Source organism: Brucella haematophila (assembly GCF_005938105.1).
Taxonomy (GTDB): domain Bacteria; phylum Pseudomonadota; class Alphaproteobacteria; order Rhizobiales; family Rhizobiaceae; genus Brucella; species Brucella haematophila.
Genome location: NZ_VCPE01000016.1, coordinates 57,672 through 113,130, shown reverse-complemented (window position 1 = coordinate 113,130; position 55,459 = coordinate 57,672). Strand labels below are relative to the sequence as shown.

Below are 55,459 nucleotides of genomic sequence, written 5' to 3'. Positions count from 1 at the left end.
CTGAAGCTCAATACCGCAGGCGTTATTCCGCCGATCTTCGCATCGTCGCTGCTGCTTTTGCCAGCGACTGTTGCTGGCTTCGCCAACACGACTGAAATGCCTGGTTGGGCGACCACGATTCTCAATGCGTTGGGCCATGGACAGCCGCTTTACATGCTGTTCTACGCTGGCTTGATGGCGTTCTTCTGCTTCTTCTATACGGCCATCGTGTTCAATCCCAAGGACACGGCTGACCAGCTCAAGAAGCATTCCGGCTTCATCCCGGGCATTCGCCCCGGTGAACGGACTGCCGAATATATAGACTATGTGTTGACCCGCATTACGGTTGTCGGCGCGATCTATATTATGCTTGTCTGTCTTCTGCCGGAATTCCTGATTTCCGCGACCGGCGTGCCATTCTATCTTGGTGGTACATCGCTGCTGATCGTTGTGAGCGTGACGCTCGATACGGTTGCGCAAGTTCAGGGACATCTTATCGCCCATCAGTATGAAGGGCTGATCAAGAAGTCCAAACTCAGAGGTGGGAAACGCAATAAATGAGACTGATACTTCTTGGGCCGCCCGGAGCAGGTAAGGGGACGCAGGCTGGACTTCTTACCAAGAAGCATGGAATTCCGCAGCTTTCGACTGGCGACATGCTGCGTTCGGCAGTCGCTCAGCAAAGCGAAGTCGGAAAGCGCGCCAAAGCAGTCATGGATGCCGGTCAGCTGGTATCCGACGAGATCGTCAACCAGATCGTGTCGGAGCGCATTGATGCTCCGGATTGCGCGAACGGTTTCATTCTCGACGGCTACCCGCGTACCGTTCCGCAAGCTGAAGCTCTCGGCGGAATGCTCGCAAACAAAGGCCTGAAGCTTGATGCTGTCATCGAGCTGAAGGTTGATGAGAATGCACTGGTCAAGCGGATGGAGAGCCGCGTGGCCGAAACGATCGCCAAGGGCGGTCAGGTGCGTTCGGATGATAATCCGGAAGCTTTCCGCAAGCGTCTTGTCGAATATCGCGAGAAGACCGCGCCGCTTTCGACCTACTATGCCGGGACTGGCGAATTGCGTGTCCTCAACGGTATGGCTCCGGTTGAAGAAGTTACCGCTGAAATCGAGAGAATTCTCGTTCCGGCATAAGGCTTTTCAAAGCCTTGGACTATAGCATCGGCTCAGATACCGGGATCGGTTTTTGTAAAGCAGGATGCGCAGATACAAACACGGGCAGAGAAACGCTTTGCGATTCTCTGCCCGTTTATTGCTTCCAGAAGTCGCTTTGATTGTCTGTCAGGCCGGTTTGATGGCTTTACGGACGTTTAAGAGTTGACTTTTTCGGGCGATTCCGTCAAAGACTGCGCCACTTCATTTGGTTTTGAATGGCAGGTAGCGGCGGAAATCGAAAAGAGGCCGATACCGGTCGTTTTATGCTGTCTGGGGGATTAGTCTTTCAGGCGGAAGTGATTAACATTAAGGAGAACAGACGTGGCACGTATCGCTGGCGTCAACATCCCGACGAACAAGCGCGTTGTTATTGCGCTTCAGTACATCCACGGGATTGGACCGAAATTTGCTCGGGAAATCGTAACGAAGGTTGGCATTGCCGACGATCGTCGCGTTAACCAGCTGACGGATGCTGAAGTCCTTCAGATCCGCGAAGCAATCGATGCTGACTACCAGGTCGAAGGTGACCTGCGTCGTGAAGTTTCGATGAACATCAAGCGCCTGATGGACCTGGGTTGCTACCGCGGCCTGCGTCATCGTCGTTCGCTGCCGGTTCGCGGTCAGCGCACGCATACCAACGCACGCACCCGTAAGGGTCCGGCGAAGGCTATCGCAGGCAAGAAGAAGTAATTTCGACGGAACGTTTTCGTTCCGTCGGGCCTTTCCGGTGCGCCGGTTGGGTTTGATACTGGTCCTTTCTTGAGGACCGGTGTAGCCGCTGGAATTACGGCGGTGTAGAGATCGATTGAAAGGACTATCATGGCCAAGGAAGCCACGCGCGTTCGCCGTCGCGAGCGTAAAAACATCTCGTCGGGCGTTGCCCACGTAAATTCGACGTTCAACAACACCATGATCACCATCACGGATGCTCAGGGCAATGCTATTGCCTGGTCTTCCGCAGGTGCTCAGGGTTTCAAGGGTTCGCGTAAGTCGACCCCGTTCGCCGCACAGATCGCTGCCGAAGATTGCGCCAAGAAGGCTCAGGAACACGGCATGCGCTCCCTCGAAGTCGAGGTTTGCGGACCGGGCTCTGGCCGTGAATCTGCGCTGCGCGCCCTTCAGGCTGCCGGCTTTGTGATCACGTCGATCCGCGATGTTACGCCGATCCCGCACAACGGTTGCCGTCCGCGCAAGAAGCGCCGGGTCTAATCCTCGTTCACATGCTGTAAGAGCCTCGGATTTCATCCGGGGCTCCTCTGCGGTTTCTTCACTTGATCGCTACGATAGGATGGTAGCGACGATTGATAGAGGGATACTCACATGATCCAGAAGAACTGGCAGGAACTGATCAAGCCGAACAAGGTGGAATTTATCACCCACGGCTCTCGCACGCATGCAACCGTCGTTGCTGAACCGCTGGAACGCGGCTTCGGTCTGACGCTCGGCAATGCTTTGCGTCGCGTACTTCTGTCGTCGCTGCGCGGCGCTGCCGTGACCGCCGTACAGATCGACGGCGTTCTGCATGAATTCTCTTCTATTCCGGGCGTCCGCGAAGACGTGACGGATATCGTTCTGAACGTCAAGGAAATCGCCATCCGTATGGAAGGCGAGGGCCCGAAGCGCATGGTCGTCCGCAAGGAAGGCCCAGGCGCCGTTACGGCTGGCGACATTCAGACTGTCGGCGATGTCGAAATCCTTAACCCGGATCACGTCATCTGCACGCTGGACGAAGGCGCTGAAATCCGCATGGAATTCACCGTCAACACCGGCAAGGGCTATGTGCCTGCCGACCGCAACCGTGCGGAAGACGCTCCGATTGGGCTTATCCCGGTCGACAGCCTGTATTCTCCGGTTCGCAAGGTGTCGTACAAGATCGAGAACACCCGTGAAGGTCAGGTTCTCGATTATGACAAGCTGACGCTGAACATTGAGACCAACGGTTCGGTTACGGGCGAAGACGCAGTGGCTTACGCTGCTCGTATTCTCCAGGACCAGCTGGCGATCTTCGTCAACTTCGAAGAGCCTCAGAAGGAAGCTCCGCAGGAACAGGTTGCGGAACTGGCTTTCAACCCGGCTCTGCTCAAGAAGGTCGACGAACTCGAACTGTCTGTCCGTTCGGCAAACTGCCTGAAGAACGACAACATCGTCTACATCGGCGATCTGATCCAGAAGACGGAAGCCGAGATGCTGCGGACTCCGAATTTCGGCCGCAAGTCGCTCAACGAGATCAAGGAAGTTCTCGCGTCGATGGGTCTCCATCTTGGTATGGAAATCCCGTCCTGGCCGCCGGAAAATATCGAAGATCTCGCAAAGCGTTACGAAGACCAATACTAAGCATTTCCAGCGAAACTGCGAAACGGTTTCGCGTCGGACAATGCGTAAAACGAAGATAAGACCGGCATACCCCGGTACGTTACGAATTAAAGGAGAAGGCCATGCGCCACGGTAATGGACAGCGTAAGCTGAACCGCACTGCCTCGCATCGCAAGGCAATGTTCGCCAACATGGCGGCTTCGCTCATCGAGCATGAACAGATTGTGACCACGCTTCCTAAGGCTAAGGAAATCCGTCCAATCGTAGAAAAGCTTGTAACACTCGGCAAGCGCGGCGATCTGCATGCACGCCGTCAGGCTATCTCGGCTATCCGCGACGTTAAGGTCGTGGCTAAGCTGTTCGATACGCTGGCTACGCGCTATGCAACCCGCAACGGCGGCTACATCCGCATCATGAAGGCTGGCTTCCGCGCTGGCGACAACGCGCCTCTGGCTGTTGTTGAATTCGTGGAACGCGATGTCGATGCAAAGGGCAAGGCCGACCGCGCCCGCGTAGAAGCTGAAGCTGCTGCTGAAGCCGACGCAGCGTAATCAAGGCATTTCCAGCAAAAGCGCGAAGCGTCTTTGCGTTGGATAATGCACGATTATGAGAAGAGATTAAAAAGGGCCGCCTTGTGCGGCCCTTTTTGTTTGCGCTGTTGCTGACATATGCGCTCACACATGGATGTGAGGGAAAATTACACCAGCTTTTCGCCCGTGGTCACAATGTGGCCCTTTATCCTTGGCCTCAGTTCATTACATATGGACAACGAGTCTCGCACGCTTCCATCGGAAGTTTTGCGGGAAGGCTGGGAAAGCGCGGAGTTTGTGCATGAATTGGCGACGTTTCGGGATTACGGGCATCATTCTGGCATCGATTGGCATGGCATGCCTGCCAGCTTCAGCGCAGGACGCGCCAGCGGCGCCGGGAAAACAGATACCGCTTAGTCGCGGTGATATGCAGCTTTCCTTCGCGCCTCTGGTCAAGGAAACGACGCCCGCCGTCGTCAATGTCTATGCAGCGCGACAGGTGCAGGCTCAAGCGCGCTCGCCATTTGCAGGCGATCCGTTCTTTGAACAGTTTTTCGGTAGGCAGTTCGGCGATAGCAAGCCGCGCATCCAGCAATCGCTCGGGTCTGGCGTTATTGTCGATGCGTCGGGCATTGTCGTGACCAATAATCACGTCATCAAGGATGCGGACGAGATCAAGATTGCGCTGTCTGATGGTCGCGAATTCGAAAGCAAGCTTCTGTTGCGTGACGAAACCACCGATCTGGCCGTATTGAAGATTGATTCCAAGGAAAAATTCCCGGTTCTGTCGCTTGGCAATTCCGATGAGGTGGAAGTGGGCGATCTGGTGCTTGCTGTCGGCAATCCGTTCGGCGTCGGCCAGACTGTAACGAGCGGCATCGTCTCGGCGCAATCACGCACGCAGGTTGGCATTTCTGATTTCGACTTCTTCATTCAGACCGACGCAGCCATCAATCCGGGTAATTCCGGCGGCGCTTTGGTGGATATGCGCGGACGGCTGATCGGTATTAACACGGCAATCTATTCACGCTCAGGCGGTTCTGTCGGCATCGGCTTTGCCATTCCGTCCAATATGGTACGCGCAGTGATTGATGCCGCGCAGCGGGGCAGCTCCAGTTTCGAGCGTCCTTATATTGGAGCGACTTTCCAGGGCGTGACCGCCGATCTCGCCGAAGGCCTCGGTATGGAAAAGCCCTATGGCGCTTTGATTACTGCTGTTGCCAAAGGCGGACCTGCGGAGGCTGCCGGTTTGAAGGTTGGCGACGTTGTGCTCTCCGTGCAGGGCGCACGCGTGGATAATCAGGATGTGCTCGGCTATCGTCTGTCGACTGCAGGTATCGATAGCACGGTTTCGGTTGTGATTCTGCGCGGCGGCGAAAATCTCACTGTGCCGGTCAAGCTGACCAAAGCGCCAGAGGTTAAGCAGACAGCGCCCCTCGTTATCGAGGGTGAGAATCCCTTCGCCGGTGCAGCTGTGCAGGAGCTGACGCCTGCCACTGCTACCAAACTGCGTCTGAAGAGCGATGCAAACGGTGTTGCCGTGATGGACGTTTATTCAGGTTCGCCTGCAGCGCGGCTGGGGCTGCGCCCGGGCGATATCATTCGCAACCTCAATGGCAATGTGATCCGCAGCGTGACTGATCTTTCTTCGGTTTTGAATGCTGGCCGCGGTCTGGCATGGCGTATGGAAATTGAACGCAACGGTACGCTTCTGCGCCAGTTCGTTCGATAAAACAGCCACGAAAAGTTGCATGCCGCTTCAGGTAAGATTATGCCTGAAGCGGCATTTTATTTATCGACCGAGTTATCGAATGAGCGATCTTTTTTCATCGGCGTCGGACCCGAATGCGGACCGCAATCGTCCGCTTGCGGACCGCTTGCGCCCGAGACACTTGTCGGAGGTGACCGGTCAGGAACATCTGACAGGGCCGGAAGGTGTGCTGACGCGCATGATCGAATCCGGCTCGCTTGGTTCGATGATTTTCTGGGGGCCTCCCGGAACCGGTAAGACGACGGTCGCTCGACTGCTGGCGGGCGAAACCGATCTGGCCTTCGAGCAGATTTCGGCGATTTTCTCCGGTGTGGCCGACCTCAAGAAAGTCTTCGAGACGGCCCGTGCGCGGCGCATGTCCGGGCGTCAGACCTTGCTTTTCGTGGACGAGATTCATCGCTTCAATCGTGCGCAGCAGGATTCGTTCCTGCCGGTGATGGAAGACGGCACCGTCATTCTGATTGGCGCGACCACCGAAAATCCGTCCTTTGAACTCAACGCCGCTCTGCTATCGCGGGCGCGAGTGCTGACTTTTCATCCACATGAGGCGGAGAGCATCGCAACGCTGTTAATCCGCGCCGAAGAGCAGGAAGACCGTCCGCTGCCACTGGATGAAGAGGCGAGGGCCATTCTGATTCGTATGGCCGACGGCGATGGCCGTGCTGCGTTGACGCTGGCTGAGGAAGTCTGGCGCGCGGCGAGGCCGGACGAGGTCTTCACCGCCGACAAACTTCAGGATGTGGTGCAACGACGTGCACCGGTTTACGACAAGAGCCAGGACGGGCATTACAATCTGATCTCGGCGCTGCATAAATCGGTGCGGGGCTCTGACCCAGATGCTGCACTCTATTATCTGTCGCGCATGTTCGATGCGGGCGAAGATCCGCTTTATCTGGGTCGGCGTCTTGTGCGCATGGCGGTTGAGGATATCGGGCTCGCCGATCCGCAGGCGCTCGTCATCTGCAATGCCGCCAAGGATGCTTACGACTATCTCGGATCGCCGGAAGGCGAGCTGGCACTGGCGCAGGCATGTGTTTATCTCGCCACTGCACCCAAATCGAACGCAGTTTATATGGCTTACAAAGCCTCCATGCGCGCCGCCAAGGAGCACGGCTCTCTGGTGCCGCCAAAGCACATTCTCAATGCTCCGACCAAGCTGATGAAGAATGAAGGCTATGGCGACGGTTACGCCTATGACCACGATCAGCCGGATGCTTTTTCGGGGCAGGATTATTTCCCCGAAAGCCTCGGGCGGCAGAAATTTTACGACCCGCCGGAACGCGGTTTTGAGCGCGATATCCGCAAGCGGCTCGACTACTGGGCGCGGCTGCGTCAGGAACGTCGAGGCAGGAACGGTTAAGAACCTGCCCGCCTGTCGCTCAATGGGCCAGCGCCGGATAGGTGAAGAACAATGCGTGGGTTAGATTCAGCAGAAAATGCACCGCGATTGACGAGGTCAGTCGGCCTGTCTTGTAATAGGCTGTGCCGTAAAAAATCCCGGCAACGGTTGCCAGCGCGATATAGCTCAGACCGCCTGGATAGTGCAGTAGACCGAACAGGATTGCTGCGATCGTGATCGCAAAGGCTGGATGCCAGCCACGATAGTAGGAATAGGCCAGCAGGCGTCCCTGTATCATGCCACGAAACAGAACTTCTTCCGCAAAAGCTACGAAGAGGAGATTGTTGACGGCCCAGATGCCAAAGTGGGGCATGATCTTCGGATCGAACTTGATATAGCCGATCGCCAATGCGATCGGGATCAAGGTTACAATACAGCCGGCCCACATCAGCCCTATGATCTTCAAAGTTTCGGCTGTTCCAGTTTGTTTTCTCGGGGTGTCAAATTCCGTTCCCGAAGTGAAATACTGCCCGCTGAGTGCGAGGATGATCGCGGCTGCGGTCTTGTCCAGATTCAGATACATGGAAAACGGCACGCCGCCAGCGGACATAACCATTGCATCAATAATCTTAGTGTTGTGAAAGCCGCGCATGTAATGAACGAAAAACGTGAGACAGGCGATGACTACCAGCAGATCCGTGGCCGGTTCGGTCCAGGGGAAACGACGATACATGCTCTCACGGAGAATGCTGAACCGCCAGCGTGTTAGGATTGCAAACATTGCCAGCGCCACGAGGCCTACCAGAGACATGGACTCTCCGAGCAGAGCCGCAATGAATGTCGAGATCAGCAGAACGAGCGCAACAATTTCGTGTTTGATGACGACCGCAATGACAGCTGCCGCCAGAAATATATAAGTAAATCCGTACGTAATAGAATATTGGAAGTATCCCATAATCAATCCTCAAATAATAATTTCTAAAATAAACGGAGAGGATGCCTGTTTAAAATGACAATATTTTTATTAAGATATGCTAGTCGGATTTTATGGTTTCAATTGTGACTATCAATTCACTTATTCAACAATATTTCTTATAGCATCGAAAATATTCACACTCTGAACAGATTTCATCGTTCTCACCTGCTGAACCTAAAACGCGCGGTGCATTCAGGTTAATAGGAAGTTTACTTTTACATTTTATCAATCTTTACAATTTGACGAGGTTTCCCATGATGCGCGTTTTGTGTCTCGTAGCGCTCGTGATCCTTGGAGGCTGCGCGACCGCCCCACGGCAGGTCAGCAATGTATGTGCAGTCTTCGATCAGCGTGACGGTTGGTTCAACAATTGGCAGAGTGCCGCGACGCGCGTTTCGCGTGAATTCGGCGTGCCGGTTCCGGTTTTGATGGCCACGATCTATACGGAATCGGGCTTCCAGCCCTATGCGAGACCGCCTCGCACGAAGATTCTCTGGATCATTCCGTGGAAGCGCGCATCCAGCGCTTATGGCTATTCACAAGCGCTGAGCGGCACCTGGGAGCGCTACAAGCGTGAGACTGGCCGTTGGACCGCTTCGCGCACCAACTTTGCCGACGCCATCCATTTCATCGGCTGGTATCACTATCAGAGCTATCAGAAGAACGGCATCAACCGTGGCGATGCTTACAGCCTCTATCTAGCCTATTACAGCGGTCACGGCGGTTATGCGCGCGGGGCTTGGCGTGGCAATGCCACGGCTCTGAATGGAGCTAAGCGAGCGCAGGCGATGGCCAATCGCTACGCGGCGCAGTTGCGTTCTTGTGGCGGTATTAGCTAAAAGATGAGGATGGTGGATTCAAATACGAGATTTGGAACACCATCCGGCCTTAATCGCAATTATCATGCGCGCGGAATCGCAAATTGAGGATGACCTTTGCATGTTGAAAAGAATCGGTATTGCCCTGATTGGAGCCACATTGCTGGCGGGCTGCACCACTGACCCATATACGGGCGAACAGAAGATGTCGAACACGGCGGGCGGGGCGGCAATCGGTGCTGCTGTCGGTGCTCTGGGCGGCCTCATGGTTGGCGGTTCCAGCCGCGCACAGCGCAATGCCGTGCTGATCGGCGCCGGTATTGGCGCGCTCGGCGGTGGTGCAATCGGTAATTACATGGATCGTCAGGAAAGTGAACTGCGTGCCCAGTTGCAGGGTACCGGCGTTTCCGTGACGCGTAACGGCGATCAGATTATCCTGAACATGCCGTCGAGCATCACGTTCGACACCGATCAGGATCAGGTGAAGAGCCAGTTTTATCCGACGCTGAATTCGGTAGCCATCGTGCTGCGCAAGTTCAACCAGACTCTCGTTGACGTTCTGGGTCATACCGACTCGACAGGTAGCGCGAGCCATAATCAGGATCTGTCGCAGCGTCGCGCCGGATCGGTCGCAAGCTATCTGGGTTCACAGGGCATCGATCCGCGTCGCTTTGCGATCATCGGTTATGGCGCAAGCCAGCCTGTGGCCACCAACGCCACGCCGGAAGGTCGCGCTCAGAACCGTCGTGTTGAAATCCAGATTTCGCCGCTGCGGGGCGCAAGCTAACACTTCGGCAGACAGAATCGGGCCGTCTGGGCCCGTCCTATCGAACGCAGTTCTTCGCAAGAAGGGCTGCGTTTTTGTTTGTTGGAACCGAATCGTTGATCTGTCGAAAGCGCCTGAGTGGCTTAAAGCGTGGATAGGCATTTTATTTTACCTATCTCTAATTGTAGAGAACAATAATGGAACAAAATAATAATATCTTATAATTTCAATATGTTATCTGTATTGCCAAATGAGAACAAAACAGATACAAATAGATATGAGCGATGAGCCTGCCGGGCTTCTAGCGGGACAAGAGGATGGTGTAAGATGTCTCAGAATTCATTGCGACTTGTTGAGGATAATTCAGTGGACAAGACTAAGGCACTTGATGCGGCGCTGTCACAGATCGAAAGAGCGTTCGGCAAAGGCTCGATCATGCGCCTCGGTCAGAACGACAAGGTGGTCGAGATCGAAACCGTTTCGACCGGCTCACTCTCTCTGGACATCGCTCTGGGTGTAGGCGGCTTGCCCAAGGGCCGCATCGTTGAAATTTACGGGCCGGAAAGCTCTGGTAAGACCACGCTCGCGCTGCATACGATTGCCGAAGCGCAGAAAAAGGGCGGTATCTGCGCATTCGTTGATGCGGAACATGCGCTTGATCCTGTCTATGCACGCAAACTCGGTGTGGATCTGGAAAACCTGCTGATTTCGCAGCCGGATACCGGCGAGCAGGCGCTAGAAATTACCGATACGCTCGTGCGTTCCGGTGCCATCGACGTTCTGGTCGTGGACTCCGTTGCAGCGCTCACGCCGCGTGCGGAAATCGAAGGCGAGATGGGCGATTCGCTGCCGGGCCTTCAGGCTCGTCTGATGAGCCAGGCGCTGCGCAAGCTCACTGCTTCGATCTCGCGCTCCAACTGCATGGTCATCTTCATCAACCAGATCCGCATGAAGATCGGCGTCATGTTCGGTTCGCCTGAAACGACGACTGGCGGTAATGCGCTGAAGTTCTACGCTTCTGTTCGTCTCGATATTCGCCGTATCGGTTCCATCAAGGAGCGTGATGAGGTCGTCGGTAACCAGACCCGCGTGAAGGTCGTGAAGAACAAGCTTGCTCCTCCCTTCAAGCAAGTTGAATTCGATATCATGTATGGCGCCGGTGTTTCCAAGACGGGCGAACTGGTCGATCTTGGCGTGAAGGCAGGCGTTGTCGAAAAGTCGGGCGCTTGGTTCTCCTATAATTCGCAACGTCTCGGCCAGGGCCGTGAAAACGCGAAGCTTTATCTGAAGGAGAATCCGGAGGTTGCGCGCGAAATCGAAACGACGCTCCGTCAGAATGCCGGCTTGATAGCCGAGCAGTTCCTTGATGATGGCGGCCCGGAAGAAGATAGCGGGTCCGACGCAGCGGAGATGTAATATCGGGATGAGGTTCAGCCCGAACCTCAAGTACCGCTTGAAAGTTGGAAGCCCTGTGCTGTCGCACGGGGCTTCATTTTTTCAGTCACAGCTTGATGCGAATTCAAAAGCACTGGCAAAAGGTGCTTTCACAGGCAGAATTTGCCTTTATGGCGCACGCTGCTTATCTGGACAGAAAAGCAGCACATCGTTAAAAGCGGTCAACCGAAGAACTCCACCTCACGTCCTTGCAGTATGAGAGGGGAGTAATGCCTGCGGTTTCCGTTGTTTGTTGGCGGTATGCAGGTGCAAAAGACAATCGATGCAGCCTTTGAAACAGGGTGCATCAATGCAGGGCAAGAAAAGCCCAAGGGTGAATTATGGCTGGCGTCAACGAGATAAGGTCCACATTCCTCGATTACTACCGCAAGAACGGACATGAAATCGTTCCGTCGAGTCCGCTCGTACCGCGCAATGACCCGACGCTCATGTTCACTAATGCGGGCATGGTGCAGTTCAAGAATGTGTTCACGGGGCTGGAACATCGCGCCTATAATCGCGCGACCACCTCGCAGAAATGCGTGCGCGCTGGCGGCAAGCATAACGATCTCGACAATGTGGGCTACACGGCGCGCCATCACACCTTCTTTGAAATGCTGGGCAATTTCTCGTTCGGCGACTATTTCAAGGAAGACGCCATCAGCTTCGCCTGGAACCTGATCACCAAGGAATTCGGTCTGCCGAAGGACAAGCTGCTCGTCACCGTCTATCATACGGATGAGGATGCCGCGAATTACTGGAAGAAGATCGCCGGTCTGAGCGATGACCGCATCATCCGCATTGCCACGAGTGATAATTTCTGGGCAATGGGCGATACGGGTCCGTGCGGCCCGTGTTCGGAAATCTTTTTCGATCACGGCGACCACATCTGGGGTGGACCTCCCGGATCGCCTGACGAAGACGGCGACCGCTTCATCGAGATATGGAATCTCGTTTTCATGCAGTTCGAACAGGTAACGCCGGATCAGCGCATTGATCTGCCGCGTCCGTCTATCGATACCGGCATGGGTCTGGAACGCGTGGCGGCCGTGCTGCAGGGCGTACATGACAATTATGACATCGACCTGTTCAAGGCGCTGATCCGCGCTTCGGAAGAAGCGACCGGCATCAAGGCTGAAGGCGATTTCCGCGCCAGCCATCGCGTGATTGCCGACCATCTGCGCGCTTCGGGCTTCCTGATTGCCGACGGCGTTCTGCCGTCGAACGAAGGTCGCGGCTATGTGCTGCGCCGCATTATGCGTCGCGCCATGCGTCATGCCCAGCTTCTGGGTGCGAAAGAACCGTTGATGTGGCGTCTGCTGCCAGCGCTCATTCGCGAAATGGGTCAGGCCTACCCGGAGCTCATCCGCGCCGAAGCGCTGATTTCCGAAACGCTGAAGCTGGAAGAAACCCGTTTCCGCAAGACGCTGGAACGTGGCCTCGGCCTGTTGTCCGATGCATCGGAAAAGCTGGTTGAAGGTGACCGTCTTGATGGCGAAACTGCTTTCAAGCTTTATGACACCTATGGTTTCCCGCTCGACCTGACGCAGGATGCGCTGCGCCAGCGCGGTATCACTGTCGACACGGACGGTTTCTCCACCGCCATGGAACGCCAGAAGGCCGAGGCCCGCGCCAATTGGGCCGGTTCGGGCGAAGCTGCAACCGAGACGATCTGGTTTGGCATCAAGGATAAGGTCGGCGCGACGGAATTCCTCGGTTATGAAACCGAAAGCGCCGAAGGTGTTATCGCTGCTTTGGTGCGCGACGGCGCGGAAGTGCAGTCAGCTTCGGAAGGCGAGACTGTTGCGGTCGTGGTCAACCAGACGCCGTTCTATGGTGAATCCGGCGGCCAGCAGGGCGACACCGGAACGATTTCCGGTGAAGGCTTTGTCATCACCATCAAGGACACGCAGAAGAAGGGCGAGGGCGTCTTCGTTCATCTCGGCGAAGTGACCAAGGGCACTGCGAAGACTGGCGAAGCTGTCGAACTGAAAGTGGATTCGGACCGCCGCACGCGCATCCGCTCCAACCATTCGGCCACCCATCTTCTGCATGAAGCCCTGCGCGAAACGCTTGGTAGCCATGTGGCTCAGAAGGGTTCGCTTGTCGCGCCTGACCGTCTGCGCTTCGACTTCTCGCACCCGAAGCCGATTTCGGCGGAGGAACTGGCCAAGGTTGAAAACATGGCCAATGAGATCATCCTGCAGAACGCGCCGGTTTCGACGCGTCTGATGGCGGTGGATGATGCGATTGCCGAAGGCGCGATGGCGCTGTTCGGTGAAAAATACGGTGATGAAGTGCGCGTCGTTTCGATGGGCACGGCCAAGCATGGTCCAAAGTCGGGCAAGGCCTATTCGGTCGAGCTTTGCGGCGGTACCCATGTGCGCCAGACCGGTGATATCGGTCTTGTCCGCATCGTTTCTGAAGGTGCAGTAGCAGCCGGTGTTCGCCGTATGGAAGCGCTGACGGGTGAGGCTGCGCGCCTTTATCTCGAAGAGCAGGATGAGCGCGTCAAGGCAATCGCCAGCGCGCTGAAGACCACACCCGCCGAAGCACTGGAACGCGTCAACGCCCTGATGGACGAACGCAAGAAGCTTGAGCGCGAACTGTCGGATGCGCGCAAGAAGCTGGCGCTTGGCGGCGGTTCGTCGGAAGGCGGCAGCGCGGTTGAAGCTGTGAACGGCGTCAACTTCCTCGGTAAGGTCGTGACCGGCGTGTCGCCGCGCGATTTGAAGCCGCTGGCTGACGAAGGCAAGAAGCAGGTCGGTTCCGGCGTGGTTCTGTTCATCGGCGTCGGTGAAGATGGCAAGGCCAGCGCGGTTGCTGCCGTGACGGAAGACATGGTCGGCCGTTTCAGTGCTGTGGATCTGGTCCGTGCCGCTTCAGCCGCACTCGGCGGCGCCGGTGGCGGCGGTCGTCCGGATATGGCGCAGGCCGGTGGGCCGGATGGCGACAAGGCCGATGCTGCGATAGCAGCGGTCAAGGCGCTGATCGTCTAATGCAATCTAAAAAAGGCCGGGGCAACCCGGCCTTTTGCTTTGTGGTTTAGGCTGCATGAGCCGCGCGGCTGTCGTCTGGCGCTTCTCGGCGCTCATCCAGTCCGTAGTCGCGGACGACACTGGCAACCCGCAGACGATAATCTTCAAAAACACCGTTGCGTCCCTTGGTCTGGGCGATGCGATGCGAGGGAAGGTTACGCCAGGCGCGCACCGCTTCTTCGTCGCGCCAGAAGGACAAAGAGAGCAGCTTGTCCGGTTCCACAAGGCTTTGGAAACGCTCGATGGAGATGAAGCCATCAATGCGGCTGAGATCCTCCCGCAGGCTTGCCGCTATATCCAGATATTGTTTACGCCGCTCGGCATCGGCGGGCCATACCTCAAAGATGACTGCAATCATGGCTTTTTCAACTCCGCATGGGGTCCAGATTGCAACTTGAGAAAGATGCGATCCTCAGACCGGATGAATTGCTCCCGACGCGCAAATTCATAATTCTCGCGTCCCAGCGGGTCGGCGGCCAGTCGCGCGCGATAGGCCTCGTAAGCGGCGAGGTTCTCCAGCGAATAAACGCCATAGGCGGTCGTGGCCGAACCTTCATGTGGTCCGAAATAGCCGATCAGTTGCGCGCCACAACGAGGAATGGCTTGTCCCCAATTACGCGCATATTCGGCAAAGGCATCCGCTTTGAAAGGGTCGATCTGGTAGCGGATGAAACAGGTGATCATGCGAGGTCTCCTTGATATGCATGCTTTTGATGGAGACACTGTAGCGCTTGAACGACAACGACACTTCGGTTACGATCGAAGTATGAAAGATGGACCGATCATAGCTTCCGTCGCCTCTCTTCTCGGTGATCCGGCACGCGCAAACATGCTGACTGCGCTGATGGACGGGCGCGCTCTGACCGTCAGCGAACTGGCGGCTGCGGCGGGCGTGACGCTACAAACGGCGAGCGGGCATCTGTCGAAGCTTGATGCCGCCAATCTGCTGGTTGCTGAGAAGCAGGGACGCCATCGTTATTTTCGCCTGTCGGGCACGGATGTGGCGCAAGTGCTGGAAGGGCTGATGGGGCTTGCCCAGCGAACGGGTGCGGTGCGTGTGCGCACGGGGCCGAAGGATGAAGCATTACGCAAAGCGCGCATTTGCTACGACCATCTGGCAGGCGAGTGCGGGGTTGAGATGCTCGATGCGGCGCATAAGCTCCGCCTGATCGATAATGCAGAGGAGCCTGTGCTGACGGATGAGGGCAAGTCGTTCTTCACTTGTCTGGGTGTCGACGTGACGGCGCTGGAACACGGCAAGAGGCCTGTGTGCCGCCATTGTCTTGACTGGAGCGAACGGCGCAATCATCTGGGCGGCGCACTTGGCGCAGCGCTTCTGAATAATTTCATCGCTCGTGGTTGGGCCCGGCGCGCCGAGGGGCGGGTGATCGCATTTTCACCCACGGGCGCGCACGCTTTTAGGAGCGCCTTCTCGATTGAAGCGCAGCCGAGCTGAAATCGGTGCTTTAGCTTGCGGCTTTAACAGCAGCGTCATCCAGTTCGGATGCGCGTTTCCATGCCGGACGGGCTTGCAGCCGCTCCCAATAGGTGTCGAAGGCCGGACGATGCGGCAGACTGCCGAACATCATGCCCCAGCCAATATGGGAGCCGACATAGACATCGGCGGCGGTAAAGCGATTGCCGGTGATATAGGGATGGCGCGATATCGCCTTTTCCAGTGTGTCGACCACGCTGTCGTAATTGCCATACCCCATCATGCGCTCGCGATCGGGCGGGACTTCGAAGCCCATGGAGCGGTTTGAAAGGGCTGCTTCCAGCGGACCGGCGGCAAAGAACATCCAGCGATAAAAATCGGCGCGTTCGTCAGGGTGGGGCGCAAGTCCTGCTTCTGGAAAGGTGACGGCCAGATAAGCGCAGATGGCCGCAGCTTCGGTGACGACCGCCTCGCCGTGGCGCAGTGCCGGAACTTTCCCCATGGGGTTCACGGCACAATATTCGGGGCCTTTCATGGGAGGGCCAAAGTCGAGAATTTGTACGTCGTAGGGCCTGCCCGTTTCCTCCAGCATCCAGCGTGCGATACGTCCACGCGACATGGGATTGGTGAAAAGCGTGAGGTCAGCCATTTTTTCCTCCTGAACCTTGTCGGCACAGGATGCGCGTTTTCCCATATGAAGCAAATCAAAAAGAAAACGACGGGATAAACCCGCCGTCTTGTATTCTTACAAAAGCTGGTGCTGATTAAGCAGCCATAGCCTTCTTGAGGTTTTCGTCGATCTTGTCGAGGAAGCCGGTGGTGGAGAGCCAAGGCTGATCCGGACCGATGAGCAGTGCCAGATCCTTGGTCATGAAACCGCTTTCGACGGTGTCGACGCAGACCTTTTCCAGCGTGTCGGCAAAGCGCTTCAGCTCGGCATTGTCGTCGAGCTTGGCGCGGTGTGCGAGACCGCGGGTCCATGCGAAGATCGAAGCGATCGAGTTGGTCGAGGTTTCCTCGCCCTTCTGATGCTGGCGGTAGTGACGGGTCACGGTGCCGTGTGCAGCTTCAGCTTCAACGGTCTTGCCATCCGGCGTCATCAGAACCGAGGTCATCAGGCCGAGCGAGCCGAAGCCCTGAGCCACGATATCCGACTGAACGTCGCCGTCGTAGTTCTTACAAGCCCAGACATAGCCGCCGGACCACTTGAGCGCCGAAGCGACCATGTCGTCGATGAGGCGATGCTCGTACCAGATCTTCGCTGCCTTGAACTTGTCGGCGAATTCGGTCTGGTAGACTTCTTCGAAGATGTCCTTGAAGCGACCGTCATAGGCCTTCAGGATGGTGTTCTTCGTCGAGAGATAGACCGGGTAGTTGCGCTGCAGGCCGTAGTTCAGCGAAGCACGGGCAAATTCGCGGATCGATTCGTCGAGGTTGTACATGGCCATTGCCACGCCAGCCGCCGGAGCCTGATAGACTTCGTGTTCGATGGTTTCGCCGTCTTCGCCGACGAACTTGATCGAAAGCGTGCCCTTGCCCGGGAACTTGAAATCGGTCGCGCGGTACTGGTCGCCGAAAGCATGACGGCCAACGATGATCGGCTGGGTCCAGCCCGGCACGAGGCGCGGAACGTTCTTGCAGATGATCGGCTCGCGGAAAATCACGCCGCCGAGAATGTTGCGGATGGTGCCGTTAGGCGACTTCCACATCTTCTTGAGCTTGAATTCTTCAACGCGCGCTTCGTCAGGGGTGATGGTCGCGCACTTTACGCCGACGCCATGTTCCTTGATTGCGTTGGCTGCATCGATGGTGACCTGGTCATTGGTCGCATCGCGGTTTTCAACCGACAGATCGTAATATTTCAGATCGACGTCGAGATAGGGATGGATCAGCTTGTCCTTGATGAACTGCCAGATGATGCGGGTCATCTCGTCGCCGTCGAGTTCAACGACTGGGTTCGCAACCTTGATTTTTGCCATGGATGAAGCCTCTTTTTAAATTCGTCGCGCCCCTATAGCACCCGTAGGGAATAAGGCAAAGCTCTCAAGCCTTATTCTTTGGCCTATAGGTGAAATTGGCAGTCAAAAAATTGGGAAGGGTGCTGATTTGGGTCAGGCAGCGCGATGCGTTGCGGTCTCGCCGTTGCGCGGCTTCTTCCAGCTCTCCTGCTGCTGGCGGTAATTTTCCTGTTCACGCGCCAGAATAGCATCGGCGTCGAGCGCCGAAATGGCGGCTGCCTTGTCGGTCGGCACAAGGCCGCTCAGTTGCAGCGAGAGATAGCGTCCGCAGCAGACGCGCAGGAACGAGGCAAAATTATCGAGGTCGTGGCCTTCCTCGCGGGATTCACCATAGAGCTTGCCGATAAGGCGGCTCACGCTGAGACTGTCACGGGAAGCGACCTCCTCCAGTGTCCACCAGTAGAAGTTTTCAAGCCGGACGCTGGTGACGACGCCATCAATGCGCAGAGAGCGCGTTACGCTCTGCCAGAGTTCTGGATTGGCACCGATGAACAATCTGCACATGATTTTCTCCCGGATGAAGCTCCCCGGATAGTTTTGCGCAATATGAAGCTGCCTGCAACCGGATGATGGTTGCAGGCAAGATCAAGTTGGCTCAAGCGTGCGTGATCTTGGTGCCGAGAACGCCAAGAAACTGCGACAGCCATGCCGGATGGGCAGGCCAGGCTGGGGCGGTGACGAGGTTGCCGTCTGTTACGGCCTGATCAACGGGAATATCGGCATAAGTGCCACCGGCAAGTTCGACTTCCGGACGGCAGGCCGGATAGGCCGAGCAGGTGCGGCCTTCCAGCACGCGGGCGGCGGCGAGCAGTTGTGCACCGTGGCAGACGGCTGCGACTGGCTTGTTCGCTTCGAAGAAATGCTTCACGACAGCGATGACCTTGTCATCAAGGCGCAGATATTCCGGTCCGCGGCCGCCGGGGATGACCAATGCGTCATAGTTTTCAGCCTTCACATCAGCGAAGCTGGCGTTGAGCGTGAAATTATGCCCGGGCTTTTCAGTATAGGTCTGATGACCTTCGAAATCGTGGATAGCGGTGGCAACCTGATCACCCGCTTTCTTGCCGGGGCAAACGGCATGAACCGTGTGGCCGACCGCAAGCAGGGTCTGGAACGGGACCATGGTTTCATAGTCTTCGCCGAAATCACCGCACAGCATGAGAATTTTTTTACCGGACATGGCTTCCTCCCTGAATCCTGATTTTCCGTGCGGTTAATCTGGCATGGATGAGGTGAGGGCTGGTGTTATTCGGATACTACACCCGGCTTTTTCCCATGAACGTAAGGGGAATCTTTGCGATTTCGCGTCAATTATGTCAGGGAAACGCCACGATCTACTATCACTAGAGCTTTTGGCTCTCGTTTCTTTCAATGTCGCATGGTCGCGGGCACTCAATGAAGTCATTGGGCTGCGCCATGCTTTAGCGGAAAATATCATGGCAGGAACCGACAAACAGCGCCCCTTTATCGCGGAAGGACCGGCAATCGTGCTGGTAGAGCCGCAATTGCCGGAAAATATCGGCATGGTAGCGCGCGCCATGGCGAATTTCGGTCTGGCTGAACTGCGTCTCGTCAATCCGCGTGAGGAGTTTCCGAGCGAAAAGGCGAGGGCTGCGGCCAGCAAGGCCGACCATGTTATTGACAATGCGGTGGTTTATGACGATCTGCCGTCGGCCATTGCCGATCTCAATTTTGTCTATGCCACCACGGCGCGTGAACGCGACGGCTTCAAGCAGGTGCGTAGCGCCGTTGAGGCTGGCAATGAGTTGCGCAGGCGTTTCAAAACGGGCGAAAAGACCGGTATTCTCTTCGGCCGCGAACGTTTCGGCCTCAGCAATGAGGAAGTGGGTCTTGCCGACGAGTTGGTTACTTTCCCGGTCAATCCCGCCTTTGCTTCGCTGAACATCGCGCAAGCCGTGCTGCTGATGTCCTATGAGTGGATGAAGTCCGGTCTGGAAACGGAGACTGAAACGGTTTTCCGTGGGCCGGAGATGGAACTTGCACCGAAGCAGGAATTGCAGGGCTTGTTCAATCATCTGGAAGAAGCCCTTGATGTCAGAGGTTATTTCCGGCCGGAAGCGCGCAAGGAAATCATGGTCAATAATCTGCGTGCCGTTCTGACACGCGCCGGTTTCGCCTCGGCAGAATTGAAGCTCCTGCGCGGGGTGGTCACCTCGCTTGATGTATTCACGCCCAAGAAGCCGCGTGGCTCAGGTGCGCCGGAAGGTCGTGCCCGCAAGCCCGCCCCAGAGGACAAGGCAGAATGAAAGACGCGCCCGTCGCCAGCTTTTCCGCTTCCGTAACAACCGACAAGGAAAGGCCGATACTGGTCTTCGACAGCGGTATTGGCGGTTTGACGGTATTGCGCGAGGCGCGGGTGATCATGCCGGACCGGCGTTTCGTCTATATCGCCGACGATGCCGGTTTTCCTTATGGCGGTTGGGAAGAAGAGGCGCTGCGGGCGCGCATCGTCGAGCTGTTCGGCGGTTTCATCGCAACGCATAATCCAGAAATTGCGGTCATCGCCTGCAATACGGCGTCGACGCTGGTGCTGGATGATTTGCGCCGCGCCTATCCATCGGTGCCTTTCGTGGGAACTGTGCCAGCCATCAAGCCCGCTGCCGAGCGCACTTCTTCAGGACTTGTGTCGGTGCTGGCGACACCCGGCACGGTGAAGCGTGCTTATACCCGCGATCTCATCCAGTCTTTCGCTTCGCAATGCCATGTGCGGCTGGTCGGTGCTGACCGGCTGGCGGGCGTTGCCGAGGCGCATATTCGCGGTGAGGAGATTGATGAGGCGCTTGTCGTGGAACAGATCGCGCCGTGCTTTATCGAGAAGGACGGCAGGCGTACCGATATCGTGGTGCTTGCCTGCACGCACTATCCATTTCTCGCCAATGTCTTCCGCCGTCTGGCACCGTGGCCGGTGGATTGGCTCGATCCGGCGGAAGCGATTGCGCGCCGAACCGTATCGCTGCTGCCGCCGCGCAAGGGCGATTTGGAGCTGCATCATCACGACGATCTGGCGGTATTCACCTCGCAGAAGCCGGATTATGCTGTCCGCAGGCTGATGCAGGGCTTTGGACTGCAATTCGCATAAGATATCACTCTTAAAGCCTTGAATTTTCCTGATCTTACGCGATCATGCTCATGATCCGTCGATGAGGAAAAAGCGATGACCGGCACCATACCGCAGATCACACTTCCTTCAGATCAGACCGTTCCCGCCTTGGGACAGGGTACCTGGTATATGGGGGAGAACGCCGGAGAGCGTCACCATGAGGTCGAAGCGCTTCGGCACGGCATCGATCTTGGCATGACATTGATCGACACCGCCGAAATGTACGCCGATGGCGAGGCCGAATATGTCGTGGGCGAAGCCATAGCCGGTCGCCGCGACGATGTGTTTCTGGTGAGCAAGGTTCTGCCCTATAATGCGTCTCGACGCGGCACGATTGAGGCCTGCGAGCGCAGTCTGGAACGTCTCGGCACGGATCGTATCGATCTCTATCTGCTGCACTGGCGCGGACGCCATCCGCTTGCGGAAACAGTGGCCGCTTTCGAGACGTTGCAGCAGGCAGGCAAGATTGTCGCCTGGGGTGTCAGCAATTTCGATACGAGTGATTTGAAGGAGCTGTCCGGCGTTGCGGGTGGTCAGGCCGTCGCAACCAACCAGATCCTTTACAATCTCACGAGGCGCGGGCCGGAATTCGACCTCATGCCTTGGTGCGATCAGCATTTTATTCCGCTCATGGCCTATTCGCCCATTGAGCAGGGGCGGTTGCTCGGCAATCGCGTTTTGGCAGAGATAGCTACCGAATGCGGTGTTACGCCTGCGGCTGTCGCCTTGGCCTGGACGATGCGTAACGGCAACGTCATTGCCATTCCGAAGTCGTCGAACCTGCACCATGTTCGGGATAATAGAAAAGCCGCAGATGTGCGGCTTTCCGGGGAGCAGTTGGCGCGTCTTGATCAGGCTTTTGCGCCACCTTCGCGAAAAGTGGCGCTGGAAATGCTCTGATAATATCCTGCCAAAATGAATCATGTTTCCGCTATAACTATCTGTTTTAACGGAGATTCTTCCTGTCAAAGGCACCGGTCATTGCGCATGTTTTCTAGCGGGAGTCTTTCTTTGCCTGCCGCACGCTTGCAGTCTTGCGGTTGCGCCCGCGATCAGCAGCCCGTGTGAAAGTACTGTATTTTTCGTTCGGGACGTTACGCATGCCGAGATGCGCGTGACGCGTATTGAAGGTCTTACCCTTTCTTTCGCTGGCGAGCTTTGCTGCAAGCGCCTTCTGGGCGTTGGCGATCAGATCGTCAGCAGCAGCCATCTGTTCGCGGCGTTCGACTTCGCCATTGATGCGGGCCACAGCCGTAGCGAGAACGGCGACCTTGAGGTGGGAGCCATCATCACGCTTTGAGGCAGTAGCGCCACGGGCAGCGGATTTGCCACGTATTTCACGGCGGCGCTGGTTGGCCTGGTCGCGCGCCTTCTGGCGGCGCTCGCGGATCAGCTTTGCCAGTTGCGCCAGTTCTTCGTCAGACACTTCCTGCAAATGCGGATGCTGGGTCTTTTCCACCAGCTCCTTTTCTTCTGCATTGAGCGCGCGCGCCTGATCCTTTCTGCTGACGGCCATGGGATATCCTTTCCTAAAAGAGCAGTTCCCGTAAAAATCCCAATAGAGATATAGGCCTGCCTTTCGGAGCGGGAAGAGCGTGATTTAAGTTTTTGTGTCGCTCATTTTACAATGATCGTCCGCCGTTCAGCCATGGAACTATAATGATGACTTCCCGTTATATGATTTGGAGATCAGCGCGGAGATCAGCACATGGAAATCGTCGAAACTCGCATCGGTTCGATTGGTGGTTTTAAGCTCTACACGGTCGAGTTTATTGCCGAGGGTGATGAGAAAGTGTCCGTGATTTTCGAGAATGAAACCGGAGTGGAACTGAAGCGCGACGATGCTATTCGTCGTGCGGCGGTGAAGCTCGGAGCGGCGCTTGGCGTTGCAGCCATGGAGTGCGGGATTGAGCCGGATCGGTTGCTGACCCGCCCGAGCGCAAGACGGGCAGGTGACCGGGCGGAACTGGAACGCCAGTTGGACGAGGGGCTGGAGGATACGTTCCCGGCGAGCGATCCGGTGTCCGTCACCAGTTCCGCAATACCTGCCTCCGCCGATCCAAAATCCTGAGATCATAAAAGCAGAAAAGCCGAAGCATCTGCCTCGGCTTTTCGTGTTGAGAAATTGAATCTCTTTTTTGGCTTAACTCTATGAATTATAGTCAAAATCAGAGATTTCGACGCTTGCCTTCCAGAATGTCCAGAACCGCGCGCGCGCAGTCCAGCACATTCGAGCCGGGACCGAAAACGGCAGCGACGCCGCGGTCGAACAGGTACTGATAATCCTGACGTGGCACCACGCCGCCGCAGACCACGACGATATTTTCAGCGCCCTTGGCTTTCAACGTTTCGACAAGTTGCGGCAGCAAGGTCTTGTGACCGGCGGCGAGGGACGACACGCCAATGACATGCACCTTCGACTTGATCGCCATGTCGGCGGCTTCATCGGGTGTCTGGAACAAGGGGCCTGCCAGAACTTCGAAACCGATATCGCCGAAGGCCGACGCAATGATCTTCGCGCCGCGATCATGTCCGTCCTGCCCAAGCTTGGCGACCATCACCTTTGGCTTTGCGCCGCTATGCTGGGAAAATTCTTCCAGCCGCGATACCAGAATCTGATATTCCGGCTCGTCCTTATAGGCATCGCCATAGACCTTGCGAATGACTTTCGGCTCGGCAGCGTGGTCACCGAAAGCACGGCGCATGGCGTCGGAGATTTCACCGACCGTGGCGCGAGCGCGGGAAGCTTCCACAGCGGCGGCAAGAAGATTGCCTTCACCGCTGGTCGCAATTTTCTCAAGTTCAGCAAGGGCCGCTTCCACCTTGGCCTTGTCACGCGTCTGGCGGATACGCTCGATGCGGGCAATCTGCGACTGGCGCACAGCGGTATTGTCGATTTCGAGAATGTCGATCTCGTCTTCCTGTTCCAGACGGAACTTGTTGACGCCGACAATCACTTCCTCGCCCTTGTCGACTGCCGCCTGCCGCCGTGTAGCAGCTTCTTCGATCAGGCGCTTCGGTAGGCCACTTTCGACGGCTTTGGTCATGCCGCCCAGACCTTCGACCTCCTCAATTAGCGCCCAGGCTTTTTCCGCCAGTTCATTGGTAAGGCTTTCGATGTAATAGGAGCCTGCCAGCGGATCGACCACCTTTGTCACGCCGGTTTCATTCTGGAGGATGAGCTGCGTGTTGCGGGCAATGCGCGCCGAAAATTCCGTAGGCAAAGCAATGGCTTCGTCGAAGGCGTTCGTATGCAGCGATTGCGTGCCGCCCAGTGCTGCCGACATAGCCTCGAATGCCGTCCGCACGACGTTGTTATAGGGGTCCTGTTCCTGCAACGACACGCCAGACGTCTGGCAATGGGTACGCAGCATCAGTGAACCCGGCTTTTTCGGCTCGAACTCCTTCATGATGCGCGTCCAGAGCAGGCGTGCAGCACGCAGCTTGGCGATTTCCATGAAGAAGTTCATGCCAATGGCGAAGAAGAACGACAGGCGGCCCGCGAAGTCGTCAACATTCAGGCCCTTTTGCAGCGCGGCACGCACATATTCGCGCCCGTCGGCCAGCGTGAAGGCCAGTTCCTGAACCAGCGTCGCACCGGCTTCCTGCATGTGGTAGCCGGAGATGGAAATCGAATTGAATTTCGGCATTTCCGTCGCGGTATAGGCAATGATGTCCGCAATGATCCGCATGGAAGGTTCCGGCGGATAAATATAGGTGTTGCGGACCATGAACTCCTTGAGAATGTCGTTCTGGATGGTGCCGGAAAGCAGGTCGCGTGAAACGCCCTGTTCTTCGCCCGCGACAATGAAATTGGCGAGGATCGGGATGACCGCGCCATTCATGGTCATGGAAACAGAGACTTTTTCAAGCGGAATGCCGTCGAAGAGGATTTTCATGTCCTCGACGGAGTCGATGGCCACGCCCGCCTTGCCAACGTCACCAACGACACGTGGATGGTCGCTGTCATAGCCGCGATGGGTGGCAAGGTCGAAGGCAACCGAAACGCCTTGCTGCCCGGCGGCAAGCGCCTTGCGGTAAAAGGCGTTGGATGCTTCGGCGGTGGAGAAACCGGCATATTGGCGGATGGTCCACGGACGCCCGGCATACATGGTGGCGCGCGGGCCACGAACGAAAGGCTCGAAGCCCGGCAGGCTGTCCAGATGATCGACATTTTGCAGATCGTCCGCCGTGTAAAGCGGCTTCACGTCAATGCCTTCCGGCGTATGCCAGACAAGACTGTCCGCCGGACGCTTCAGTTCCTTCTCGGCCAACGCTTCCCAATCCGCACGGGTTTTCTGCGTCATTGGCTTATTCTCCATCCCATCCTGCCCTCACCCTGAGGTGGGAGCGTAGCGACCCTCGTAGTGCGAGGGTCCAGTTCATCAGTATATCGATCCTGTCCGGCTTCCCCATCCTTCGAGACGCACCCTGCGGGCGCTCCTCAGGATGAGGAAACGACGGCTTGAGGAGGCGCGAAGCGCCGTCTCCAGGATCACTCGAATTCCATGATCAATTCATCAACGGCAAGGCTCTCTCCAGCCTTGACGGCAATGCGCTTGACGGTGGCGCGGCGCTCTGCGCGCAGCACGTTTTCCATCTTCATGGCTTCGACTGTTGCAAGCGGCTGCCCGGCTTCCACCGTAACGCCTTCCTCGGCCAGAATCGAGGTGATGACGCCCGGCATCGGGCAAAGCAGCATTTTCGACGTATCCGGCGGCAGCTTGACCGGCATCAGCTTTGCCAGCTCCGCAACACGCGGTTTGCGCACATGCGCCGTCAGGTCCATGCCGCGCCAGCGCAGCCGCCAACCGGAACCCGCACGAGCAACCTTCACGCTGACCGGCTTGCCGCCAACGGTGAATGTGGCAAGTTGGTTGCCGGGGTGCCAGTCGCTGGCAATGGTGAGGTCGCCGCCATCGGCGAAATTCACCGTTGCGCCACCTTCGCCATCCGCAAGGCGAACGGGCACCAGATGATCGCCGATCTTCACAACCCAGTCATTACCCGGCTTAACGTCCTGTCCGGAAAGGCGACCCGAAATCTGTCCGTCGCGGGTGACGACGGTGAGATTGATATGGGCTGCGACAGCGGCCAGCAGACGGGCATCGTCTTCTGACGGTGTAACGCCAGCGAAGCCATCCGGATATTCCTCGGCGATGAAAGCCGTGGTCAGCGCACCGGCTCTGAAGCGCTGGTGATCCATAACAGCGGACAGGAACGGCAGATTATGGCCGATGCCTTCAACTTCAAATGCGTCGAGCGCATTGCCCATGGCGTCGATTGCGGCAAGGCGATCCGGACCCCAGCTGCAAAGCTTGGCGATCATCGGATCGTAATACATCGAGATTTCGCCGCCCTCGAACACGCCCGTATCATTGCGGATGACGGTTCCATCTTCGCGACGGCCTTCTACAGGCGGTCGGTAGCGGGTCAGGCGACCGATCGATGGCAGGAAGTTGCGATATGGGTCTTCGGCATAGAGACGGCTCTCCATGGCCCAACCGTTGAGCTTTACGTCGGCCTGACCGAAGCGCAGCTTTTCACCAGCGGCGACGCGGATCATTTCTTCCACGAGATCGATGCCGGTGATGAGTTCCGTTACCGGATGCTCCACCTGCAGGCGCGTATTCATTTCGAGGAAATAGAAATTGCGGCTGCCATCGACGATGAACTCAACCGTACCGGCGGAATAATATCCAACTGCCTTGGCAAGCGCGACGGCCTGTTCGCCCATGGCCTTGCGGGTTGCTTCGTCGAGAAAAGGTGAGGGTGCTTCCTCGATCACCTTCTGGTTTCGACGCTGGATGGAACATTCGCGTTCGCCAAGATAGACGACGTTGCCTTGGCTGTCACCGAGCACCTGAATTTCGATATGGCGCGGCTGGGTGACGAATTTTTCGATGAAAATGCGGTCGTCGCCGAAGGAGGCTTTGGCTTCGTTGCGCGACAGCTGAAAGCCTTCGCGGGCTTCCTCGTCGTTCCACGCAATACGCATACCCTTGCCGCCGCCGCCAGCAGACGCCTTGATCATCACCGGATAGCCGATCATGCCTGCGATCTTCACCGCTTCATCGGCATTCTCGATCAGACCCATATGGCCCGGCACGGTGGATACGCCTGCTTCCGCGGCCAGCTTCTTGGAGGTGATCTTGTCGCCCATCGCGTCGATGGCGTTCACCGGCGGTCCAATGAAGGTGACATTGGCCGCCTTCAGCGCTTCGGCAAAGCGCGGGTTTTCCGAAAGAAAACCGTAGCCCGGATGCACGGCGTCCGCGCCTGTCGCCTTGATGGCACCGAGAATCTTGTCGATGACAATGTAAGACTGGTTGGACGGTGCCGGGCCGATATGCACGGCCTCGTCGGCCATTTTCACATGCAGCGCATTGCGGTCGGCATCGGAATATACCGCCACCGTCGCAATACCCATTTTCTTTGCGGTCTTGATCACACGGCAGGCAATTTCGCCGCGATTGGCAATGAGAATTTTCTTGATCATTTTATCTACTCAACTGAACCGGATCACAGCGGAATGGTGTCGTGCTTTTTCCAGGGCGTGCTCTGCTGCTTGTTGCGCAGGCTGGCAAAAGCGCGTGCAATGCGGCGGCGCGAGGAATGCGGCATGATCACCTCGTCGATGAAGCCGCGCTCGGCAGCCACGAACGGATTGGCGAAACGTGTTTCATATTCCTTCGTGCGTGCAGCGATCTTTTCCGGGTCGCCCAGTTCCGAACGGTAGAGAATTTCCGTTGCGCCCTTGGCGCCCATCACGGCGATTTCCGCCGTCGGCCAGGCATAGTTGATATCTGCGCCGATATGTTTGGAGGCCATCACGTCATAAGCGCCGCCATAGGCCTTGCGGGTGATAAGCGTGACCATCGGCACCGTCGCCTGACTATAGGCAAACAACAGCTTTGCACCGTGCTTGATGACGCCGCCATATTCCTGCGCCGTGCCCGGCAGAAAGCCCGGTACGTCCACAAGGGTCAGGAGCGGGATTGAGAAAGCATCACAGAAGCGCACGAAGCGCGCTGCCTTGCGTGAGGAATCGATGTCGAGGCAGCCTGCCAGCACCATGGGCTGGTTGGCGACGACACCGACGGTCTGGCCTTCGATGCGCAGGAAGCCGGTAATGATATTCTTGGCGAAGGCTTCCTGAATTTCGAAGAACTCGCCTTCGTCGGCCAGCGCGAGGATCAGTTCCTTCATGTCGTAAGGCTTGGTCGCGCTGTCGGGGATCAGTGTATCGAGCCGCATTTCTAGCCGCGACGGGTCGTCATGGACCGGGCGAACCGGCGGCTTGTCGCGATTGTTGAGCGGCAGGAAGTCGAACAGGATGCGCACCTGTTCCAGCGCTTCGATGTCGTTCTCGTAAGCGCCATCAGCGACCGACGACTTTGCGGTATGCGTGCGCGCGCCGCCCAGTTCTTCCGCTGTGACGATCTCGTTCGTGACGGTCTTCACCACATCCGGGCCGGTGACGAACATGTAGGATGAGTCGCGCACCATGAAGATGAAGTCGGTCATGGCCGGGGAATAGACCGCGCCGCCCGCGCAGGGGCCCATAATGACCGAAATCTGCGGAATGACGCCGGAAGCATCGGCATTGCGCTTGAATACATCGGCATAACCGGCCAGCGAAGCGACACCTTCCTGAATGCGTGCACCGCCGGAATCGTTGAGGCCGATGACAGGCGCGCCGTTCTTCATCGCCATATCCATGATCTTGCAGATCTTCTGGGCATGGGTTTCTGACAGCGAGCCGCCGAGAACGGTGAAATCCTGACTGAACACATAGACCTGACGGCCATTGATCGTGCCCCAGCCGGTGACAACGCCATCGCCTGCCACCTTCTGCTCCGCCATGCCGAAATCGGTACAGCGATGCGTGACGTACATGTCGAACTCCTCGAACGATCCTTCGTCGAGAAGCACTTCGATACGTTCGCGTGCGGTCAGTTTGCCTTTGGCGTGCTGGGCGTCGATACGGCGCTGGCCACCGCCAAGACGCGCTTCGGCGCGGCGGGCTTCGAGCTGTTCTAGGAGTTCCTGCATTATTGCGGCCTTCGAAAGTCGGTTATGAAACTGAAATGATAGGCATTTTTATATGCGTCTTCTGAAACGCTTAAAGCGCTTGTGAGCCGTCTAGAAAAGCTTGAAAAGGTGCGATTGTGTAAGTTATAAATTTGCAAATAGCAAAATGCGAAATTGCGAAAATGGCACCCAAGAAGCTCTATGTCGGCAGGAAGATACGTGAAATCCGCGAACAGCATAAGGCGACCCAGTCGGCTTTTGCTGAACGTCTCGGTATTTCAACGAGTTATCTGAACCAGATTGAGAATAACCAGCGCCCTGTTTCGGCGGCTGTCCTGTTGGCGCTGGCTGAAAACTATCAGATCGATATCGGCGCAATCTCGCTTGGCGATGATGACCGGTTGTTATCAGCGGTTTCAGAGGCGCTGGCCGATCCCGTATTCGACAATTACAAGCCGAACCTTCAGGAACTGAAACTAATCACGCAGAATGCGCCGGGGCTGGCCCATGCGCTGATTGCGTGTCATCAGGCTTATCGGCGCAATAGCGAGCAGCTTGCCAGTCTCGATAACCAGCTGGGACGCGCACCGTCGATTGCTGAGCCTGCACCATATGAGGAAGTGCGCGACTTCTTTCATTTTATCGACAATTATGTGCATGAGATTGATGTTGCAGCGGAAAAGCTTGCGGAGCAACTGGATATTCCCGGACGGGATATCGGCGTAGCCCTGCCGCAATATATGGAAGAGCGGCATCGCGTGCGACTGGCGAGAGCAGGCTCTGACGAGGCGGTTCTGCGCCGCTTCGATCCGGTGGCGCGGGTTCTCTATCTCAACCCCTATTCACCTGCTTCCACGCGTCATTTTCAGATTGCGTTTCAGATCGCCGAACTTGAAATGGAAGATCTGGTCAATGCGATAGCGAGGCGAGCCGATTTTCGCTCGGTCGAAGCGGTGGAGATCTGCAAGATCGGGCTGCGGAACTATTTCGCGGGCGCGCTGGTCATGCCTTACCAGACTTTCCTCGCAGCGGCGAAAGAGTTGCGCCATGATCTTGAACTGCTGGCTTCGCGCTTCGGGGCCAGTCTGGAACAGGTTGCGCATCGTCTCAGCACCTTGCAGCGCTCTGGCCAGCGCGGCATCCCTGTGTTTTTCGCGCGCATCGACCGTGCAGGCAATATCACCAAGCGCCACAGTGCCGCCAAGCTGCAATTTGCGCGCTATGGTGCTGCCTGTCCGCTCTGGAATGTGCATCAGGCCTTTGAAACACCGGGCCGGATCATCCGCCAGCTTGCCGAAACGCCCGATGGTGCGCGCTATCTTTGCGTGGCAACGGAACTGACGAAGAGCGAAGGGGGCTTCAACGCTCCGCAGCGGCGCTATGCCATCGCGCTTGGCTGCGAAGTCGGCTACGCGCATGATTTCGTCTATGCGGATGGTCTCGATATCACGGCGCGGTCAGCTTTTGATCCCATCGGCGTTTCATGCCGGATTTGCGACCGTGCGGAATGTGTGCAGCGCGCCGTGCCGCCGCTCAAAAGCAGGTTGGCGGTCGATCACGACCGCCGTGGAATCCTGCCGTACCGGCTGATGTAGTTAGAAGCCTGTATGTTCCTTGAGGAAATCAGCTTCGTCTTCTGTCGTGCTGCGGCCTAGCACCTTGTTGCGATGCGGGAAGCGTCCGAACTGCTCGATGATATTATGGTGTTCGCGGGCAAAGCCGAGCGAATATTGGTCGCCAAGCCTTTCATAAAGCTCCACACAGCGGCGCTGGTTGTCCAGATTTTCGCTGTGCATGAAGGGCAGGTAGAAGAACTGCCGCTCGTCGGCGGAAAGCTGCCGGTCGAAATCGTGGTCAAGCGCTTGCATGGCCACATCCAGCGCCAGGCCGTCGCTTTCGAAGGAACGCGACGAGCCGCGGAACATATTGCGCGGGAACTGGTCGAACAGAATGGTCAGGGCCAGCGCGCTTTCGGGTTGCTGTTTCCAGGATTCGAGTTTGCCAGCACGTGCATCTTCATAGGCTGCCGCGAACTTCTCGCGAATCTCTTCGTCGATAGCGTCGCTTTTCGTGAACCAGTTTTCACGCATCTTGGCTGAAAACCAGAATTTGAGCACATCTTGCGGTTCAATAGCCATCTGGGGCCTCCTTTTCTGGTTTTTCGTCTTTTGTTTCAGGCTCAGGAACTACTGAGTCTTGGGCGGAGCCTGATCCGGCTGCGGGCAGGGCGGCTCTCCCTTGAAGTTGCGAGACATACAGCCGAATCGGTCAAAACTCTTGCCCGTATCCATGGCTGCTTTTCCCGCGCCGCCGCAGCCGGTGAGGATGATGCCGGATAGCAGGGTGAGGGAGATGAAGATACCGGGTCGTTTCATGATGTTTTTCCCGAAATTGGACAGGCGCTGTAGGCTGACAAGATAATAGGTACGGGCGCAACGCAGAACAATAGAGCGGTTACCGGCTGTTGTCCTTGCGTACATCCTAAGGTTCACATTCTCGCCAGATTAATCGGGTATGATTGCAACCATTAACCGGTCAGCAAGTTCTATCTTCTAGTAGCGATCGGTATGGCCTCGTGGCGGAATGCAACGCAGGGAGCCTGCAAACTCCCCTGTCCTTGGTTCAAACCCAGGGCGAGGCCTCCATTATCCTCTTCCTCGATAATTTGGCACATTCTGCTCCGGGATCCACACATCCTGCGGCGCTGCGCCAGTCTGGTAAAACACATCAATCGGGATGCCGCCGCGCGGATACCAGTAACCGCCGATGCGCAGCCATTCCGGTTGCAAGAGATCGACCAGACGCTTGCCGATGGTGACTGTGCAATCTTCATGGAAAGCGCCGTGATTGCGGAATGAAAACAGAAAGAGTTTGAGCGATTTGCTTTCCACCAGCCAGCGATCCGGCACATAGTCGATCATCAGATGGGCGAAATCCGGCTGGCCAGTCATGGGGCAAAGCGAGGTGAATTCCGGCGCGGTAAAGCGTACGCAATAGCGCGTGCCGTGCTGCGGATTGGCGACTTTTTCAAGAACGGCTTCTTCCGGCGAGGCTGGCACACCAGTGGTCGAACCCAGCTGCGTGAGGCCGGAATATATTGTATTTTCTGACATTTAAGCGCCTTTCGTCAGGTTACGGCGCAGCCAGTTTCGCGCTTATGCGCGCAGCGCAAGCATTGCTGCTTGGCTTCTTGTCCTTGTTTTGACCGGGTAGGCTGCGACCGGTGGCAAAATTGCCGATGCGGCTGACTATCAGCCAGCCATGCGGGCGTAAAGAAAAAAGCAATATGAATGCAGGAAGGCCCGCGCGAGGGGGCGGCGCGGGCCTTCCTTAAACCGGCTTCAATCGGCTTGCTTTAATGCATATCCCGAAAACCGTTCCTGACGTTTCAGAATATACTCAGCGGCGATCCGAGATCGCACATCCGATGGCCACGCCGATCAGAATGCCGAGAATGCCGGCTGTCCCGAACAGCGTAGTCGCCGTTCCGGGGTTCTCGCGTATCGTTTCCGCCACCACTTGTCCGCGATCACGAACAGCCTGCGCCGTGTGCCGCAGCCGACCCGATACGTCATCCATTGCGTCTTCCGCACGCTCCCGGAATTCTCCGGATTGGGAGGCAAGCGTACGGGAAAGACGTTTCAGCTCACCGCGCATATCGGCGATCTGCTTTTCCAAAGCCTGCTGGATATCGTTGGTGGTCTTGTCTTCGGCCATTTGTCGTCTCCGTTTACTGATGCAAGGAAAACGTGCGGAAGGCCGTTCGGTTCCATTCCATTTCAGAGCCAGGTTAAGCTTATGGTAAACGGATCATAAACCATTTTAATTTACCAATTTCGAATACATGAACTGTCTGGAGCGGGGCCAGAATGTATATCGAGAATGGTGCGCCTATCAGCCGAACCGAGCCGGTTTCAGCACGTATCGTCAAAGCCGCAGCGCTTGCGCAATGCTGCATCGATCAGCAGGAATCGCCACAATCTCGCGCCTTTGCCGAAGCAAGCCTGACGCTTATGCTTGATGATCCGTCGCCCAAGGTGCGTATCGCCATGGCCGATGTTCTGTCCACCAGCGCGCATTCCCCATTGCATATCGTTACGGCGCTTGCGGCCGATCAGCCGGAAGTGGCAGGCTACATTATTGCCCGTTCGCCGCTTTTGAGCGAAGCAGACCTTATCGACCGTGTTTCCTTCGGTGCGCCGCTGATCCAGTTGCTGGTCGCGGCCCGCCCACATGTTTCCATGGCGCTTGCCGCCGCTATCGCAGAAGTCGGCACGTCTGAATCGGTCGCCGAACTGCTTCGCAATGGTTGTGCGCGGATTGCCCCGCTGTCATTCCGTCGGATCGCAGAGCGTTGCGGACATGAGCCGCATGTGCGTGAGGCGCTATTGGCGCATCCGCAACTGCCTGCCGACTGCCGTCATTTGCTGGTGGTGAAGGTTGGCGATGCCTTGAAAGAAATGCCACTGGTCAATCGTCTGCTTGGCGAGCGCCGCGCTGCGAAGCTGGTTGGCGATGCAGCCATGCGTGCTTCCATCGATATTGCCGAAGCCTGCTCGCATCAGGAACTGCCTGCCGTGGTGGAGCATCTGCGTCTGCGCGGTGAGGTGACGACCAGTTTCATCATCCGTGTTGTCGCAGGTGGTCGTATCGATTTGTTCGCGGCTCTGATGGCATCGCTGTCCGATCTTGACGAAGACCGTATTTGCTCAATCATTTCGCATGGACGCCCGGCAGCGCTGGTTGCATTGCTGCGTTCTGCCGGTTTGGCTGATGCCACCCATGTCGCGCTGATTGCAGCCGTTGAAGCATGGCGCGCTGTTGCCAGCGGACGCAGCAAGTTCGGTCCGGTGGAAGTCTCGGCTTTGATGCTCGAAACGGCTGGTAAAAGCAGACAACTGGCTGCAAACGACGATCTGTTCGCGCTGTTGCGCTCAATCCATCAGGAATTCATGCGCCAGACCGCGCGCGACAGACTGAACCTGATGTCGGTTGCCTGATTGATTATGATTTGCTGGCTGGTATCAGCCGGCTTAGCAAATAGCCTGCGGTCGTTCCGCAGACAGCTCCGGCGGCCTTGAACAGAAAATCCGCAATTTCCCCATGACGCCCGGGCGCCAGACGCTGCAAAAGCTCGAAAGCGCCTGCGCAGCCAACCGTCAGCAACAAGACCGACAGCCAATGGCGGGGATAGGCGAGCGCAAAAAGCGTACCCACGAGAAAGAATGCGCCGAAACGTTCAACATCCGCAGGTTCACCACTGACAGGGCGCAAGTTGATCGGGCCGACCGTGACTATGAGGATGAAAACGAGGACAAGCCAGGCAACAATGCGCAAAAAACGCTTCATGAAAGTGTGTCCTCTATTCGGCTCTATTCTTCGCTGTGATCGCCCTCATCAGGTGCGTCCTGCCGGGGATCTCCGCATCGGGCATACATACGGTCTGTGACAGATTTTTTCAGATTATTGCCGAAGGGCAATTCGTAGTGTGCGATGACATCGACGCCCATACACCATTTAACATCGTGCGGCGAGAGGCCATAATTGGTTTCCAGAAAGGCCGTCACATATTGGATGCCTTCATCGCACGTGTCTGTTTTGCAGAATTTGCCATCCTGCGCGAGTTGGCGAATCGATCCTTCGCCGATCTTGACGACGATAGGCTCGACCGCAAATGGAACCGCACCGCCGATTGCGATGACGATGAGTCCGATCAATGTGTATTTTATCGAGCGCCGCATAAATTGCCGTCATGCTTGTTTCGTGATGTCGCTATAACGCATGATCGGCAACATCATGGCAAGATCGTCAAGCCGTTACTGCGCTATATCGCTGTTTTAATATGCCTTTTCCGCTAGTATTCGCGCATTCTTCGCAATTTCTGCCTGTTATGGGCCCAAGATTGCGGCTCCTAAAAGAATGGCAATATTTTAGTATGTGACGGATTGATGTTGACTTTTACGTAAATGCGGTTGCACAACATTCAATCATTTGGTGCGTGTCCCGAAAACCGCGTGACGGTTTTTGGATAAGATGAGCGTAAAATAAAGATCGAGGGTGCAAGTCTGATCCATTCAGTTCAAAATGTACTCTTAAGTAAGGTGTGATGATCGTGGTGCGCGAATATTATACGATTACGGAACTGACGCGAGAATTCGGGATATCAACCCGCACCTTGCGTTTCTACGAAGATGAAGGACTGATTGCGCCCGTTCGGCGTGGTCGGACCCGCTTGTTCCGCCCGTCGGACCGCCACCTTCTCAAGCAGATTCTGCGTGGCAAGCGTCTGGGCTTCTCCATCGCCGAGATTCACGAGATTATTCAGATGTATCGCGAGCCGCCCGGTGAAACGGGTCAGCTCAAGCTTTTGATGAAGCGCGTCGAAGAAAAACGCGACGACCTGCGCCAGAAGCGCCGCGACATCGACGAAACGGTCGGCGAGCTGGATCAGATCGAAGAAGCTTGCATTGAGCGGCTGGCGGAACTCGGCGTCAGTACGTAACACCGCTTATTCGGGTTGGGTATCGGGAACTGGCGAACACATATTCGCAATTTCCCGAACCGTGCTGTTGTTCTGTTGATCGGCCTTGCCGGTAAAGACATCATCAAACAGTTGCGCCTTGTCGAGTTCACTCACGACGCAGCCGCAGAACGCCTTGCAAAGCGCTTCGCTGCCGGTTTGCGAACAGGCCGCCACGCATGACTGCGTGAAGGCTTCTCTGGGCGCCGGTCGGGCAGGCGGCGCGATCTGCACAAACACATAAACCAGCGAAATGAGCACCGGCTGGTGAATGAGGTAGAAGGCAAGGCTGTGCCTGCCAATGAAGGTGAGCGGCTTTTGCAGGAAGGCGGGCTTGATGCCTCCCGCCAGAAGCGGCAGCAAATTGTAACGCTGGGCGATACGCGCCGCCGCCATCCCCAACAGAACAGCGCCAAACCAGGGGAACAACGGCACATAGTCATTGGAACGTATTGGGACGGTCGAAAGCCCGACAAACGCCAGAGCGGGATGATTGAAAACCTCGGCTCTGGCAAAGTATGGCGCGGCAATGACCAACGCCGCAGCGATCAGAGTCACAATCCACGGCAGGCGCAAGAAGAGCAGGCCGAGAACGCTCGCCAGTGCAATCTGATGCAGAATGCCGAAAAAGATGAAGCTCTCCGGCGACATCAGATAGGTGACGCCAGTGATCGCCGCTGCTGCAACCACGATCTGTAGCAGGCGTATGCCCACCGAACGCCAGCGTATGCCGCGACCATGAGCGAGAACGAGGCTGAAACCGACGAGAAACAGGAAGCTGGAGGCGATGCAGCGCGCAAACAGTTTCCAGCCGCCCTCTGCCGTTGTTGCCGGGGCCATATAGCCAAAAAACTCCAGATCCCAGCCAAAATGATAGATCGCCATGGCGATCAGCGCGATGCCGCGCGCAATATCGATGCGCCCGAGACGCCCCAGAGAGGCGCGAGGGGTGGCAGATGTGGTTTCCGCTTCGGCAGTGTTCTGCATGGTGCTTTCCGGCTCCGATTCCTCGTAAATCTCTAACACAGCCTGAGCCCAATTCTATAGTATTGCGATAGGCGGGATTCGATCCCGCATTGACCGGTTCGTTTGGGGTTTCATAGTGTTCTATAGTTTTTCAAAACTTTTCTGGCTTTTCTTTCAACCACTTACGATCATTTTCCTGTTTGTTTTGCTTGGCTTTGTGACTGTGTGGGTCGGCTTTCGCAAAACCGGCCTGGCTGCGTTGGGAGCGGCTGCGCTTGTTCTGTTTTTCAGTGCTTTCACGACGCTTGGTGCTTTGTTTCTCGCACCGCTGGAAGACCGGTTTCCTAAAACTGCTTTGCCGGAGCGTGTCGATGGTATTGTCGTTCTGGGCGGTTACATGAACGGTGACATCAATGCGGGACGACCGGGATTTGAATTGAATAGCGCGGCTGACCGTATCGTCGAAGCCATGCGACTTGCGCGGCTTTATCCCGATGCAAAGGTCATCGTTTCCGGCGGCGAGGGTGCATTTTTTGAAGAATCGAGCAGTGAAGCCGACACGACACGCGCGCTTCTGAACGATCTCGGTTTCTCCGGGGGGCGCTATATTTACGAGAACAAGTCGCGCAACACGGTTGAAAATGCGGTTTTCTCGAAAGAGTTGGCCCAACCCAAGCCGGGTGAAAAGTGGCTGCTGGTGACCTCCGCTTATCACATGCCACGTGCGGTGGGTTGTTTTCGCAAGGCCGGTTTCGACGTGATCGCATGGCCAGTGGATTACAAGACGCGCCTCAACGAGAAATTCTCCATCTATCTGGAGTCACCCAATGATGCCTTGTCGCGTTTCAGCGTGGCGATGCGGGAGTGGGTTGGGCTGGCCGCTTACCGGTTCACAGGCAAGACAGATATGTTCCTGCCACAACCCTGATGCCGCAATTCTGCCGTCACTATAAAGCTTTTGTTAACGAAAAAATTTAGTAAGCTTTTGATTGGAATTATGTTTTTGAAGTGCGATGCTGATGCTTTTAACAGGCCGCCGCATTTCAGCCGTTTTTCGCCGTTGCTTTTCGCACTTCACGCAGCTATATGATTGGTAACAGTGACGTGATCAAAACCACTGTTATCCGGACCGATACACAATAGGGTTATGAAAAGTTCCATGGACGAAACCGTTCAAAAATCCTGCTGGGGCGTCACGCTCTGGGCAGTCATTGGGCTCGCCGCTATCATTCTCATGGCCTACCTCTTCTCTGTCTGATCGATGAGGCGCTGCGGATCAGACTGATCCGACGGCAGCGCGGAAACAGAGCTACGCATTCCGGAAAATTGATGCCGCATTTCGGCAATCCGTTTGCGTTATTCCTTTCCTACACTATCTGATATGAATGTACCGAAACGCGTATTGTATTCGCTCGCGTATACAATGGTCCTGAAAGGGCTAGTGTTACGGTCAAAGCTTGGTCAGTTCCCGCATGTCGGTGGGCTGTAGAAGGTGTGGAATGTTTCTGTCGGTTTTCGATCTCTTCAAGATTGGTATTGGGCCTTCCAGTTCCCATACGATGGGCCCCATGACGGCTGCCCGGATGTTTCTCAATGAGATCATCAGCGGCAACTGGCCTCGGCCTGCGCATTCCAGGATCGTTCGCCTGAAGGCGAGCCTGCACGGTTCACTGGCTTATACCGGTGTTGGCCACGCGACCGACCGCGCGGTCATTCTCGGCCTGTGCGGCTTTCTGCCGGACACAATCGACCCCGATATCATGGATACGGAAGTAGAGAAGGTTCTGGCAGCTAAGAAAGTGCAGCCGGAAGGCCATCCGTCTTACCAATTCGATCCTACGGTTGATCTCGTTCTCGACCGCAAGACGCCACTTCCCGGCCACGCCAATGGCATGGCGTTTTCTGCCTATGATCGCGACGACAATCTGCTGTTGCGCCGTGCTTATTTTTCCATTGGCGGCGGCTTCGTCGTCACCGAGGAAGAGTTGAGCCGCGTCCAGCGCAGTGGAGCGAAGCAGGATGACAAGGCCGATGTGCCTTATCCTTTCCGCAACGCCGCCGAAATGCTGGTTATGGCCCATGATAGCGGGCTGTCGATTGCTGAAATGAAGCGCGCCAATGAAGAAGTGCATATGTCGCGTGACGAGCTTGACGCAGGTCTGGATCGCGTCTGGGGCGCTATGCGCGGCTGCATCGAGCGCGGCCTGAGCCGTGAAGGCATTATGCCGGGTGGGCTGGGCGTTCGTCGTCGTGCGCGTCATATCCACGACAAGCTCCAGGATGACTGGCGCAACAATCGCAGCAACCCGCTGCTCGCCAATGACTGGCTGTCGGTCTATGCCATGGCAGTCAACGAGGAAAACGCTTCGGGTGGCAGGGTGGTTACGGCACCGACCAATGGCGCGGCGGGCGTCGTCCCGGCAGTGCTCCGCTATTATCTGCATTTCCACGACGATGCCGACCAGAAGGGTATTCGCGATTTTCTGCTGACCTCGGCGGCTATCGGCGGCGTTATCAAGCACAATGCGTCTATTTCCGGCGCTGAAGTTGGCTGCCAGGGCGAGGTGGGGTCCGCATCGGCAATGGCGGCAGCGGGACTTGCCGCTGTTCTTGGCGGTTCGCCCGAACAGATCGAAAATGCCGCTGAAATCGCGCTTGAGCATCACCTCGGCATGACGTGCGACCCGGTCGCCGGACTGGTTCAGGTGCCTTGTATCGAACGCAACGCACTGGGTGCCGTGAAGGCTGTAACCGCTGCGTCGCTGGCAGTGAAGGGCGACGGCAAGCATTTCGTGCCGCTGGATGCCTGCATCGAAACCATGCGCCAGACCGGCCACGACATGAGCGAGCGCTATAAGGAAACCAGTCAGGGCGGTCTCGCGGTGAACGTGGTGGCCTGCTGACCGCTCGAGCCTGTTCCAAAAGTCGTCCTGTGTGGCTGCAAATGGCAATTTGAAATCTGCTTTCGCATAATCTGAATCGAAAAGTCTGCAACTTTTCGGGATTATGCGAGGCTTCCGGTGCTCACGTCCTTGAGCACGCTCCGCTCCGGTACTCGAAAATCACCATTTTCGCACACATGCCGCTTTTTGATTCAGGCGCTCAATTTTAGGAGAACGCGATTCTTCACGCTTGAAGCGATCGCGTCCCTTGGCTAAACCGCTTCCATGGCTCTCAATCTCGTCAAGCTTTGTGTCGGTTGCGATAGTATCGAAGATCTCGCAGCCTGGATCGACTTCCGCCTCGCAGAACAGCGGGGCGCAGGGATTGTGCCCGAACAGACCCATACGACACGGATGGTGCCAAAGCGTATTGACGAGCTGCTTGAAGGCGGTTCGCTCTATTGGGTCATCAAGGGCAATATCCAGTGCCGACAGCGATTGCTGGATGTCCGTCCCTTCACGGATGAGGCAGGCATCAGCCGCTGCCATTTCGTACTTGAACCGAAGATCGTCCCGACGGAATGGCAACCGCGCCGCGCTTTTCAGGGCTGGCGTTATCTGAGTGATAATGAAGTGCCAAGGGATGAAGCAGCCGGAAAATCGGGCAGGGCGGCACTTCCTGCCGAACTGCGTCAGGAACTGGCCGCACTTGGGCTGCTCTGATTTGAATGCCTCTTAAAACAAAAAGCCCGGCACTGCCGGGCTTTTTGTCGTTCAGTTTGGTTTCCGGTCAGTTCTCGATCGTCACGCGAACGGTGATCGTGTTGGAATTGACAGGCAGCGTCATGCGCATCCGTGCGCGTGGCTGGGAAAGGCGCTTGTTGCGGGCTGCGTGGCTGACCAGCAGACCGACGAGATCACGGGTTTGAAACCCGGTGCCGCGGCGTACATCAGCAATCCGCAATGCGGCTTGCTTGAGTGTCTGCACGGAAAACAGGCCGCCGAGTGCAGGCGCACGGCTTTCTTCATGAGACCAGACGGTCTTCAGCGGTGGTTGTACGTAAGTGTCTTTCATATTGGACATCTCGAAACCCTCTACGCTTTACAAAATTCGGGTTTGAAGCTGTTGCGAGGGGCGAAAGTCCCCTCGCGCTTGATCAGTTGGCGACGGCATAGCAGCCGAAGCTCTTCTTCTTGAGAGATGCACAAGCATCCCATGCGGCCTGTTTCGAGTTGAAGCCGACGAAACGGGCACGGTAGTAAGTGGCGTTGCCTTTGTTGAAAGTTTCCGTGTAGGGCGATGCACTGCGCAGCGCGCCACCGACCGACGAGGAAGCCTTGGCAAGCATGTCGCGAGCCTGACCTTCGCTTGGCAGCGAACCGATCTGGATAGCCCAGCCGCCGGCAGACGGTGCTGATGCGGTCGTGACCGGATCAACGTCCTGCTGCGATGCCTGAGCCTGCGCTTGGGCCTGAGCCTGCAACGTTCCCGATGGGATAGAGGCCTTTGGCGTCGGGCGAATGGCGGCCTGTGCGGCAAGAGCTGCCGGACGGGCGGTCGGAGCGGCGAGCGCCAGCACCTGCGGCTGATCCGCATCGCCTTCACCGGATTCGCTATTGATCGTGTCGTTGACCGTTTCTACGCGTGCAACTGGAACAGGCGCCTGTTTCGCCTTCGGTAGATCGACGGCGGCAACGGTTTGCGGCACGTCATTCGTCGCGGCAATGAGGGCGTCTGTGCTGCGGCCACGTTTGGCCTGCGGCAAGTATTTGTTGATCAGCTGCGCCATATGGGCATCACGGCTTGCACCGGTATTGCCGCCCATCACAACGGCGACGATGCGGCGGCCATCAAGATTGACCGACGAAACGAGGTTGTAGCCGGAAGCATTGGTATAGCCGGTCTTGATGCCGTCGACGCCTTCAATGCGGCCGAGCAGGCGGTTGTGACCATTGATGGTCTGACCGCGATAAACGAAGCTGCGACGCGAGAAATACGCGAATTCACGCGGAAAATGCTGACGCAGCGCAATGCCGAGAATCGCCATGTCGCGTGCCGTGGAATGCTGCGCCATGTTCGGAAGGCCGGATGCGTTGCGGAAAGTGGTGTTGCGCATGCCGAGACGACGCGCTTTGGCGGTCATCATCTGGGCAAAGCGCTCTTCCGAGCCGCCAATATATTCGCCGACTGCGGTAGCCGCGTCATTGGCGGATTTGGTGACCATGGCGAGAGCTGCATCTTCGGCGCGAATAGTCTGGCCGGGGCGAAAACCGATCTTTGTTGGCGGACGCGCGCGGGCATAAGCGGACACAGGAATCGGCGTATCCCGGTTGATGCGTCCGGCCTGCATGGCTTCAAACAGCATATAAAGCGTCATCATCTTGGTCAGCGAAGCGGGATAACGCTGCGCATCGGCATTTGCGGCAAAAAGCGTCTTGCCCGTATTCGCATCGACGACGATTGCTGCATACCTGTCGCTTGCGGCAATAGCCGGTATCGTGGTCGAGGCTGTCGAACAGCCCGTCACGGTCGCGAGAAGGAGCGTAGCTTGCGCCGCTTTTTTCAGGGCATATGCGACTTTACTGAATGCCAAACGCACGATGATGACCTATCTGAATGCTGGCCTATGAGCTGGCCTTGCCGGAACTTTTAAGCTGCGGCACAAAAGGCACACAGCGATCTAATTCCTCCACCCTAATGTCATCAGCGTTACCAATCCGTTTATGGTAAGCGTGTCGTTCATAATTATCCGAAAATTTTTTTGGTCGCCCGATGTCGATCCCACCTTTGATCACGCATTTATGAAGGCCCTTTTGCTCTTCCGGGGTGCGGGTTCTGACAAAATACGACCGTGGTTTTTGGCAGAAAGCGTTAGCAATCCGGGCCTTGACCTATATTAGTTGTGTCAAGGGGCTCGCTGGTAATAAGTCTCGGTTGCAAGTGCCACTGAAGGGCTTAAAATCAACGGGAAAAGACCTACATATTGACGCAGGGCGGGGTCGGCAGATGGGCATTTGGGTACAGGTTTCATGAGGCATTTCAATACAATCATGCAAAGCAAGACCGATGGCGGGAACGGGCCGGATAACGGCACCGTTGTGGTCACGCGCACGCAGCCTAAAACCAAGAAGCCCAGCCTCTACCGTGTCCTGCTTCTAAACGACGACTACACCCCTATGGAGTTCGTCGTGCATGTCCTGCAGCGTTTTTTCCAAAAAAGCCTTGATGATGCCACGCGCATCATGCTGCATGTTCACAATCACGGTGTCGGCGAATGCGGTGTATTTACATACGAAGTCGCCGAGACCAAAGTGAGCCAGGTCATGGATTTTGCCCGCCAGAATCAGCATCCGCTGCAATGCGTGATGGAGAAAAAGTGAGGTCATATGCCATCGTTCTCTCCCAGCCTTGAAAGGGCACTGCATCAAGCCCTGACAATCGCAAACGAGCGGCATCACGAATATGCTACGCTCGAACATCTTTTGCTTGCCCTGATCGACGATCAGGATGCGGGCGCAGTGATGCGCGCCTGCAACGTCGATCTGGACCACCTCAAGCGCGTCGTTACCGATTATATCGATCGCGAACTGGATAATCTCGTCACCGGCTATGACGAGGATTCCAAACCGACGGCCGCCTTCCAGCGCGTAATCCAGCGCGCAGTCATTCACGTCCAGTCGTCGAATCGCGAAGAAGTCACGGGCGCCAATGTGCTCGTCGCCATCTTCGCGGAACGGGAAAGCCATGCTGCCTACTTCCTTCAGGAACAGCAGATGACCCGCTACGATGCCGTGAACTATATTTCGCACGGCATTTCCAAGCGTCCACAGAGCGGCGAAACCCGTTCGCCGCGCGGTGCCGAAAGCCCGAGCGAGGAGCAGCGCCCCGGTGGGGAGCAGGAAGAGGGACCGAAGAAGAAGCAGGACGCCTTGTCCGCTTACTGCGTCAACCTCAATGACAAAGCCAAAGCCGGTCGTATTGATCCGCTGATCGGTCGCGACAGCGAAATCAGCCGGACGATTCAGGTCCTTTGCCGCCGCTCGAAGAACAACCCGCTTTATGTGGGCGATCCCGGCGTCGGCAAGACCGCCATTGCCGAGGGTCTCGCAAAGCGTATCGTGGAGGGGCAGGTTCCCGAAGCGCTCGCCGACGCGACGATTTTCTCGCTCGACATGGGCACGCTTCTGGCCGGAACGCGCTATCGCGGTGACTTTGAAGAACGTCTGAAGCAGGTCGTGAAGGAACTCGAAGAGTTTCCGGGCGCGGTTCTGTTCATCGACGAAATTCATACGGTCATCGGAGCCGGTGCGACTTCGGGCGGTGCGATGGATGCATCGAACCTTCTCAAGCCTGCGCTTTCTTCCGGCGCGATTCGTTGCATCGGATCGACGACCTATAAGGAATATCGCCAGTTCTTCGAGAAGGATCGCGCCCTTGTGCGTCGTTTCCAGAAGATCGACGTCAATGAACCGTCGATCCCGGATGCGATTGAAATCATGAAGGGGCTGAAGCCTTACTTCGAGGATTTCCACAAGGTCAAATACACGGTCGACGCCATCAAGTCGGCGGTGGAATTGTCCGCGCGCTATATTTCGGATCGCAAGCTGCCCGACAAGGCGATTGATGTGATCGACGAAACCGGTGCGAGCCAGATGCTTTTGCCGGAAAACAAGCGCAAGAAGACCATCGGCGTAAAGGAAATCGAAGCGACTATCGCGACGATGGCCCGTATTCCGCCGAAGTCCGTCTCGAAGGATGACGAACTGGTCCTGTCGCATCTCGATGCGGAACTGAAACGTGTCGTCTATGGTCAGGATCTGGCTATCGAAGCGCTGTCGGCCTCGATCAAGCTGGCTCGTGCGGGTCTGCGTGAACCGGACAAGCCAATCGGCTCCTATCTGTTCTCCGGCCCAACCGGCGTCGGTAAGACGGAAGTTGCCAAGCAGCTTGCTGCTTCGCTCGGTGTGGAGCTTCTGCGTTTCGACATGTCGGAATATATGGAGCGCCATACGGTTTCGCGGCTGATCGGTGCACCTCCCGGCTATGTCGGGTTCGACCAGGGCGGTCTTCTGACCGATGGCGTCGATCAGCATCCGCATTGCGTGCTGCTGCTCGACGAAATCGAGAAGGCGCATCCGGACCTCTACAACATTCTGTTGCAGGTCATGGATCATGGCTCGCTGACTGACCATAACGGCAAGAAGATCGATTTCCGCAACGTGATCCTGATCATGACCACCAATGCCGGTGCGTCGGATATGGCCAGAGCGGCAATTGGCTTCGGCTCCACGCGGCGTGAAGGCGACGATATGGAAGCGATCAACCGGCTGTTCACGCCGGAGTTCCGCAACCGTCTCGATGCGATCATTCCGTTCGGTCCGCTGCCGGTTCCGGTTATTCATCAGGTCGTGCAGAAGTTCGTTCTTCAACTGGAAGCACAGCTTGCCGAACGTGGTGTTACCTTCGAACTGACTGAAGGCGCAATCGCATGGCTTGCCGACAAGGGCTATGATGAGCGCATGGGTGCACGCCCACTTGGACGTGTCATTCAGGAGCACATCAAGAAGCCGCTGGCCGATGAAGTGCTGTTCGGAAAGCTTAAGCATGGCGGCACGGTGCGCGTCGACGTGATCACCAAGGCAGACGGCAAGACCGACCTGTCACTGGAATCGGTTGCCGAGCAGCCTGTGAAGCCGAAGAAGGACATTCCGGCGGAGAAGAAGATTTCTCCTCGTCGGAAGGCCGCGCCGAAGAAGGCTGAAAAGGAAAAGGTTCTCGCCGGTAAGGACGAACCAGCTCCGAAGCCAGCCGCCAAGGCGGCGCCGAAAGCTTCGGCTGCCAAGTCATCGGTACCGAAAGTACCGCGCAAGAAGTAAAGCCTGATAAGGCGGCCCCTCTTCGGAGGGGCCGTTTTTGTTTGAGATGAGCCGCTCTATCCGTTTGTTTTCGCGCATTATCCGACGCATCGAAGCGGGACCAAAAATCAGTCCAGTGGACTGATTTCCCTGCTTAGATGCTTCGCACTTTTGCTGGAAATGCTCTAACGTGACTTCATGCCAGCGACTCAACTTCCCGATCAGCCTCCGCCACAGGACCTGACTTCAGCGCATAGCGGTCAGCATTTTCGTTGGTTCCTGCGCGGTTGTGGGCGCATTTTCAGCATTCCTGCCATATTGCTGATGAGTTCGTTTGTCGGCTTTGCCGGACTTGCCATTGAAAGCGGCATCTCGGTCGGGCAGGCGGTGTTTATGACGCTGACCATCTGGGCGCTTCCGGCCAAGGTCGTACTGATCGGTGCCATCAGTGCAGGCGCAACATGGCCTGCAGCCGCGCTCGCCGTCGGCCTGTCGTCGGTACGACTTATGCCGATGGTGGTGGCGCTTCTGCCGGAACTCAAAGGACCGAAAACGCGCAAGCTGACACTGGCGGCGCTGTGCCATTTCGTGGCGGTCACGGCTTGGGTCATGGCGATGGAGGAGTTGCGCAACATCCCGCGCGACATGCGCACCAGCTATTTTGCCGGGATCGGCTCGGTTCTGGTGGGCACCAATGCGCTGGTGGTGGCGATTGTCTATATGCTGTCGTCTTCGTTCCCGCCGGTTGTGTTTGCTGCACTTTTCCTGCTCACGCCGATGTATTTTCTAACCTCGCTCTGGCGGTCGGCACGCGAACGGGCAGGGCAGGTCGCCATGGCGTCCGGCCTGCTGCTTTTTCCGGTCTTTCACCTGTTTATGTCGGGATATGACTTGCTCTGCACCGGTATTGTTGGCGGCCTGATCGCCTTTGGCTTCCACCGGAAGCGTAGCTTGGCGAAGGAGGAGGCGCTATGAACTGGAACAGTTTCGACAGCTGGTGGTGGCCATTCGTCTTCATCATACTGGCGGGATCGCTGCCAACCTATATCTTTCGCGTCATGGGCGTGATCGTTGGCGGACGGGTGCGTGAGGATTCCGAGCTTCTCGTGCTGGTGCGGTGCATCGCAACGGCGCTGGTCGCAGGCGTGATTGCGCAGCTTATTCTTTATCCGAACGGCGCTCTCGCTGATTCGCCGATCTGGCTGCGGGTTGGAGCAGCCGGCGCAGGATTCGCCGCTTATCTGATGGCCGGCAAGCGTTTGCTCGTCGGCATCGCGGTCGCGGAAATCCTGCTGGTTACCGGGTTGCTCACGCTTTAAAAAAGAGTCTTATCAGAGCGCTGCGCGAATTTTCTCAGCATTTGCTGAAAGAACGGCGGGGTCTTCCATCTGGCCGGTATGCGGCTTGAGAGCGACGCCCTCAAAACGCGGAATGACATGGAAATGCAGATGGTAGACGGTCTGGCCGGAAGCCGGTTCGTTAAACTGCATGACGGTGACGCCATCGGCATTGAAAGCCTTCTTCACGGCCTGTGCCATTTTCTGCACGGTTTCGATGACAACAGCCAGTGTCTCGGGCTTGGCGTCGAGCAGGTTGCGCGAGGGTGCTTTCGGCACGACCAGCGTGTGGCCCGTGCCCTGCGGCATGACATCCATGAAGGCGACGACATCGTCGGTTTCGTAGACGCGCGTGGATGGAATTTCACCGCGCAGGATTTTTGCGAAGATGTTGTTGTCGTCGTAGGTGGCAGACATGCGATTCTCTCCAATGCTGGAATTTGCCAAATCTGACCGCATGGAGCGCATTTAGGCAAGCTTCGTTGGATCAGTCTTCGTGGCGATAGGGTGTATGTTCCTCCAGCGCCTCGTGGATTTGCGCAACCTCGCGCCGTTCCCGATCGAGATAGTCGCTCACGGCATCCCGGAAACTCTCATTGACGATATAATGCGCGGAATGGGTGGTAACAGGCACATAGCCGCGCGCGAGCTTGTGTTCGCCCTGCGCGCCTGCTTCCACCACGCGCAACTTGCGCTCAATGGCGAAATCGATGGCCTGATGATAGCAGACCTCGAAATGCAGGAAGGGGTGATCTTCGATACAGCCCCAGTGCCTGCCGAACAGCCTGTCGCCGCCAATGAAATTGATCGCGCCTGCGATATAGCGCCCGGCACGTTTCGCCATGACCAGCAGAATATCCTCGGCCATATTCTGGCCGATCAGCGAATAGAACTTGCGGTTGAGATAGGGGCGGCCCCATTTGCGGCTGCCTGTGTCCATGTAGAACGCAAAGAAATCCTCCCAGACCGCTTCCGTCAGGTCGCTGCCGGTCAGCCACTCAATTTCAATGCCGTCGGACAGCGCCTCGCGACGTTCCTTTTTCAGCGCTTTGCGTTTGCGCGAAACAAGCTCACTCAGGAAGTCATCATAATTGGCAAAGCCATTGTTTATAAAATGAAACTGCTGGTCTGTTCGATGGAGGAAGCCTGCGCGTTCAAGCGCTGTTATTTCATCGGGCAGGGCAAAGGTTACGTGTGCGGAGGATACGCCTGCCTGATCCGTCAGCTCGCGTAAACCGCCTGCCAGTGCCAGTCGCACAGCTTCGCCGTCATAGGCGATGTGGTTAAGCAGGCGCGGCCCGGTTGCCGGGGTGAAAGGGATTGCCGCCTGAAATTTCGGGTAGTAACGCCCGCCCGCGCGCTCAAATGCATCCGCCCAGCCATGGTCGAACACATATTCGCCCTGGCTGTGTCCCTTGAGATAATTCGGTACGACACCGAACAATTCGCCGCGATTGTTTTCCAGGCGCAAATGGCGCGGCAGCCAACCTGCCTTTCGAGAAACGGAACCCGACTCTTCCAGAGCGGACAGGAAAGCGCGGGTCGTAAAAGGATTATAGGTCGCATCCTGCCGGGAGGCCCCGGCAAGATTGCTCCACTCGTCTTCCGTAAATTCGCTGATATTTTCAACGATGCGAAGAACGAAGCTTTCTTCACTGTGCGGATCTTCGTCGTTCACCGCAAATCCTTTGCTGTCAGGCGACCAATGCGCGCGGATCGAACCCTTCGAACGTTATCTGTTCGACATTGAGTTCGCTGTGCTTTTGCATCTCGCGGTCACGGACGGTCCAGCTGATGACCGGCATATGCAGCTTTTCCCGCACGAAGGTGACGAACGGGTTCGGCAGATGGTGCACATTATAGGATACGAAGGAAATGCCATGCGCGAGCATGGAAAAATGCGCTTCGAAATCCTGCGCACGGGTGCCTTCCGCAGTCAGCCCGCCCGGAATGCCCGGCGCGTCGCTTGCAAAGCGGCGGATCAGGTGATGGTCGAACGACATGATGGCGGCTTCGCCCTTGTATCCGGCGAGTTCACGCGCAACGGCCGCGACCAGCCCGTCGTCACGACCTTCGATGCCTTTCAGCTCGATCACCAGTGGAACCCGACCATCGACCAGATCAAGCATCTGGCGAAGCGTCGGGACATGCTCATCAGTGCCGCCGACATGAAGCGCGGTTGCTTCAGCCAGCGTCAGATCGCTGATACGGCCCTCGCGCCCTGCAAGGCGTTGCAGGTCGTCATCATGGAAAACGACCACGCCGCCGTCTTTCGTCAAATGCACGTCGCATTCGATGGCAAAGCCAGCCTTGGCGGCAGCTTCAAAGGCTGCCAGCGTGTTTTCCCAACGGGTCTTGTTCAGATCATGCAATCCGCGGTGCGCTATTGGGCGCTTTGCGAGCCATTCGATGGAGGACATTATGCAACCTCGATAATCGCTTCGACTTCAACCGGTGCGTTGAGCGGCAGGCTGGCGACGCCGACAGCCGAACGCGCATGTTTGCCTGCATCGCCCAGAACGGCGACGAGCAGGTCAGACGCGCCATTGGCGACGAGATGCTGTTCAACAAAATCGGCTGTCGACGACACGAAAACGGTGATCTTCACGATACGCTTGATCTTCTCAAGATCGCCGAGTGCAGCCTTGGCCTGTGCCAGAATATTCACGGCGCAGGCGCGCGCTGCGACCTGCCCATGGGCAACCGTCAATTTGTCGCCAACCTGGCCAGTGTGCACAAGTTTGCCATTTTCCAGCGGCAACTGGCCCGAAGTGAGCAAAAGCGAGCCTGTTTCAGCAAAGGGGACGTAGTTTGCGGCAGGTGCAGCCGCTACCGGCAGGGATATACCCAGATTTTTCAGGCGGCTCTCGATCGTGTCGGTCATTGCATTAATCCTTGCTTGCAAAGGGACTTCTCCGTCAACCTATAGGCAGAATCGGTGAAGCTTTTGGGAAGGGTGCGTTTTTTGCCTCGCTTCCGCCACGAGTTTTTTTATCATGCTTGTCAACTCATCGGGAGATTCATGTATGCGTTTTTTGAAGCCGGGTTTTAAGGTTGCTGTAGCTGCAAGTGGAACCGCTGCCTGTGTGTGGGCTGGACTTGCGGGCGTGGCCCAAGCGGCTTCGACTGTAACGCTGGTGCCGCACCGCGCCGTTTACGATCTGACACTGGACCGTGCCGATGAAAAGTCCGGGATCAGTGGTCTGACCGGGCGCATGGTTTACGAGTTCAACGGATCGGCCTGCGAAGGCTATACGACCAATTTCCGTTTCGTGACCCGGATCGACATGGAAGAACAGCCGCAGCGCGTGACCGATCAGCAGACCACAACGTTTGAAGGCAACGACGGCAAGACCTTCCGCTTCGTCAACAAAACCTTCGTTGACAAGGATCTCGTCAAGGAAGTGCGCGGCGATGCCAAGCTTGAGGGCGGCAAGACGGTTGTGGAACTTTCAAAGCCGAAGGAAAACAAGATCGATCTGCGCGCAACGCAGTTTCCGACCCAACATATGGAAGAGCTGATCGGCAAGGCGGAAGCAGGCGAGAAGTTTTATCAGACTTCGCTGTTTGATGCGTCTGAAGATGCCGACCGCGTGGTCGCGACCACGGTTGTCGTCGGGAAGGGACAGAATCCAACCGACGACGAAACCAAGTTCATGGGTCAGTTTTCCAAGGATCCAGTCTGGCCAGTGACGATTGCTTATTTCGATGACAAGGAAAAGCAGGACGGACTGCCAATCTACCGCATCAACTTCAAACTTTACCGCAACGGCATAACCCGCGACCTCACCATGGATTATGGTGACTTCGCCATGCGCGGTAAACTGGTAAAGCTGGATGTGTTTAACAAGGCTGATCAGAAGGCCAGCTGCAAATAGTAAATGTAAAGTGACATATATTTATATTGAGGCTACAATGTTCAGCATTGTAGCTTTTTTATTACTTTAATGGATTTTTATATGAAAAAGATATTATTTGCATTGCTGTTATCTTTGCTTGGTGTTTCGATCGAGTAGAATTTAATCCTTGGGGGGCTTGTATGAGTCCATAATCCGGTCGCGGGCGTTGAAACGCTTTCATCCTGCGGACGGATTGAGGTATATTGGCCAAACGTCTTGCAATTCATGGCGCGATCAGTTAACAGCGCGCCTATTCCACACACGGGATTGGGCTTTTGTCGGGAGAAATCCGGCAAGAACCTCCGGTGGCGAGCAATCGCCTCAGCCCGTGGAGGTTAAACCGGAAAAGGAAAATAAAGATGGCATTGCCTGATTTCAGCATGCGCCAGCTTCTGGAAGCTGGTGTTCACTTCGGCCACCAGACCCACCGCTGGAACCCGAAGATGGCGCCTTTCATCTATGGCGCTCGTAACAACATCCACATCATGGACCTGTCCCAGACCGTTCCTCTGCTGCACAATGCGCTGAAGATCGTTTCGGACACCGTTGCTCGCGGCGGTCGCGTTCTGTTCGTCGGCACGAAGCGTCAGGCTTCGGACATCATTGCCGATGCAGCAAACCGTTCGGCTCAGTACTATGTCAACGCCCGCTGGCTCGGCGGCATGATGACCAACTGGAAGACGATCTCCAACTCGATCCAGCGTCTGCGCAAGCTCGACGAACTTCTGGCCGGCGAAGGCCAGGGCTTCACCAAGAAGGAACTTCTGAACCTTCAGCGTGAGCGTGAAAAGCTTGACCGCGCACTCGGCGGTATCAAGGACATGGGTTCGGTTCCTGACCTGATCTTCATCATCGACACCAACAAGGAAGCAATTGCTATCCAGGAAGCCAAGCGTCTTGGCATTCCGGTTGTTGCTGTGATCGATTCGAACTGCGATCCAGACCAGATCGACTACCCGATCCCGGGCAACGACGACGCTGCACGCGCTATCTCGCTCTATTGCGATCTGATTGCACGCGCTGCTCTCGACGGTATTGCTCGCCAGCAGGGCGCAATGGGCATCGATATCGGTGCGCAGGCTGAAGCTCCGGTTGAGCCAGCTCTCGAAGCTCCGGCTGAAGGCGCTTAATCAGCGCATGATTTCATCCATCCGTCATATCTCTGATAGAGGCGGATGGATAATCTCGTTTCATTCCGGCGCAAGGGCGTGATTCCGAAGCACGTTTGACGGTTTTCGGGCAAAAACACGCTACGTCAAAATAGCGCCGGTTCAAAGTTGGCACACCCATTCGGTGTGCCTTCGCTTTCGTGAAAGGCGACACAATGAGCATTTCCGCATCTCAGGTTAAAGAACTCCGCGAACTGACCGGCGCTGGCATGATGGACTGCAAGGCTGCTCTTGCAGAAACCAATGGCGACGTCGAAGCTGCTGTCGATTGGCTGCGCGCCAAGGGCATTGCAAAGGCTGACAAGAAGGCTGGCCGTACGGCTGCTGAAGGTCTGGTTGGCGTTGCATCTTCCGGCAACAAGGCTGTTGTCGTTGAAGTCAACTCCGAAACCGACTTCGTTGCCCGCAACGACGCTTTCCAGGATCTGGTTCGCAAGATCGCTCAGGCTGCCCTGGCTACCGACGGTTCGACCGAAGCTGTGGCCAACGCCAATGTTGACGGCAAGTCCGTCACCGAAACTGCCAAGGACGCAGTTGCAACCATCGGCGAAAACATCAGCTTCCGTCGTTCGGCTGCCCTCAGCGTTTCGCAGGGTACCGTTGCAACCTACATCCACAACGGCGTTGCTGACGGTCTCGGCAAGCTCGGCGTTCTGGTAGCTATCGAAACCGCTGGCGATGCAGAAGCTGCAAACGCATTCGGCCGTCAGGTTGCCATGCACGTTGCTGCTATCAACCCGCTCGCGCTGACCGCTGAAGACGTTGATCCGGCTGCTGCTGAACGCGAAAAGTCGATCTTCATTGAGCAGGCTCGTGAATCCGGCAAGCCGGACAACATCATCGAAAAGATGATCGAAGGCCGTATGCGCAAGTTCTACGAAGAAGTTGTTCTTCTTTCGCAGGCTTTCGTCATCAACCCGGACCTGACGGTTGCAGCTGCCCTCAAGGAAGCTGAAAAGACCATCGGCGCTCCGGCCAAGATCGTCGGCTTTGCCCGCGTCGCTCTCGGCGAAGGCATCGAAAAGGAAGAAAGCGATTTCGCTGCTGAAGTCGCTGCTGCTGCCAAGGGCTAATCAGCTCTTTCTTCCTTTGAAAGCGACTTTCTGCTTTCAGAACAGGCTTTAGCCTGAAAAGGCTTTTGATTACGAAGGGCATCGCGTGACAACGCGGTGCCCTTCGTGTATCGGAACCCAACACAATCCTTTATTTCGATCAGCGGAGAGCATTCCATGTCCGGCAAGCCCGCCTACAAGCGCGTCCTTTTGAAAGCCTCGGGCGAGGCATTGATGGGCAGTCAGGGTTTCGGCATCGATGTTTCCGTCGCAGACCGGATCGCCAACGATATCAAGCAGGCGCGTCTGCTGGGCATCGAAGTCGGCGTGGTGATCGGCGGCGGTAATATTTTTCGCGGTGTAGCGGTGGCGTCTAAGGGCGGCGACCGCGTGACCGGCGACCATATGGGCATGCTGGCGACGGTGATTAATTCGCTGGCGCTGCGCACCTCGCTGCACAAGATCGGCGTTGATGCCGTTGTTCTCTCCGCCATAGCAATGCCTGAAATCTGCGAGAGCTTCTCGCAGCGTCAGGCTACGGCCTATATGGACGAGGGCAAAGTAGTGATTTTCGCAGGCGGCACGGGCAATCCGTTCTTCACGACCGACTCTGCTGCTGCGCTGCGCGCGGCGGAAATCGAAGCGGATGCGCTGTTGAAGGGCACGCAGGTTGACGGCATCTATTCAGCTGATCCGAAAAAGGACCCGACCGCGACGCGTTTCGACACGCTCACCCACAAGGAAGTTCTCGATCGCGGCCTGGCTGTCATGGATACGGCGGCTGTTGCCCTTGCGCGTGAGAACAACATTCCGATAATAGTCTATTCCATCCATGAAAACGGCGGCTTGGCCGAAATTCTGCAAGGCAAGGGACGCTGCACGATCGTTTCCGATAATTGATCAACGATGATCGTTCACATGTCTTGCTGCGTATCGAAGGAGAATATGCATGAGTGATGCTTTTGACATCAACGACCTGAAACGCCGCATGGAAGGCGCAGTCAATTCTTTGAAGCACGATCTGAACGGTCTTCGCACCGGCCGTGCTTCCGCAAGCCTGCTTGAGCCGATCACCATCGAAGCCTATGGCGCAACGATGCCGATCAATCAGGTTGCCAATATCACTGTTCCTGAATCGCGCATGCTTTCGGTTTCCGTCTGGGACAAGAGCATGGTTGGCGCTGTCGAACGCGCTATCCGTGATTCCGGTCTGGGTCTTAACCCGATCACAGACGGCATGACGCTGCGTATTCCGTTGCCGGAGCTGAACGAACAGCGCCGCAAGGAACTGGTCAAGATCGCCCATCAATATGCCGAACAGGGCCGCATCGCAGCTCGCCATGTCCGCCGCGATGGCATGGACACGCTGAAAAAGCTGGAGAAGGACGGCGACATCAGTCAGGATGACAGCCGCGTTCTGTCCGAAAAGGTGCAGAAGCTGACCGACGACACCATTGCTGAAATGGATAAGGTTGTTGCCGTCAAGGAAGGCGAAATCATGCAGGTCTAGGACCTGCGTGATTATCGTAAAGGGAGAGCCAGGAATGTCCGATCCGCGCCACATCGCCATTATTATGGATGGCAATGGCCGTTGGGCGAAGGCGCGTGGCTTGCCACGCAGTGCCGGGCATCGTGCCGGTGTTGAAGCCTTGCGCGAGACGGTGCGGGCGGCGGGTGATCGCGGTCTTGGCTATCTCACGCTTTTTGCGTTTTCTTCCGAAAACTGGTCGCGGCCGAGCGGTGAGGTCAATGACCTGCTTGGTCTGCTCAAGCTGTTTATCCGCCGCGACCTTGCAGATCTTCATCGTAACAATGTGAAGGTCAGCATTATTGGCGAGCGGGAAGGGCTGACCGACGATATTCGCGGGCTGCTCACCGAGGCGGAATCCCTGACCCGCCGCAATACCGGCCTCAATCTGGTGATTGCCTTCAATTACGGTTCACGCGACGAAATCGTCCGCGCGGTCAAGAGCCTGGCGCGCGATGTCGCTGCCGGTCTTCTGGACCCGTCGTCGATTTCTGCCGAGCTGATCTCGGCCAATCTCGATACTGCATCCATGCCCGATCCAGACCTCATCATCCGCACCAGCGGCGAGATGCGTCTGTCGAATTTTCTGCTTTGGCAGGCTGCCTATGCGGAGTTCCTGTTTATGCCAGCGCACTGGCCGGATTTCCGCCCAGCCGATCTTGATGCCGCCTATGAAGTGTTCCGCCAGCGCGAACGTCGCTTTGGTGGCGTCGAGGCGCGGAGCAATCTTGAAACCAGCCTCGAAGATTGCGAAGAGGGTAGCCGGGCTATCGGGCAATAGATGTCATGACGGATCGTTTCGCTGCCATGCTTCCCTATTGCCGTGTTCCATCGCATCGCATGCCCTGACGCAGCGCAAGCCGAAAGGTCTCAATGTCCAATCTGCAAACCCGTATTCTCACCGCCATCGTGCTCGGCGCAGCGGCCTTATGGCTGACCTGGGTAGGCGGGTTGGGTTTCACGCTTTTCGCAATCGCTATCGGCCTGGCGATGTTCTACGAATGGACAGCACTGAGCGCCCCGCGTCAAACCTCTTTTTCCAGGATGTTCGGCTGGGCGTGGCTGCTTCTGACAAGCGTTCTTCTTATTCTGGATCGCAGCGCGTTGCTGACTATCGGTACGCTTCTGCTAGGAACACTGATTCTTCTCGCCTCCCAGTGGAAAACCGGTCGGGCCTGGCCTGCAACCGGGCTTTTCTACGCCGGGTTTTCGGCGATATCGCTCTCACTGTTGCGTGGCGATGAGCCTTTTGGCTTCACGGCCATTGTCTTTTTGTTTGCCGTCGTGTGGTCTACGGACATTGCAGCCTATTTCAACGGACGCGCCTTGGGTGGGCCGAAGCTGGCACCGCGTTTTTCCCCCAACAAGACTTGGTCTGGCGCCATTGGCGGTGCGGCAGCGGCTGTTGCAGGCGGCATTCTGGTCGCATCACTGGTGGCAACACCGGGCAGTCTGATCGTCCCGCTTCTGGCTCTTTTGCTTTCCGTCGTTTCCCAAATCGGCGATCTGGCTGAA

General features: G+C 56.6%; 58 protein-coding genes (2 of these 58 only partly in view). 34 read left to right on the top strand and 24 right to left on the bottom strand.

Features of this window, described 5'->3' with window-relative positions:
• From secY to FGI60_RS20975, 8 genes are all read left to right on the top strand, one after another.
• On the top strand, window positions 1–540 hold the end of the coding sequence (secY, locus tag FGI60_RS21010; protein ID WP_138786852.1) for a preprotein translocase subunit SecY. 801 nt of this gene lie to the left of the window's left edge; 540 of the gene's 1,341 nt are visible here — the last part of the coding sequence; the start codon falls outside the window, past its left edge; the stop codon is at window positions 538–540.
• Window positions 537–1,121 (top strand): adenylate kinase, encoded by a 585-nt coding sequence (locus FGI60_RS21005; protein ID WP_078340787.1) that lies wholly within the window; start codon window positions 537–539, stop codon window positions 1,119–1,121. The genes secY and FGI60_RS21005 overlap by 4 nt, the downstream gene beginning before the upstream one ends.
• A gap of 342 nt (window positions 1,122–1,463) precedes the next feature.
• On the top strand, window positions 1,464–1,832 hold the full coding sequence (rpsM, locus tag FGI60_RS21000; protein WP_078340788.1) for a 30S ribosomal protein S13: 369 nt from the start codon (window positions 1,464–1,466) through the stop codon (window positions 1,830–1,832).
• A 129-nt stretch (window positions 1,833–1,961) separates the two neighbouring features.
• A complete protein-coding gene (gene rpsK / locus FGI60_RS20995) occupies window positions 1,962–2,351 on the top strand; it encodes a 30S ribosomal protein S11 (RefSeq protein WP_002964339.1) in 390 nt (129 codons plus the stop codon).
• A gap of 111 nt (window positions 2,352–2,462) precedes the next feature.
• On the top strand, window positions 2,463–3,476 hold the full coding sequence (locus FGI60_RS20990; RefSeq protein WP_138786851.1) for a DNA-directed RNA polymerase subunit alpha: 1,014 nt from the start codon (window positions 2,463–2,465) through the stop codon (window positions 3,474–3,476).
• 101 nt (window positions 3,477–3,577) lie between these two features.
• Window positions 3,578–4,006 (top strand): 50S ribosomal protein L17, encoded by a 429-nt coding sequence (rplQ, locus tag FGI60_RS20985; RefSeq protein ID WP_078340790.1) that lies wholly within the window; start codon window positions 3,578–3,580, stop codon window positions 4,004–4,006.
• Window positions 4,007–4,286: 280 nt separating this feature from the next.
• The gene (locus tag FGI60_RS20980) at window positions 4,287–5,717 is read left to right on the top strand and encodes a DegQ family serine endoprotease (protein WP_138786850.1); all 1,431 of its coding nucleotides are present in this window, start codon (window positions 4,287–4,289) and stop codon (window positions 5,715–5,717) included.
• Between the two features lie 79 nt (window positions 5,718–5,796).
• Complete coding sequence (locus FGI60_RS20975) at window positions 5,797–7,116, top strand: replication-associated recombination protein A (RefSeq protein WP_138786849.1); 1,320 nt, start codon at window positions 5,797–5,799, stop codon at window positions 7,114–7,116.
• A 19-nt stretch (window positions 7,117–7,135) separates the two neighbouring features.
• Here FGI60_RS20975 and FGI60_RS20970 read toward each other — a convergent pair whose 3' ends face one another.
• Window positions 7,136–8,050 carry a CPBP family intramembrane glutamic endopeptidase gene (locus tag FGI60_RS20970; RefSeq protein ID WP_235889886.1) on the bottom strand — a complete coding sequence of 305 codons (915 nt, stop codon included), beginning with the start codon at window positions 8,048–8,050 and terminating at the stop codon, window positions 7,136–7,138.
• A gap of 275 nt (window positions 8,051–8,325) precedes the next feature.
• Here FGI60_RS20970 and FGI60_RS20965 point away from each other — a divergent pair, with 275 nt between their 5' ends.
• From FGI60_RS20965 to alaS, 4 genes are all read left to right on the top strand, one after another.
• Window positions 8,326–8,910 (top strand): transglycosylase SLT domain-containing protein, encoded by a 585-nt coding sequence (locus FGI60_RS20965; protein ID WP_138786847.1) that lies wholly within the window; start codon window positions 8,326–8,328, stop codon window positions 8,908–8,910.
• Between the two features lie 100 nt (window positions 8,911–9,010).
• Window positions 9,011–9,676: an OmpA family protein gene (locus tag FGI60_RS20960; RefSeq protein WP_138786846.1), complete on the top strand. Its 666-nt coding sequence runs from the start codon at window positions 9,011–9,013 to the stop codon at window positions 9,674–9,676.
• Between the two features lie 306 nt (window positions 9,677–9,982).
• Window positions 9,983–11,071: a recombinase RecA gene (gene recA / locus FGI60_RS20955; protein ID WP_078340796.1), complete on the top strand. Its 1,089-nt coding sequence runs from the start codon at window positions 9,983–9,985 to the stop codon at window positions 11,069–11,071.
• Window positions 11,072–11,430: 359 nt separating this feature from the next.
• Window positions 11,431–14,088: an alanine--tRNA ligase gene (gene alaS, locus FGI60_RS20950; RefSeq protein ID WP_138786845.1), complete on the top strand. Its 2,658-nt coding sequence runs from the start codon at window positions 11,431–11,433 to the stop codon at window positions 14,086–14,088.
• 46 nt (window positions 14,089–14,134) lie between these two features.
• Here alaS and FGI60_RS20945 read toward each other — a convergent pair whose 3' ends face one another.
• Together FGI60_RS20945 and FGI60_RS20940 are read right to left on the bottom strand one after the other, a co-directional pair.
• Entirely contained in the window at window positions 14,135–14,485 is a 351-nt protein-coding gene (locus tag FGI60_RS20945) for an antibiotic biosynthesis monooxygenase family protein (protein ID WP_138786844.1), read from the bottom strand.
• Entirely contained in the window at window positions 14,482–14,811 is a 330-nt protein-coding gene (locus tag FGI60_RS20940; RefSeq protein WP_138786843.1) for an NIPSNAP family protein, read from the bottom strand. The genes FGI60_RS20945 and FGI60_RS20940 overlap by 4 nt, the downstream gene beginning before the upstream one ends.
• An 82-nt stretch (window positions 14,812–14,893) precedes the next feature.
• On the opposite strand from FGI60_RS20940, the gene FGI60_RS20935 reads away from it, so the two are divergent.
• Window positions 14,894–15,583 carry an ArsR/SmtB family transcription factor gene (locus tag FGI60_RS20935; protein WP_138786842.1) on the top strand — a complete coding sequence of 230 codons (690 nt, stop codon included), beginning with the start codon at window positions 14,894–14,896 and terminating at the stop codon, window positions 15,581–15,583.
• Window positions 15,584–15,593: 10 nt separating this feature from the next.
• Here the strand turns inward: FGI60_RS20935 and FGI60_RS20930 are convergent, their stop codons facing one another.
• From FGI60_RS20930 to FGI60_RS20915, 4 genes are all read right to left on the bottom strand, one after another.
• A complete protein-coding gene (locus tag FGI60_RS20930) occupies window positions 15,594–16,211 on the bottom strand; it encodes a glutathione S-transferase family protein (protein ID WP_138786841.1) in 618 nt (205 codons plus the stop codon).
• Between the two features lie 115 nt (window positions 16,212–16,326).
• Complete coding sequence (locus FGI60_RS20925; protein ID WP_078340802.1) at window positions 16,327–17,541, bottom strand: NADP-dependent isocitrate dehydrogenase; 1,215 nt, start codon at window positions 17,539–17,541, stop codon at window positions 16,327–16,329.
• A gap of 132 nt (window positions 17,542–17,673) precedes the next feature.
• On the bottom strand, window positions 17,674–18,084 hold the full coding sequence (locus FGI60_RS20920; RefSeq protein WP_138786840.1) for a ribbon-helix-helix domain-containing protein: 411 nt from the start codon (window positions 18,082–18,084) through the stop codon (window positions 17,674–17,676).
• 91 nt (window positions 18,085–18,175) lie between these two features.
• Window positions 18,176–18,760: a DJ-1/PfpI family protein gene (locus FGI60_RS20915; RefSeq protein ID WP_138786839.1), complete on the bottom strand. Its 585-nt coding sequence runs from the start codon at window positions 18,758–18,760 to the stop codon at window positions 18,176–18,178.
• A 256-nt stretch (window positions 18,761–19,016) separates the two neighbouring features.
• Here FGI60_RS20915 and FGI60_RS20910 point away from each other — a divergent pair, with 256 nt between their 5' ends.
• The 3 genes from FGI60_RS20910 (at window position 19,017) to FGI60_RS20900 (ending at window position 21,601) form a co-directional block, all read left to right on the top strand.
• Window positions 19,017–19,847 carry an RNA methyltransferase gene (locus tag FGI60_RS20910; protein WP_078340840.1) on the top strand — a complete coding sequence of 277 codons (831 nt, stop codon included), beginning with the start codon at window positions 19,017–19,019 and terminating at the stop codon, window positions 19,845–19,847.
• Window positions 19,844–20,680: a glutamate racemase gene (murI, locus tag FGI60_RS20905; RefSeq protein ID WP_138786838.1), complete on the top strand. Its 837-nt coding sequence runs from the start codon at window positions 19,844–19,846 to the stop codon at window positions 20,678–20,680. Before FGI60_RS20910 ends, murI begins: the two co-directional genes overlap by 4 nt.
• 75 nt (window positions 20,681–20,755) lie before the next feature.
• Window positions 20,756–21,601, top strand: coding sequence for an aldo/keto reductase (locus FGI60_RS20900; RefSeq protein WP_138786837.1), 846 nt, complete (start codon window positions 20,756–20,758; stop codon window positions 21,599–21,601).
• A gap of 94 nt (window positions 21,602–21,695) precedes the next feature.
• Here the strand turns inward: FGI60_RS20900 and FGI60_RS20895 are convergent, their stop codons facing one another.
• Window positions 21,696–22,217, bottom strand: coding sequence for a hypothetical protein (locus FGI60_RS20895; RefSeq protein ID WP_138786836.1), 522 nt, complete (start codon window positions 22,215–22,217; stop codon window positions 21,696–21,698).
• Between the two features lie 192 nt (window positions 22,218–22,409).
• On the opposite strand from FGI60_RS20895, the gene FGI60_RS20890 reads away from it, so the two are divergent.
• Complete coding sequence (locus FGI60_RS20890; protein ID WP_138786835.1) at window positions 22,410–22,772, top strand: hypothetical protein; 363 nt, start codon at window positions 22,410–22,412, stop codon at window positions 22,770–22,772.
• A gap of 97 nt (window positions 22,773–22,869) precedes the next feature.
• On the opposite strand, the gene scpA is transcribed toward FGI60_RS20890, so the two are convergent.
• The 3 genes from scpA to FGI60_RS20875 all read right to left on the bottom strand — a co-directional run bounded on the left by scpA (window position 22,870) and on the right by FGI60_RS20875 (window position 28,756).
• The gene (gene scpA / locus FGI60_RS20885) at window positions 22,870–25,008 is read right to left on the bottom strand and encodes a methylmalonyl-CoA mutase (RefSeq protein WP_138786834.1); all 2,139 of its coding nucleotides are present in this window, start codon (window positions 25,006–25,008) and stop codon (window positions 22,870–22,872) included.
• Window positions 25,009–25,196: 188 nt separating this feature from the next.
• Window positions 25,197–27,200: an acetyl-CoA carboxylase biotin carboxylase subunit gene (locus FGI60_RS20880; RefSeq protein ID WP_138786833.1), complete on the bottom strand. Its 2,004-nt coding sequence runs from the start codon at window positions 27,198–27,200 to the stop codon at window positions 25,197–25,199.
• Between the two features lie 23 nt (window positions 27,201–27,223).
• A complete protein-coding gene (locus FGI60_RS20875) occupies window positions 27,224–28,756 on the bottom strand; it encodes an acyl-CoA carboxylase subunit beta (protein ID WP_138786832.1) in 1,533 nt (510 codons plus the stop codon).
• 161 nt (window positions 28,757–28,917) lie between these two features.
• Between FGI60_RS20875 and FGI60_RS20870 the strand changes: the two genes are divergently transcribed.
• Complete coding sequence (locus FGI60_RS20870) at window positions 28,918–30,330, top strand: helix-turn-helix domain-containing protein (RefSeq protein ID WP_138786831.1); 1,413 nt, start codon at window positions 28,918–28,920, stop codon at window positions 30,328–30,330.
• Here FGI60_RS20870 and FGI60_RS20865 read toward each other — a convergent pair whose 3' ends face one another.
• From FGI60_RS20865 to FGI60_RS20850, 4 genes are all read right to left on the bottom strand, one after another.
• Complete coding sequence (locus FGI60_RS20865) at window positions 30,331–30,873, bottom strand: DUF924 family protein (RefSeq protein WP_138786830.1); 543 nt, start codon at window positions 30,871–30,873, stop codon at window positions 30,331–30,333.
• 48 nt (window positions 30,874–30,921) lie between these two features.
• A complete protein-coding gene (locus FGI60_RS20860; RefSeq protein WP_138786829.1) occupies window positions 30,922–31,110 on the bottom strand; it encodes a hypothetical protein in 189 nt (62 codons plus the stop codon).
• A 270-nt stretch (window positions 31,111–31,380) separates the two neighbouring features.
• The gene (gene queF, locus FGI60_RS20855) at window positions 31,381–31,848 is read right to left on the bottom strand and encodes a preQ(1) synthase (protein ID WP_138786828.1); all 468 of its coding nucleotides are present in this window, start codon (window positions 31,846–31,848) and stop codon (window positions 31,381–31,383) included.
• A 286-nt stretch (window positions 31,849–32,134) separates the two neighbouring features.
• Window positions 32,135–32,452: a DUF883 family protein gene (locus FGI60_RS20850; RefSeq protein ID WP_078340814.1), complete on the bottom strand. Its 318-nt coding sequence runs from the start codon at window positions 32,450–32,452 to the stop codon at window positions 32,135–32,137.
• Between the two features lie 152 nt (window positions 32,453–32,604).
• Here FGI60_RS20850 and FGI60_RS20845 point away from each other — a divergent pair, with 152 nt between their 5' ends.
• On the top strand, window positions 32,605–33,735 hold the full coding sequence (locus FGI60_RS20845; RefSeq protein WP_138786827.1) for a DUF2336 domain-containing protein: 1,131 nt from the start codon (window positions 32,605–32,607) through the stop codon (window positions 33,733–33,735).
• A gap of 4 nt (window positions 33,736–33,739) precedes the next feature.
• Here the strand turns inward: FGI60_RS20845 and FGI60_RS20840 are convergent, their stop codons facing one another.
• Both FGI60_RS20840 and FGI60_RS20835 read right to left on the bottom strand, forming a co-directional pair.
• Window positions 33,740–34,084, bottom strand: a complete 345-nt coding sequence (locus tag FGI60_RS20840; RefSeq protein ID WP_138786826.1) for a VanZ family protein — start codon at window positions 34,082–34,084, stop codon at window positions 33,740–33,742.
• A gap of 23 nt (window positions 34,085–34,107) precedes the next feature.
• Entirely contained in the window at window positions 34,108–34,476 is a 369-nt protein-coding gene (locus tag FGI60_RS20835; RefSeq protein WP_138786825.1) for a hypothetical protein, read from the bottom strand.
• 374 nt (window positions 34,477–34,850) lie between these two features.
• On the opposite strand from FGI60_RS20835, the gene FGI60_RS20830 reads away from it, so the two are divergent.
• Window positions 34,851–35,237 carry a MerR family transcriptional regulator gene (locus FGI60_RS20830; protein WP_078340841.1) on the top strand — a complete coding sequence of 129 codons (387 nt, stop codon included), beginning with the start codon at window positions 34,851–34,853 and terminating at the stop codon, window positions 35,235–35,237.
• A gap of 6 nt (window positions 35,238–35,243) precedes the next feature.
• Here the strand turns inward: FGI60_RS20830 and FGI60_RS20825 are convergent, their stop codons facing one another.
• Entirely contained in the window at window positions 35,244–36,242 is a 999-nt protein-coding gene (locus tag FGI60_RS20825) for a heparan-alpha-glucosaminide N-acetyltransferase (protein WP_138786824.1), read from the bottom strand.
• Between the two features lie 115 nt (window positions 36,243–36,357).
• On the opposite strand from FGI60_RS20825, the gene FGI60_RS20820 reads away from it, so the two are divergent.
• The 3 genes from FGI60_RS20820 (at window position 36,358) to FGI60_RS20810 (ending at window position 39,826) form a co-directional block, all read left to right on the top strand.
• Window positions 36,358–37,149, top strand: a complete 792-nt coding sequence (locus FGI60_RS20820) for a YdcF family protein (RefSeq protein WP_138786823.1) — start codon at window positions 36,358–36,360, stop codon at window positions 37,147–37,149.
• A 571-nt stretch (window positions 37,150–37,720) separates the two neighbouring features.
• Window positions 37,721–39,124, top strand: coding sequence for an L-serine ammonia-lyase (locus FGI60_RS20815; protein ID WP_138786822.1), 1,404 nt, complete (start codon window positions 37,721–37,723; stop codon window positions 39,122–39,124).
• Between the two features lie 264 nt (window positions 39,125–39,388).
• Entirely contained in the window at window positions 39,389–39,826 is a 438-nt protein-coding gene (locus tag FGI60_RS20810; protein ID WP_138786821.1) for a DUF1489 family protein, read from the top strand.
• Window positions 39,827–39,893: 67 nt separating this feature from the next.
• Here the strand turns inward: FGI60_RS20810 and FGI60_RS20805 are convergent, their stop codons facing one another.
• On the bottom strand, window positions 39,894–40,187 hold the full coding sequence (locus FGI60_RS20805; RefSeq protein ID WP_138786820.1) for a hypothetical protein: 294 nt from the start codon (window positions 40,185–40,187) through the stop codon (window positions 39,894–39,896).
• 73 nt (window positions 40,188–40,260) lie between these two features.
• Window positions 40,261–41,703 carry a D-alanyl-D-alanine carboxypeptidase gene (locus FGI60_RS20800; RefSeq protein ID WP_138786819.1) on the bottom strand — a complete coding sequence of 481 codons (1,443 nt, stop codon included), beginning with the start codon at window positions 41,701–41,703 and terminating at the stop codon, window positions 40,261–40,263.
• A 430-nt stretch (window positions 41,704–42,133) separates the two neighbouring features.
• Here FGI60_RS20800 and clpS point away from each other — a divergent pair, with 430 nt between their 5' ends.
• From clpS to FGI60_RS20780, 4 genes are all read left to right on the top strand, one after another.
• Window positions 42,134–42,484 (top strand): ATP-dependent Clp protease adapter ClpS, encoded by a 351-nt coding sequence (clpS, locus tag FGI60_RS20795; RefSeq protein WP_078340823.1) that lies wholly within the window; start codon window positions 42,134–42,136, stop codon window positions 42,482–42,484.
• 6 nt (window positions 42,485–42,490) lie between these two features.
• Complete coding sequence (clpA, locus tag FGI60_RS20790; protein WP_138786818.1) at window positions 42,491–44,980, top strand: ATP-dependent Clp protease ATP-binding subunit ClpA; 2,490 nt, start codon at window positions 42,491–42,493, stop codon at window positions 44,978–44,980.
• Window positions 44,981–45,157: 177 nt separating this feature from the next.
• Window positions 45,158–45,934 (top strand): AzlC family ABC transporter permease, encoded by a 777-nt coding sequence (locus tag FGI60_RS20785; protein WP_171058824.1) that lies wholly within the window; start codon window positions 45,158–45,160, stop codon window positions 45,932–45,934.
• Window positions 45,931–46,278, top strand: coding sequence for an AzlD domain-containing protein (locus FGI60_RS20780; RefSeq protein WP_138786817.1), 348 nt, complete (start codon window positions 45,931–45,933; stop codon window positions 46,276–46,278). The genes FGI60_RS20785 and FGI60_RS20780 overlap by 4 nt, the downstream gene beginning before the upstream one ends.
• Window positions 46,279–46,290: 12 nt before the next feature.
• On the opposite strand, the gene FGI60_RS20775 is transcribed toward FGI60_RS20780, so the two are convergent.
• The 4 genes from FGI60_RS20775 to FGI60_RS20760 all read right to left on the bottom strand — a co-directional run bounded on the left by FGI60_RS20775 (window position 46,291) and on the right by FGI60_RS20760 (window position 49,180).
• The gene (locus FGI60_RS20775) at window positions 46,291–46,713 is read right to left on the bottom strand and encodes an HIT family protein (protein ID WP_138786816.1); all 423 of its coding nucleotides are present in this window, start codon (window positions 46,711–46,713) and stop codon (window positions 46,291–46,293) included.
• Between the two features lie 70 nt (window positions 46,714–46,783).
• Complete coding sequence (locus FGI60_RS20770) at window positions 46,784–47,974, bottom strand: GNAT family N-acetyltransferase (protein WP_138786815.1); 1,191 nt, start codon at window positions 47,972–47,974, stop codon at window positions 46,784–46,786.
• Window positions 47,975–47,990: 16 nt separating this feature from the next.
• Complete coding sequence (locus tag FGI60_RS20765) at window positions 47,991–48,716, bottom strand: glycerophosphodiester phosphodiesterase (RefSeq protein WP_138786814.1); 726 nt, start codon at window positions 48,714–48,716, stop codon at window positions 47,991–47,993.
• Window positions 48,716–49,180, bottom strand: a complete 465-nt coding sequence (locus FGI60_RS20760; RefSeq protein ID WP_109369174.1) for a RidA family protein — start codon at window positions 49,178–49,180, stop codon at window positions 48,716–48,718. Before FGI60_RS20760 ends, FGI60_RS20765 begins: the two co-directional genes overlap by 1 nt.
• Window positions 49,181–49,322: 142 nt before the next feature.
• Here FGI60_RS20760 and eipB point away from each other — a divergent pair, with 142 nt between their 5' ends.
• The 7 genes from eipB to FGI60_RS20725 all read left to right on the top strand — a co-directional run.
• Window positions 49,323–50,174, top strand: a complete 852-nt coding sequence (eipB, locus tag FGI60_RS20755) for a cell envelope integrity protein EipB (protein ID WP_138786813.1) — start codon at window positions 49,323–49,325, stop codon at window positions 50,172–50,174.
• A gap of 380 nt (window positions 50,175–50,554) precedes the next feature.
• A complete protein-coding gene (gene rpsB, locus FGI60_RS20750) occupies window positions 50,555–51,325 on the top strand; it encodes a 30S ribosomal protein S2 (RefSeq protein ID WP_113533587.1) in 771 nt (256 codons plus the stop codon).
• Window positions 51,326–51,519: 194 nt separating this feature from the next.
• Window positions 51,520–52,437, top strand: a complete 918-nt coding sequence (gene tsf / locus FGI60_RS20745) for a translation elongation factor Ts (protein WP_078340834.1) — start codon at window positions 51,520–51,522, stop codon at window positions 52,435–52,437.
• A 156-nt stretch (window positions 52,438–52,593) separates the two neighbouring features.
• Complete coding sequence (gene pyrH / locus FGI60_RS20740; protein WP_078340835.1) at window positions 52,594–53,316, top strand: UMP kinase; 723 nt, start codon at window positions 52,594–52,596, stop codon at window positions 53,314–53,316.
• A gap of 49 nt (window positions 53,317–53,365) precedes the next feature.
• Window positions 53,366–53,926, top strand: a complete 561-nt coding sequence (gene frr / locus FGI60_RS20735) for a ribosome recycling factor (protein WP_078340836.1) — start codon at window positions 53,366–53,368, stop codon at window positions 53,924–53,926.
• A 34-nt stretch (window positions 53,927–53,960) separates the two neighbouring features.
• On the top strand, window positions 53,961–54,725 hold the full coding sequence (locus FGI60_RS20730; protein WP_138786812.1) for an isoprenyl transferase: 765 nt from the start codon (window positions 53,961–53,963) through the stop codon (window positions 54,723–54,725).
• A gap of 92 nt (window positions 54,726–54,817) precedes the next feature.
• A protein-coding gene (locus FGI60_RS20725; protein ID WP_138786811.1) for a phosphatidate cytidylyltransferase crosses the window boundary here: on the top strand, window positions 54,818–55,459 show its 5' portion. It continues 171 nt past the right edge of the window; only the first 642 of its 813 coding nucleotides appear in the window; the start codon lies at window positions 54,818–54,820; its stop codon lies beyond the right edge, outside the window.

Coding starts and splice junctions, on each gene's coding strand:
- FGI60_RS21005 (WP_078340787.1), top strand. CDS start 537: ATGAGACTGATACTTCTTGGGCCGCCCGGAGCAGGTAAGGGGACGCAG.
- rpsK (WP_002964339.1), top strand. CDS start 1,962: ATGGCCAAGGAAGCCACGCGCGTTCGCCGTCGCGAGCGTAAAAACATC.
- FGI60_RS20990 (WP_138786851.1), top strand. CDS start 2,463: ATGATCCAGAAGAACTGGCAGGAACTGATCAAGCCGAACAAGGTGGAA.
- rplQ (WP_078340790.1), top strand. CDS start 3,578: ATGCGCCACGGTAATGGACAGCGTAAGCTGAACCGCACTGCCTCGCAT.
- FGI60_RS20980 (WP_138786850.1), top strand. CDS start 4,287: ATGAATTGGCGACGTTTCGGGATTACGGGCATCATTCTGGCATCGATT.
- FGI60_RS20975 (WP_138786849.1), top strand. CDS start 5,797: ATGAGCGATCTTTTTTCATCGGCGTCGGACCCGAATGCGGACCGCAAT.
- FGI60_RS20970 (WP_235889886.1), bottom strand. CDS start 8,050: ATGGGATACTTCCAATATTCTATTACGTACGGATTTACTTATATATTT.
- FGI60_RS20965 (WP_138786847.1), top strand. CDS start 8,326: ATGATGCGCGTTTTGTGTCTCGTAGCGCTCGTGATCCTTGGAGGCTGC.
- FGI60_RS20960 (WP_138786846.1), top strand. CDS start 9,011: ATGTTGAAAAGAATCGGTATTGCCCTGATTGGAGCCACATTGCTGGCG.
- recA (WP_078340796.1), top strand. CDS start 9,983: ATGTCTCAGAATTCATTGCGACTTGTTGAGGATAATTCAGTGGACAAG.
- alaS (WP_138786845.1), top strand. CDS start 11,431: ATGGCTGGCGTCAACGAGATAAGGTCCACATTCCTCGATTACTACCGC.
- FGI60_RS20945 (WP_138786844.1), bottom strand. CDS start 14,485: ATGATTGCAGTCATCTTTGAGGTATGGCCCGCCGATGCCGAGCGGCGT.
- FGI60_RS20940 (WP_138786843.1), bottom strand. CDS start 14,811: ATGATCACCTGTTTCATCCGCTACCAGATCGACCCTTTCAAAGCGGAT.
- FGI60_RS20935 (WP_138786842.1), top strand. CDS start 14,894: ATGAAAGATGGACCGATCATAGCTTCCGTCGCCTCTCTTCTCGGTGAT.
- FGI60_RS20930 (WP_138786841.1), bottom strand. CDS start 16,211: ATGGCTGACCTCACGCTTTTCACCAATCCCATGTCGCGTGGACGTATC.
- FGI60_RS20925 (WP_078340802.1), bottom strand. CDS start 17,541: ATGGCAAAAATCAAGGTTGCGAACCCAGTCGTTGAACTCGACGGCGAC.
- FGI60_RS20920 (WP_138786840.1), bottom strand. CDS start 18,084: ATGTGCAGATTGTTCATCGGTGCCAATCCAGAACTCTGGCAGAGCGTA.
- FGI60_RS20915 (WP_138786839.1), bottom strand. CDS start 18,760: ATGTCCGGTAAAAAAATTCTCATGCTGTGCGGTGATTTCGGCGAAGAC.
- FGI60_RS20910 (WP_078340840.1), top strand. CDS start 19,017: ATGGCAGGAACCGACAAACAGCGCCCCTTTATCGCGGAAGGACCGGCA.
- murI (WP_138786838.1), top strand. CDS start 19,844: ATGAAAGACGCGCCCGTCGCCAGCTTTTCCGCTTCCGTAACAACCGAC.
- FGI60_RS20900 (WP_138786837.1), top strand. CDS start 20,756: ATGACCGGCACCATACCGCAGATCACACTTCCTTCAGATCAGACCGTT.
- FGI60_RS20895 (WP_138786836.1), bottom strand. CDS start 22,217: ATGGCCGTCAGCAGAAAGGATCAGGCGCGCGCGCTCAATGCAGAAGAA.
- FGI60_RS20890 (WP_138786835.1), top strand. CDS start 22,410: ATGGAAATCGTCGAAACTCGCATCGGTTCGATTGGTGGTTTTAAGCTC.
- scpA (WP_138786834.1), bottom strand. CDS start 25,008: ATGACGCAGAAAACCCGTGCGGATTGGGAAGCGTTGGCCGAGAAGGAA.
- FGI60_RS20880 (WP_138786833.1), bottom strand. CDS start 27,200: ATGATCAAGAAAATTCTCATTGCCAATCGCGGCGAAATTGCCTGCCGT.
- FGI60_RS20875 (WP_138786832.1), bottom strand. CDS start 28,756: ATGCAGGAACTCCTAGAACAGCTCGAAGCCCGCCGCGCCGAAGCGCGT.
- FGI60_RS20870 (WP_138786831.1), top strand. CDS start 28,918: ATGGCACCCAAGAAGCTCTATGTCGGCAGGAAGATACGTGAAATCCGC.
- FGI60_RS20865 (WP_138786830.1), bottom strand. CDS start 30,873: ATGGCTATTGAACCGCAAGATGTGCTCAAATTCTGGTTTTCAGCCAAG.
- FGI60_RS20860 (WP_138786829.1), bottom strand. CDS start 31,110: ATGAAACGACCCGGTATCTTCATCTCCCTCACCCTGCTATCCGGCATC.
- queF (WP_138786828.1), bottom strand. CDS start 31,848: ATGTCAGAAAATACAATATATTCCGGCCTCACGCAGCTGGGTTCGACC.
- FGI60_RS20850 (WP_078340814.1), bottom strand. CDS start 32,452: ATGGCCGAAGACAAGACCACCAACGATATCCAGCAGGCTTTGGAAAAG.
- FGI60_RS20845 (WP_138786827.1), top strand. CDS start 32,605: ATGTATATCGAGAATGGTGCGCCTATCAGCCGAACCGAGCCGGTTTCA.
- FGI60_RS20840 (WP_138786826.1), bottom strand. CDS start 34,084: ATGAAGCGTTTTTTGCGCATTGTTGCCTGGCTTGTCCTCGTTTTCATC.
- FGI60_RS20835 (WP_138786825.1), bottom strand. CDS start 34,476: ATGCGGCGCTCGATAAAATACACATTGATCGGACTCATCGTCATCGCA.
- FGI60_RS20825 (WP_138786824.1), bottom strand. CDS start 36,242: ATGCAGAACACTGCCGAAGCGGAAACCACATCTGCCACCCCTCGCGCC.
- FGI60_RS20815 (WP_138786822.1), top strand. CDS start 37,721: ATGTTTCTGTCGGTTTTCGATCTCTTCAAGATTGGTATTGGGCCTTCC.
- FGI60_RS20810 (WP_138786821.1), top strand. CDS start 39,389: ATGGCTCTCAATCTCGTCAAGCTTTGTGTCGGTTGCGATAGTATCGAA.
- FGI60_RS20805 (WP_138786820.1), bottom strand. CDS start 40,187: ATGTCCAATATGAAAGACACTTACGTACAACCACCGCTGAAGACCGTC.
- clpS (WP_078340823.1), top strand. CDS start 42,134: ATGAGGCATTTCAATACAATCATGCAAAGCAAGACCGATGGCGGGAAC.
- clpA (WP_138786818.1), top strand. CDS start 42,491: ATGCCATCGTTCTCTCCCAGCCTTGAAAGGGCACTGCATCAAGCCCTG.
- FGI60_RS20785 (WP_171058824.1), top strand. CDS start 45,158: ATGCCAGCGACTCAACTTCCCGATCAGCCTCCGCCACAGGACCTGACT.
- FGI60_RS20780 (WP_138786817.1), top strand. CDS start 45,931: ATGAACTGGAACAGTTTCGACAGCTGGTGGTGGCCATTCGTCTTCATC.
- FGI60_RS20775 (WP_138786816.1), bottom strand. CDS start 46,713: ATGTCTGCCACCTACGACGACAACAACATCTTCGCAAAAATCCTGCGC.
- FGI60_RS20765 (WP_138786814.1), bottom strand. CDS start 48,716: ATGTCCTCCATCGAATGGCTCGCAAAGCGCCCAATAGCGCACCGCGGA.
- FGI60_RS20760 (WP_109369174.1), bottom strand. CDS start 49,180: ATGACCGACACGATCGAGAGCCGCCTGAAAAATCTGGGTATATCCCTG.
- eipB (WP_138786813.1), top strand. CDS start 49,323: ATGCGTTTTTTGAAGCCGGGTTTTAAGGTTGCTGTAGCTGCAAGTGGA.
- rpsB (WP_113533587.1), top strand. CDS start 50,555: ATGGCATTGCCTGATTTCAGCATGCGCCAGCTTCTGGAAGCTGGTGTT.
- tsf (WP_078340834.1), top strand. CDS start 51,520: ATGAGCATTTCCGCATCTCAGGTTAAAGAACTCCGCGAACTGACCGGC.
- pyrH (WP_078340835.1), top strand. CDS start 52,594: ATGTCCGGCAAGCCCGCCTACAAGCGCGTCCTTTTGAAAGCCTCGGGC.
- frr (WP_078340836.1), top strand. CDS start 53,366: ATGAGTGATGCTTTTGACATCAACGACCTGAAACGCCGCATGGAAGGC.
- FGI60_RS20730 (WP_138786812.1), top strand. CDS start 53,961: ATGTCCGATCCGCGCCACATCGCCATTATTATGGATGGCAATGGCCGT.